Origin of the sequence: Arthrobacter sp. AFG7.2, from assembly GCF_002892835.1 — a bacterium.
Lineage (GTDB): Bacteria > Actinomycetota > Actinomycetes > Actinomycetales > Micrococcaceae > Arthrobacter.
The window spans coordinates 1-57,671 of record NZ_PJMB01000011.1 but is presented as its reverse complement, the minus strand read 5'-3'; the positions used below and the strand labels follow the sequence as shown (position 1 = coordinate 57,671).

Sequence of the window (57,671 nt, the reverse complement as noted above, 5' to 3'; positions counted from 1 at the left end):
GTAAGGAGATTCGGTGTCCAGCTCGTCCAGGGCTGCGCGCAGCTCCTCAAGGCTGTTCACCAACGCCATCCGGGTGCGGAGTTCGCCGCCCACCACGTAGCCCTTGAAGTACCAGGCGATGTGTTTACGGATTTCCCGCAGCGCCTTGCCTTCGTCGTCGAACGTTTCCACCATGAGTTCAGCGTGCCGGTAAACCCCCTGGGCCACCTGGCCGAGATTCGGCTTATGCCGGCGGTCGCTGCCTTCAAATGCCGCCTGCAGGTCCCCGAACAGCCAGGGCCGGCCCTGGCAGCCGCGGCCCACTACTACCCCGTCAACACCGGTTTCGCGGACCATCCGGACGGCGTCCTCCGCCGACCAGATATCGCCATTGCCCAGCACCGGGATGTCCGGCAGGGCCTCGCGGAGGCGGGCGATGGCGGACCAGTCAGCCTGCCCGGAGTAGAACTGCGCGGCAGTCCTGCCGTGGAGGGCGACGGCGGCGACGCCGGAATCGCGGGCAATGCGGCCGGCGTCGAGGTACGTGAGATGGTCGTCGTCGATGCCCTTGCGCATCTTGATGGTCAGCGGGACGTTGCCCTTTGACGCTTCCTTGACGGCGGTCTGCACGATCGAGGTGAAGAGGTCGATCTTCCAGGGCAGGGCGGAACCGCCGCCGCGCCGGGTGACCTTGGGCACGGGGCAGCCGAAGTTGAGGTCAATGTGGTCCGCGCGGTCCTCCTCCACCAGCATCCGCACGGCGCTGCCCACAGTTACGGGATCAACACCGTACAGCTGGACGGAGCGGACCTTTTCGTCCTCATCGTGGGAAATGATCCGCAGCGATTCGGGGGTACGCTCCACCAGCGCGCGGGAGGTGACCATCTCCGCAACGTACATCCCGCCGCCGTACTCACGGCACAAACGGCGGAAAGCGGAGTTGGTGATGCCGGCCATGGGTGCCAGGATCACGGGTGTGTCCACGGTGATGGGGCCCAGCTTCAGGGGCGGGAGTTCCAGCTTGGGGGCGGGAGGAGTTGCTGTAACAGTCACCTGTCCATTGTTGCAAAGCCGGGCAAATCGGCGTGCCCCCAGGTTGTCAGCGGCGGTCAGCCCTGCGCCCTCGCCTGGTGGGCGGTGCGTCGTCAGCTTCCCCGCCGGCAAGGCGTGCCCTCCGGGTGAGGGCGGCAGCAGCCAGCGAACCGGTATCCTCCACCCCTGGCTCCCCCGGGCTGGTGTCCTGTCCGCTGGTGCCCTGTGCGCTGGTGCCCTGTGCGGTGCTGCCCCCTGCTTGGGAGGCCCCGGGCGAAAGCCGCCGCCCGCCGTCGTCCGCGTCCGCCAACCGCCCGGAGGAACGCCGCCATGAACCCGTCCGGCCCTGGCTGCTTCCTTCTGCTTCGGCCGGCACCTGCGCGCCCGGGACACCTCCCGGAACACCCGTGGTGCCTGCCCGCAGGCCGGTGGCCTTGACCACCAGCACTGCGATCAGCGTGGTGACCGGAATTGCCAGAACCAGGCCAATGGAACCCACCAGGGTCCGGATAACTTCTTCGGACAGCTCCGCACTGGTGAGTGTGTCCGCGAGCGGCCGGTCGTACAGCATCACGATGATGAGGATGGGCAGGGCTGCACCCGCGTAGGCGAAGGCGATGGTGTAGACGGTGGAGGCGATGTGGTCGCGGCCAATGCGCATGGCTGAGGTGAACAGCTTCCGGGCGCTGCTGCCCGGCGCCAGCTCATACAGCTCCCACACGGCGGAGGACTGGGTGATGGTCACGTCGTTCAGGACGCCCAGTCCGGAGATGATGAGACCGCACAGGATGACGCCTGAAATGGAGATGTTTGCGGAAGTATTCACCAGGGTGGTTGCCTCGTGGTTTCCCACCCCGGCGAGATTCGCGGCGCCGGTTGCCCAGGCGGCCAGAAGCGCCGTAATCCCCAGCCCGAACATGGTGCCCAGGAGCGCGGTGGAGGTCCGCGCCGAGAAACCGTGGGCGAAGTACAGGACCCCGATCATGATCACCGTGGATCCCACCAGCGCCAGCAGGAGCGGCGGTTTGCCCTCCACCAGCCCGGGAAGCATGAAGCTGGCCAGCACGAAGTAGGCGCCCACCAGCCCGACCAGGGCGCGGAGGCCCCGCCAGCGGGCCACCGCGATCACCACCGCCGCGTACAGCAGTGCGAGCAGGACTATCGGCAGGGTCCGGACGAAGTCCACGAAGATGAAGGCGGGCGAACCCTGGGAAGCGGCTGCCCCTGGCGCGTTGGAGAGGTTCAGGTAACGGATCTGGTCTCCCGGCTTCACGCCGTGGGACTTTGCGACGTCCGGGTTGATGACAACCTTGACCGGGCTTCCGCCCTTGTCCGGTTCCGTGAAGGCAAAGCTGCAGTCGGACCCCTGCTGGCTTTGCTGGCCCTGGGCCTGGTCGCTTTGGCCTTCGCCGGCCTGGCCCTGCTGGTTCTGGCCCTGCTGGGCCACGCCCTGCATGCAGTTTTCCGTCACCACGCTTTGGATGGTGCCGGTGTCGAAAGTGACGCCGGGCGCGGCAGAGTAGGGGTTGGCCAGGGAGATGCCCTCCTTGCTGCCCGAGGGCCACAGCATTGCCATCCCCGCAAGGGTCAGCAGCGTCAATGGGATCAGCACCGCCGCGAGGATGCGGTTTGCTTTTCGCCGGGCTGCCATCGCTTGAGGCGTCGGCTCCGAATGACCTGTGGAAGCGTGGGAGTGACCGGACCCCATCAGCAGTAGAACCTCATGGATTGAACTCTACGTCCGGCACCTTAGGGTTGATAAATGGATCGTCGCGGGACGGGGAGGAACCAGGCATGGCCAACAGCAATAGTGGGGAAAACAGCGGATCGCGTCCATCGGAAGTGCCCGGCACTGGCGGAAAGGCGGTACTCAGCGTCCTTGATCCAGCGGTTCCCGCCCGGGGAGTTGCCCTGGTGCTGCACGGCGGCAAGTCGCAAAGCCGTGAACCGGTGGAGGCAAAGCACTTGAGCCCGGCACGGATGGTTCCGTTCGCCTGGCACCTGCACCGCGCCGGCCGGAAGCACGGGCTGGCTGTGTGGTCCCTGCGGAACAGTGTCAGGGGGTGGAACGGGGCGGACATGTCCCCTTTGCAGGACGCCCGCTGGGCCCTTGCCCAAATCCAGGAGAAGCACCCGGGAGTGCCGGTCTTCCTGGTGGGCCATTCCATGGGCGGGCTGACCGCCCTCTGCGCCGCGGACCACCCCGGCGTGGAGGCCGTCGTCGCCCTCGCTCCCTGGCTCAGCCCGGGAACTCCCGCCGCCGGCGTGGCCGGCCGCAAGGTGTTGATCGTCCACGGCACCACGGACAGGTGGACCAGCCCGTCTGCGTCGCTGCTGTTTGCGCACCGCGCTTCGGCAGACGCTGCCAGCATGCAGTACGTGGCGCTCAAAGGGGCAGGCCACTTTATGCTCCGCAAAATCAGGCTGTGGCAGACGCTCACGACAGGCTTCGTGATGAAGGCCTTCGCCGAGAGCAGCGGAACTGAGCTGCCGCTGCCCGCGGACTTCGCCCGGCTGCTCCCCGAATCAGCCGTCCAGGTGACGCTGTAGGAGCCTCGATGCCGTGGCGCCCCGCATCCAATGACTCTTTCTACCGGCTGTTGGTCCGCATTGGACTGTTACTCCGGTGGAGCTTCCGGATCCGGCTCATCACCAGCGGAGAGGAACACCTGCCGTCCGCGGTACAGCAGGAAAGCGCGTCCAGGGCTGCGGTTCCGGGCAGCGGGGCAGTTTTCGCCATCACGCACTTTGGCTACCTGGACTTTGCGGCTGCCGAACTCCTGCTGTGGAAGCATAGCCGCGCCCAGTTGAGGTTCCTGGTCCACCAGGGCGCAGCCGACCATTGGCTTGCGGGGCCGGCCATCAGTGCCACGGGGCAGGTGGTGGTGGGGTACACGGACCGCGGGCACGCGTACGATGCAGCGGTGGCAAAGCTGCGTGCCGGCGAGTACCTTGCGGTGTTCCCGGAAGCAGGAGTGAGCCGCAGTTTCACGGTCCGCGAATGCAAGACCGGGGCGGTCCGAATGGCGGCGGAAGCCGGGGTTCCGGTTATCCCTGTCTCTGTTTGGGGTGCCCACCGGATCCTGACCCGTGGCCACGGCTTCTCTCCTCGGAGGACCTGGCGGGCGCCCGTCCGGGTCCACATAGGTGAGCCGCTCACGTTCCCAACGGGCGTCAACGCCGGGAAGGCCACCGCTGAACTCCGCGCCCGGCTCCAGGACGGGGTGGAGCGGTGCATGTCCAGCCTCCCGCTGATTCCGGAACCGCGCGCCTGGTGGATGCCTGCAAAGGCGGGCGGCAACGCTCCGTCCGAACCTGAGCGGCAGGTACTCGACGCGCAGGACGCCGCCAGGGACCGCCGTCGCAATCCCCGCTGACACGAGGAAGCGCCAAATGCCGTTGTTCACTTCAACGGTCACCTGGCGCTAACCACGGGGGCGGGGCCGGATGCGGCGGACCGCGAGCCTAGTCCGAGACCACCAGGGTCTCCGCGCCCACCTGGCGTGCCTTGCCGCTTTCCAGCAGGGGCTCGACGGCGGCGCGCAGGGCTGTCATCGAATCGTCCAGTTCCAGCATCACGGGGTGCTGGTACGCGATCAGCGAGAGCATGTCGCGGACGGCTTCAGCGGCGTCATCCGCGGCGAGGCCGGGCTCGTGGCCGACGAACACGTCCGTGGGTGTTTCCGGCCCGGCATCGTCCTGGCCAGGTGCCGCATCCGGGTCCGCAGGCGCGGCATAGCTCACGGCGAAGGCCCGGATCCGGCCCTTCTTGCTGGGAGCAACGCCCGCCCCGAACGCCGACTCAGGCCGGGCGCGGAGGACGATGGCGCCGTGGGCGCCGGTCAGGTCGTCCAGGAACAGCTTCTGCACCTGGCCCACCGACAGCGCGCCCGGAGAGTCCCAGCCGTGGATGGCGGAGTAGTACCTGCCGACAACATCGGTCAGTTCCACGGAACCTGTTGCCAGGTCCATCACGACGTCGGAGCCAGCGTTTTCATCATTTGCCGGCCCACCGCCGTCGTCCGTGGTGGGAAAGACTGGAAGTTTCAGGGCACCGGGCTCAACGACCACCAGGCGGGAACGCTGGATGGGCTCCAGTTCGAAAGCCTCCGCAAAGGCGGCACCGGGGGTGCCCGGCTCCACCTTGGCGCGGAGCCTGGTGACGCCCGACGGCGAGTGTTCAGCTTCGCGGCGCAGCATGGCCAGGAGCGTGGCGCCGATACCGGAGCGCCGGTGGTCCCGCGCCACTTCGATGTACGCCCAGAGCCGCTCCGGATGCAGGGATGCCTCATAGACGACGCCGGCGGCGACGGGAATGCCGACGCCGTCGATGACGTCCTCCGCCACAATGCAGCGCCGCCACGGCGTGCCGTTGGTCCCGGCGGAAGACAACGTCAGGGCGCCGCGGAACTGCCGGGCCTGCTGCGTCTCGGGGCCGCCCCAGATTTCCAGCAGCGCCAGGTCGTCGCCCTCGCGCCACTCACGGTATTCGATGGCCATGGCTAGGCGCCGATCAGGCGGGCGGCCAGGTAGCCTTCCACCTTGTCCAGGGACACGCGTTCCTGGCTCATGGTGTCCCGCTCGCGGATGGTCACGGCCTGGTCCTCGAGGGTGTCGAAGTCCACGGTGATGCAGAAAGGTGTCCCGATTTCGTCCTGGCGGCGGTAGCGGCGGCCAATGGCGCCGGCGTCGTCAAAGTCGATGTTCCAGTTCCTGCGCAGCCGGGCGCCGAGGTCCTTGGCTTTCGGGGACAGGTCCTCGTTGCGGCTCAGCGGCAGCACTGCGGCCTTGACCGGGGCCAGGCGCGGATCCAGCTTCAGGACCGTGCGGACATCCACGCCGCCCTTGGCGTTGGGGGCCTCGTCCTCCGTGTAGGCGTCCACCAGGAACGCCATGAAGGAACGGGTCAGGCCTGCGGCGGGCTCGATCACGTACGGGGTGTAGCGCTCGTTGGTGGCCTGGTTGAAGTAGCTCAGGTCCGTGCCGGAGGCCTTGGCGTGCGTGGAGAGGTCAAAGTCGGTGCGGTTGGCGATGCCTTCCAGCTCGCCCCACTCGGAGCCCTGGAAACCGAAGCGGTACTCGATGTCCGTGGTGCCCTTGGAGTAGTGGCTGAGCTTTTCCTGCGGGTGCTCGAAGAAGCGCAGGTTCTCCTCGCGGATGCCCAGGCCGGTGTACCAGGCCATGCGTTCCTTCATCCAGTACTGGTGCCACTCTTCATCCGTGCCGGGCTCGACGAAGAATTCCATCTCCATCTGTTCGAACTCACGCGTGCGGAAGATGAAGTTGCCCGGCGTGATCTCGTTACGGAAGGACTTGCCGATCTGGCCGATGCCGAAGGGCGGCTTCTTCCGGGACGTGGTGAGGACGTTGCTGAAGTTCACGAAGATGCCCTGTGCCGTTTCCGGGCGGAGGTAGTGCAGGCCCTCTTCGCTGGCAACGGGGCCAAGGTAGGTCTTGAGCAGGCCGGAGAATTCCTGCGGCTCGGTCCACTGTCCGCGGGTGCCGCAGTTGGCGCAGGCAATATCCTTCAGCCCGTTCTCGGCGGGGCGGCCCTTCTTTTCCTCGTACTCTTCCTCAAGGTGGTCCGCGCGGTAGCGCTTATGGCAGGAGAGGCATTCCACCAGCGGGTCAGAGAAGACGTCGACGTGGCCGGAGGCTTCCCATACCTGGCGGGGCAGGATGACCGAGGAATCCAGGCCCACCACGTCCTCGCGGCCGCGGACCATGGACTGCCACCACTGGCGCTTGATGTTCTCCTTCAGTTCGGCACCAAGGGGCCCGTAGTCCCAGGCAGAGCGCGAACCTCCGTAGATCTCACCGGCCTGGAACACGAATCCCCTGCGCTTGGAGAGGGAGATGACCTGGTCGAGAACGGATTTTGCTGCCATGGGGGTAACTCCAATTTCTACAGGGCCGCTGGGTGCGGTCCGCGGTGTTCAGGCCCCGGGGCGCCGCAGGGGTAAGCCGTTGGCTGCCGGGAGGGGCGGATGAAGGTGGATGCAAAAAAGCTGCGTGTCCTAGCCTACCGGTGCCTGCCTGCCCGGAGTCATCTCCGGAGGGCGCCCCGCGGCCACGGCAGGGTGGCCAGGATGATGGCGGCGAGGGTCAGGACAGTGCCCAGGACCGTGGCCGGCGCCACGACGGTGCCCGGAGCCGGCAGGACAACGTCCAGGGCAAGCGACCCGAGCAGCTGTCCGGCAATCATGCCCAGGCCGGTGACCAGCACGCCCAGGCTGCGGACCAGCAGCGCGCCGAGACCGATGAACACGCATCCCATGGGGCCGCCGATGTAGTACCACCACTCTGCCGGCAGCGGGTTGCCTGGTCCGGCGACCGAGACCTTGACCGCGTAGGCACTCCACAGCACAACGGTTCCCGCGATGAAGTTCACCAGGGTGGCGGCGATCGGCGTGCCGTAGTGGACGGTGGCCGTTCCGTTCATGGCCTGCTGGAAGCTCATCAGGAAACCTGCCGCCACCGGCAGGAGGAGCGGAACCAGAAGGGCGGCCGGACCGCCGTCGGACTCTGCGCCTGATGTTCCCGTGAACCTGGGTGACACTGCCCAGGCGACGGCGGCGATGGTCAACACGCAGCCGATGACGCGAATGGCGGTGACGGGCTTGCGGCCGGCCGGCCCGATGCCCAGCCGGTCCACCAGCAGCCCACTGGCAGTCTGGCCGGTGACAGTCGCAACGGTGAAGAGTGCCACACCCAGGATGCCCACCGTGAAGGACTGGGCGAAGACAAAGAGCGCCCCAATGCCGCCGGCCAGGACATAGACGGGCGGGAACGCCCTGCTCCGGACTGCCGGCAGGATCCTTGCAAGTCCGGCCCGGCCCCGCGGCAGGACCAGTGAGATCAGGATCATCACGGCCAGGCCTGTGCTGAAGCTCACTACTGCAGCAGCGATGCCGTCATCGAGCCGGGTTCCGAGGGCCCCGTTGATACGGCCCTGGACGGGAATGGCAAGGCCCGCGCCCACCGCGAGTGGAAGGCCTGCTAACAGCGGCAGGCGGGGGCTGTGGGTCATTGAATCCACCTTACGTCAGGCATCATTGCTTCTATGAGCAATGTTGAAGAGATCACCATCCGCGACAGCATGATCCGCCTGGGCCAGCTCCTGAAGCTCGCCAACCTGGTGGAGGACGGGGTGGAGGCTGCGGAGCTCATCAAGAACGGGCTGGTCAAGGTCAACGGGGAGATCGACGACCGCCGCGGACGCCAGCTGCACAACGGGGACACCGTGACGGTCAACGGCCAGACCGTGAAGGTCGTCGCGCCCGCCGGCTGACGCGCCAGGAGGGACGGGTCGTCGTCGTCCGTCCTACTTCTTCAGCACTTCATGGGTGAGGAACTCGCCCACGTGCCCGATCTCCTGCTGGTTGATCCCGTGCCACATGCCGGTGTACAGCACTTTGGTGAGCTTGACGTGCTTGCGGAGCCAGGCCACGGTGAAGTCGATCTTGTCCGGAGTGATCACAGGGTCCTGCTGGTCCCGGCCCCAGAACATCGGCACCGTGCCATCCAGTTCGGAGTCCCTGAAACTGGGATCGTCACCGGCGTCCACCACAAAGCCTGAAAGTCCGACGACGGCGGCGAAGTCAGTGGGCCGCTGCCGCAGGAGCGTGGTGGCCATCGCCATCCCCATCGAGAAGCCCAGCAGGGACACCGACGGATGCCCCACCCTGATGGCATCGATCCACTCCAGCACGAAGGAGGACGCCGCTTTCACCCGCTCGAGCGAGTATTTAATGGACGCTGTGAGCGGGAACCAGGTGAAGCCGGGGCCCATGGCGATGGGTGCCCTGATGGACGCGACGGCGAAATCGCCCGGCAGCAGGTCTGCCAGGCTCAGCAGGTCCTGTTCGTTCGCGCCGTAGCCGTGCAGGAGCACCAGCAGCGGCTTGCCGTCGCGCTGGTCCTCCGGATGGGACCACAGGACTACAGGGGCAGGAAATACTTCGGCTTCAGTCATGGTTTCCATTCATATCAGTTACCCACAGGTAACAACCTACGTTGGCGTAGCCAGGGAAGCGAAAGGCAGGATAGGACCGTGAGTGACACAAGCGCCATCGAGACCCCGTCCATGACCGCCGGCTCCCACCCTTGGAGCCGGTATGTGGCCATGGGCGATTCCTTTACGGAGGGCATCGGTGACCCCGAGCCCTCAAGCCCGGGCGGATTCCGCGGCTGGGCAGACCGAGTGGCCGAGGAGCTGGGCCGGACCCAGCCCGACTTTGCCTACGCCAACCTCGCAGTCCGCGGGCGGCTGCTGCAGCAGATCGTGGACCAGCAGCTGGCGCCGTGCCTTGCGCTCAAGCCGGACCTTGTCACCCTCTCAGCCGGCGGCAATGACCTGCTGCGGCGGGGCGGCGATCCCGACGCCCTCGCCGAGAAGCTCGACTCGGTGGTCCAGATCCTCACCATGGGCGGCGCCACGGTGGTGCTTTTCAACGGCCCGGACACCGGGACGTCCGTGCTCGGCAGGATCCGCAGCAAGGTGGCCATCTACAACGAAAACCTGCGGACCGTCGCTGCCCGGCACGACGCCGTCATCGCGGATATGTGGTCCCTCCGCCAGCTCGGTGATCCGCAGATGTGGGACGAGGACCGGCTTCACTTCTCCCCCCTGGGCCACCACACGATCGCCGCCATGGTGCTGGATTCGCTGAATGTGGAACACACCCTGGAGCCCCTGCAGCCCAAGCCGTTTCCGGCCCGCAGCTGGCGGGAAGCGCGGTCGGGAGACCTGGTGTGGGCACGCCAGTACTTTGTGCCGTGGGTGCTGCGGCGGCTCCGCAACCAGTCATCCGGCGATGGCATTACAGCAAAACGTCCGACGCCGGGTCCTGTCTTTGGCCCCGGTGTCCCCTTGGGATCGGGCGAGGGTCCGGTGGGAACCCCCAGCGCTGCCCAGCGCTAGTTGATCCGCCGGGGTTAAGCTGGAAGGACACACACGAGAGGCGCAGCACCGTGAGCAATCTGTTTTTCTGGATCATCATCCTGTCATTCGTGATTCCGATGGCCATGCGGATGTACCGGAAGTCTGTGGCCCGCCGGAACCATGAGCAAAGCTTTTCGGGGCGGTATCCGGAACAGTTCCCCGGCGCCGGGCAGTTCCCTGGGTCGGCCAGCCCGCAGAACAAGCAGCCCCGCGACGGTTTCACGCAGCAGGACTACTTTGCCGGGGGCTTCCGCCAGATTGAGCAGCCGCAGCCCATCGACAACCCGCAGCCGCTGCCCTACCAGTACGGCCAGATGCCGCAGCCGCCAGTGCCCGGCCAGGATGACCGCGGCTTTCCGCAGTCCATGCCGTCCCAGCCTGCTCCGGAACAGCCTGCCGCCCCCGCCACTCCCCCGCCGCCGTCGGCCCCGCAGGGATTCCGTGCGCGCAAGCTCGCGGAACTGGACCAGCAGTACAGCAATGGCGAGCTGTCCGTCGAGGAGTACATGACCCGCCGCAGCGAGATCATGAACGGCTAAGCAGGCCGGCTGGAACAGAAAAGCGCTTCCGCTAAACCAGGAAGCCGGTCCGGAGCTGCCGGCCCAACTGTCCGATTTCGGTCAGGAACCCGTCGTGGCCGATCGGCGCTTCGATGACGTGGACGTCCACTTCTCCTGGAAGGGCCAGGGCGAGTTCGCGGGACTGCGAGGGGAAGTAGAGCCGGTCGGAGTCCACGGCCGCCACGAGGAACCGCGCGTTTGAACGGGCCAGCGTGTCCGGGAGGGTTCCCCGGCCCCGGCAGATGTCGTGGCTCATGAGGGCCTCGGTGATGGCGATGTAGCTGTTGGCATCAAACCTCTGGACCAGCTTGTTCCCCTGGTGGTCCAGGTAACTTTCCACCTGGTATCGCCCGCGGTTTCCAAGACTTTCGCCCTGCAGGGGTGACTCCGGAGCCTGGGGCGCGCGGCCGAACCGGCCTTCCAGTTCCGTTGCGGAGCGGTAGGTGATGTGGGCGATCCGCCGTGCCAGCGCCAGCCCGTCCTCGGGGAACGGGCCGCCGTAGTAGTCCCCACCCTTGAAATTCGGGTCCTGCCGGATCGCCAAGGTCTGCGCCTGGGCAAAGGCAATCTGCTCGGCGGTGCTGGCGGCGCCCACCGAGATGACAGCGCAGCGCTGCACCCTCTCCGGAAACGTAATGGCCCACTCCAGTGCCCGGGCTCCGCCCATGGAACCGCCCAGCACTGCAAACCAGCTGTCAATGCCCAGCTGGTCCGCCAGCCGGGCCTCCGCTACGGTGCTGTCCCGCAGCGTGACCAGGGGGAACCGGGAGCCCCAGGGGGCACCGTCCGGTGCCGGCGACGACGGTCCGGTGGAGCCGTAGCAGCCGCCCACGATATTGATGGACACCACAAAGAAGCGATCCGTGTCAACCGGCGCTCCCGGCCCTGCGAGCTGCTCCCACCAGCCCGGTTCGTCGGTGTCGCCCCGCGTCACGTGGGTGCTGCCGGTCAGGGCATGTTCGATCAGGATGGCGTTGCTGCCGTCCTGATTGAGGGTGCCCCAGGTTTCATAGGCCAGGGTGACGTCCGGCAGGTATCCGCCGGCTTCCAGCTGCAGCGCCCCAATGGAGGCATAGCGGACGATCCCGTGCTCGGGGACGGTGGTACGGGTGACGGTAACCGTCATGGCAAGACCTCTTCTACGCGCTTGCCCGCCGTCGTATGACCGGCAGGCCAGGTCTTCACCCGGGGCACCCCACCGCGGAAGGAGGGTTGCCGGCCAGCAAGCCGGGGCTGTCACTGGCACTCATGACCTTGTTCGAGTGTACGAAACAGGCCATGCCTGCCGCCAAGAGTGTGACTGGTTGTGACTTCCCCGGCTTGGTGCCGTGGCGCCTGCCCTAGGCTCCTGCGGCGTCCTTGGCGGCACGGAAGCCGGCCTCGAGGTCCGCCAGGATGTCGTCAATGTGTTCAATCCCCACGGACAGCCGGACCAGGCCGGGGGTCACACCGGCAACCAGCTGCTGCTCCGGGGAGAGCTGGCTGTGGGTTGTCGACGCCGGGTGGATGACGAGGGAACGCACGTCACCGATGTTGGCCACATGGGAGTGCAGCTCCAGCGCGTCCACGAAGCGCTTGCCCGCTTCCGCGCCCCCGGCGAGGTTGAACGACACGATGGCGCCGGTTCCTTTGGGGCCATACTTGCGGCCCCGCTCGAACCAGGGGCTGGAGGGCAGCCCCGCGTAGGCGACGGATTCGACGTCGTCACGCCCTTCCAGCCACTGCGCAACCTCCACGGCGTTGGCGACGTGCCGCTCCACGCGCAGGCTCAGCGTTTCGAGCCCCTGGGCGATCAGGAAGGCGTTGAACGGGGAAACGGCCGAGCCGAGGTCCCGGAGCAGCTGGACGCGTGCCTTCAAAATGTAGGAGAGGTTTGCGCCCAGGGCACCGTCGGCACCGAGATCCCGGGCGTACACCAACCCGTTGTAGGTAGGGTCCGGAGTATTGAAGCCCGGGAACTTCGCCGGGTCCTTGCCGAAGTCGAACTTGCCCGAGTCCACGATCACGCCGGCAATGGCGGAGCCATGGCCGCCCAGGTACTTGGTGGCCGAATGCAGGACGATGTCCGCTCCCCACTCCAGGGGCCGGATCAGGTAGGGGGTGGACAGCGTGTTATCCACGATCAGCGGCACACCGGCATCATGGGCCACCTGGGAAATGCCTTCAATGTCCAGGACGTCCTGGCGCGGGTTGGAGACCACTTCGCCGAAGAACAGCTTGGTGCTCGGCTGCACGGCTTCCCGCCACTGGTCCAGGTTGTCCGGGTCCGCCACGAAGGTTACGGAGATCCCGAACTTTTTCAGGGTGTGGGCGAAGAGGTTGTACGTACCGCCGTAAAGGCTGGGGCTTGCAACAATGTGGTCACCGGCCTCGGCGATGTTCAAGACGGCGAAGGTCTCGGCCGCCTGTCCTGAGCTCAGCAGCAGTGCTCCCAGGCCGCCTTCGAGGCTGGCGATCCGCTGTTCCACGGCTTCCTGGGTGGGGTTGCCGATGCGGGTATAAATAGGTGCCAGTTCAGCCAGGGCAAAACGGTTCGCAGCGCTCTCAGCGGTAGGGAAAACAAAGGACGTGGTCTGGTAGATAGGAAGTGCACGGGCGCCCGTGGCACTGTCCGGTTCCTGTCCTGCGTGGATCTGGCGGGTTTCGAAAGACCATCCGTTGGACAACTAAGGCTCCTTTGACATGGGCCCGGCATGCTGGAAGCACCGCGGGCCGCGCTTGCCGTCCGGCCGGTGCCGGACAACCAGGTCCTCACCCGGGGCACCCCACCGCGGATGGAGGGTTGCCGGCCAGCGAGCCGGGGCTTGGCGCTGGCGCTCATGACCTGAGCCCAGTGTAGGAACATCTGCAGGACAGCACAGGATTGTGACGAACATGTTCCCCTTAACTCCCCGGAGCGGAACCGTCGATTGATGCCGCGTCAGAACGGAATTCCCAGTAAGGCTACCCTTAGCTGAGAGCCCGATCACAAAGTGCCAAGATGTTGCCATGCGCATGGATCACGTCTCTTACGCCTGTGAACACGATGGCCTGGCTGCCACCACCGAACGTATTTCCTCTGCCCTCGGCGTTGAGGCAGTGAAGGGTGGAGTACACCCGCGGTTTGGAACCCGGAATATGATCATCCCGCTCGCGGGACATAAGTACCTGGAGGTCGTGGAGGTCCTGGACCACCCCGCTTCGGACAAGGCGCCCTTCGGCCAGGCAGTGCGTGCGCGTTCTGCCGCCGGCGGCGGATGGATGGGCTGGTGCGTCGAGGTGGACGACCTCGCCCCCTTCGAGGAGCGCCTTGGACGCTCAGCAGTCAACGGGAACCGCAAGTTCCCTGACGGCCGCGAGCTCGTCTGGAAGCAGATCGGAATCCTTGGTTTGATTGCAGACCCCCAGGTTCCCTACATGCTCAAGTGGGACGGCGATCCCTCCCTGCACCCGTCCAACGCCTACGAGAGCAACGTCAAGATGAGCTGCCTTACCATTGCCGGCTCGGCAGCCCGGGTCACCGAGTGGTTGGGTGAGCCGGTGGAGAAGCCCCTGGAAGACGTGGCTGTGGAGTGGGTGGCACCGCACGGAACCCCCGGAATCCTGTCAGTGACCTTCGAGACCGCCAACGGGGCTGTCACAATCTGACCCTCCTCTGTATGGCTTGGGGTCCCTCCCCAGGTACCGCCTTGGGCAGAAACTACAGACTGCCCGCATGAGCTTCGGCCGCCATCAGCAGGTGACAACGGCGTCACCCGCTGATGGCGGCCGAATTCGTCTCCGGCGGGTGCCAGTTTGCCGCTTATAGCGTGGCCCCCGCTTCCCGCGTCAATGTCAGACCCCCTTGCCATGATGAGGTTATGGGCAGCGAAGCGGTGGAGAAGGCGTTTGCGGACATCAGGGCCGCTCTTGCTGTGCTCAATGCTGAGGTGGACGGGTGTGGTGCGGAGCCGTTTTCCGCTGCCGATCCGTTGGCTGCACTGGCCGATGGGACCCTGGACATTCTCGCCGGAGCCACGGAGGCCGAAGCCGGGCTAGCAGGCCTAAAGGCCCGTGCTGCCGTGAAGTACGCGGACACAGCCCACGCCCTGGCGCCGGACATGCCGGTGCAGGCGCAGGAGATGGCCATCGCCGCCGAGGTCGGGTGTGTGCTGGCTATCGGGCCGCGGGCAGCAGGTTCATTCCTGGCCGCGTCGCAGGCCCTGGACAAGACCTTGCCGCTGACCCTCTCGGCCCTGCAGGCCGGAACAATCTCCTGGCAGCATGCCCTGGCCATGGCGGACGAGGCAGCCACCCTCGACCCGGCCGGAGCTGCGGCCCTGGAGGCCCACTTCCTGGACCCGGACACACCCAGACCGGCCACGGCGGCGACGATCGGGGAAATGCCCGCACACAGGTTCAAGCACAAAGCCCGCACCTGGCGCGAACGCCACCACGCCGAGTCCATTGAGAAACGCCACGCCAAGGGCGTAGCGGACCGGCGGGTCGAATGCAGGCCGGACCAGGACGGCATGGCCTGGCTCTCTGCTTACCTCCCCGCTGACCAGGCACTGGCGGGCTGGAACCGGCTCAACGCCCTCGCCCGGGCCGCACAAGGACCCGACGAGCCCCGCACCGTCACCCAGCTCCGGGCCGATGTATTCTCCTCAGCAATCCTCACCAGCGGCATCAGTCCAAGCTTCCATGCAGGCAGCACCAGTTCCAGCACCGGCGTCGACCACATCGCTGAGGCAGGAGCAACTGCAGGGCCCTCGTCGTCGATCCGGGCGCAAGTGCTCGTCACCGTGCCGGTCTTCTCGTTGATGGGCCTGACCGATGAGCCCGCCATGCTGGAAGGGTACGGCCCCATCCCGCCGTCCATGGCGAGGGACCTGGTCGCGAATGGTGCCGATTCGTTCCACCGTGTCCTGGTGGACCCGCGGGACGGGGCGCCACTGGAGATCGGCCGGACCAGTTACCGGGTCACCAAGGCCATGCGGAACTGGCTGCGTATGCGCGACGGTCAATGCCCCTTCCCCGGCTGCAGCAACCACTCCCTGGATAACGAAGCAGACCATCTCCTCGCCTGGCACAAAGGCGGGACCACCGGAATCAGCAACCTCGGGCAACCCTGCCCGAGACATCATCGGCTCCGGCATACCAGCGGCTGGACACCCACCCCGGCCACCAAAGACGAACCACCCGGCTGGACCTCACCCACCGGCCGCCACTACAAAAGCGAACACCAGGACTGGGAACCACCCCACTGGCCAGAGTGCACCCGCTCCTCGATGAATCCCAACGGCGCCTGGATGAATCTCGACTTGTCTGGCGACCCTGGCGAAACCAGTCGCGTTGGAAACGTACCATTTTCGGGACCGCCACCGGAGGAGCCCCTGAACGCCAACCTCCTGGAACCGGATGACATCCCGGTGGACGACTGCTTATGGGAGGACTTCTACGCTCTGCCCACCGGTGTTGCTCAAGACCTGGTGGAGCACTGGGATATGGCATGGACATAGCTTGCGGCTGTCTACTGGCTACTGCTTGCTGCCCGCCACTGTGTTCAGCGTGCGGGCGCCACTCCAAAGTATTGACCCTGTCAGCCCAGCCCCACGGCCTTTCCAAAGAGGCTAAATCCGACGAAGGCCACGATGTCGAGCAGGGCGTGGGCGATCACGAGGGGCATCACCCGCCGGGTCCTGGTGTACAGCCACGCGAAGACGATGCCCATCACCACGTTGCCTATGAAGGGGCCGAATCCTTGGTACAGGTGGTACGTTCCCCGGAGCAGCGAGCTCACCATGATGGACAACGGCACGCTCCAGCCGAATTTCCCGAAGCGGTCCAGCAGGTAACCCACCACGATGACTTCCTCCACCACGGCATGGCGCATCGCGGACAGGATCAACACGGGCACCGTCCACCAGTAGGCGTCCAGCGCACTCGGGATAATTGCGGTGGTGATTCCGAGGGCCCTGCCCGCTGCATAGAGGCCAAGGGACGGGATCCCGATCAGCGCTGCCAGCCCCAGTCCCTGGAGCAGGTCGGTGCCCGGCCTGGCGAAGTTGAACCCCAGTTTCCGGAAAGCTGAACCGGGGTTGCTGCCGTCGCCGGGGGCAGCCTGCCGCTGGTCCGTAAGGAAATAGATCACCAGCAGCACCGGCACCAGCGCGAAGATGATGTCCAGCAACTGGTACGTCAGGTCAAAGTATTCGCGGCTGCTTTGCGAGCGGTTGAGGGTGGACGTGCCTTCCGCCAGCGGCGCACGCGTCATCTTGTCCAGGAGCTGCACCACCGAGTACACGGCGGACTGGCCCAGGGACAGTCCCAGGACAATCCAGACTTCGAGCCTCAGTCGACGGCGGGAGGGAACCAGCATGCTCCCATCTTGCCTGCACTTTCTGGATCCGGCCTGATTGCCCCGCGGTGTCCCGTTGGCAGGGGGCAAGGGGCACCGGTCACCGGGCAAGGGGCCAGTCTGCAGGAAGCCAGCTGCGGGCTGAAGTGCCTCGATCGCGTGCAACAGCCAGCCCCGGGACCAGGAACAACTACGGTGCGGCGACTATGACTTCCGTACCGTTGGCCTCGAAAGCCGCTTTGTCCTGCGGCGATATTCCGGAATCCGTGATCAGCCGGGTGAAGTTGTACCCGTCCATTGTGGCGAAGGCGCGCACCCCGACCTTGGACGAATCCGCCAGAACGTAAGAGACGCGGGCCCTGCTGGCGAGCAGGGCGTTGACGGACGCTTCCCCCTCCCCCGTGTTGGTAGGCCCCACCTCGGGATCGATGCCGTTGACACCGATGAAGGCGATATCCAGCACCACCTTCTGCATGATGATGTCCGTATAGGGCCCCACCAGTTCATAGGACCGCGGGTTGAGGACGCCGCCGGTCACCATGACTTTGATGCTGGGCCGTACGGCCAACTGCCCGGCGATGTTGATGGCGTTGGTAACCACGGTGAGGGTGGGCTGGTTGGAAGGCGCGTTGAGATCCTCGCGGGTTGCCAGGATCTGCGCCAGCGCGGTGCTGGTGGTGCCGCCACAAAGCCCGATCACGGCCCCGGGGGCAATCAGCGCAGAGGCTGCCTGGGCGATCTGCTCCTTGGCCTCGGCGTGGTCATCGCGGTTGTACCGGCCCGGCAGGTCGTAGGCCAGGGCTCCGGTCGTGGCACCGCCACGGGTCCTCGTGAGCAGCCTGCGCTTGGCGAGGCTGTCCAGGTCCCGCCGGGCGGTGGCCGGGGAAACATTTAGGGTGCTGACAATCTCGTCGACCTCCACCTGCCCTGTCTTGGCCAGCAGGTCAAGGATTGCCGTCAGTCGGTCGGTGCGGGTCATGCTGGGCCTCCAAGTACTCCCGCCACAGCTTCGATGACGTTTTATGATCATAACAGAAGTCAAATGATCATAAAGCGTCATTTCCAGCCTGCGTTCAGCGGGCCCGCTTCCCTGCCCGCCATACAGCGTATGTCAGCGGCATCCCCGGGCGGTAAGCAAGGTGCGTCGCAGACGGTGCATTCAGCAGCTGAAGATCCGCCCGGTGCCCGACGGCGATAGAACCCACCGCGCGTTCGCCGTCGACGTCGCTTCCCTTGTCTTTGTGGAGTGCCAGGGCTCCGCCATACGTTGCCGCCCGGACAGCTTCATGGACACTCAGCCCCATCTGCAGGACGGCAGTGGTAACGCAGAATGCCATGGAGCTTGTGTAGGACGTGCCCGGGTTGCAGTTGGAGGCCAGCGCCACCTGCACGCCGGCATCAAGGAGTGCACGTGCGGGCGCGAGCGGCTGGCGGGTTGACAGGTCGCAGGCGGGCAGGCAGGTGGCGACGGTGCCCGGGCTGCCGGCTCCCGAAGCGGCATCCCAACCCGACCACGTTCCGGCCAGCGCGTTAACGTCCTTGTCCGCCAGGTAGTTGACGTGATCCACGCTCGCGGCCCCAAGTTCGACGGCGAGCTGCACACCCGGACCTTCGCCGAGCTGGTTGCCGTGGACACGCAGGCCCAGGCCTGCGTCGCGGCAGGCGAGCAGGACCCGCCGGGATTGCTCCGCGGTGAAGGTTCCTTCTTCACAAAAGACGTCGGCCCACTGCACGTAGGGCCGGACTGCGGCGAGCATCGGGCCGCACACGAGGTCGGTATACTCGTCCGCGTCCTGTCCGGCAGGAACCAGATGCGCCCCGAGGTACGTGACCTGGTCCGCGGCGGTGGAGGCGATGCGGGCGCTCCGCGTCTCATGTTCAACGTCCAGGCCGTAGCCGGTTTTCGTCTCGATGTAGGTGGTTCCCTGCGAGACGGCTTCGTCAACGCGGGACAGCGCCAGCCGGGTGAGGTCGAAATCGGACGTGGCACGGGTGGCGTTCATGGTGACGGCGATGCCTCCGGCCGCGTATGACTCCCCCGCCATCCGCGCCTCGAACTCCGCCGTCCGGTCGCCGGCGAAGACCAAGTGGGTATGGGAGTCCACCCAGCCGGGCAGCACAGCGCGGCCACCGGCGTCTACGGCGTCGTCAGCGGCCGGAGCATGGGAAGCGGCGCCGATCCACGAAATCCGCTCACCTTCGATCACCACAGCAGCGTCCTTGAGGACCCGGTGTTCCAGGTCCTGCGTCATCAGCTCGGAGATGTTGGTGATCAGGGTGCTCATACAGCCATTCTTCAGCGCCGCACAGACCATCGGGTGGCCGCCAATGCCTGAACTGTCCGGGATGCCGGAACATCGCCGGCCGCAGCACTGGAACCACTACTGCCTGCCAGGATCTGGGCAGCTGCGAGTTCTGCCATGGCTGAGGACGTCTGGAAGCCATAACCACCCTGGCCGGCGAGCCAGTAAAAGCCCGGGGCTTCGGCGTCGAAACCCGCCACCGGGACGCCGTCGGCCGCTTCGGTCCGCAACCCTGTCCAGGCGTTGCGCACTTCCCTGATCCCGAGCGTGGTCAGCTCGTTCAGCCTGCCCACCAGGCGCTCAATGTCGCCCGGCCGGGGACGGGCATCCTCCGGCCCGCTCGGCTCGGATTCGGACGGTGAGATCAGCACGTCGTCGTCGTCCCGCCGGAAATAAAACGTGTTGTCCGCTGCCGCCACCATGGGGCTTTGCGGCGGCAGGGGATGGTCGACGGCGGCAATCGCCGCAGTGCGCCGGTACGGCTGCAGCCCGAGCTTTTCCACCCCGCTGATCACCGCGAGTTCGTCCGCCCACGCTCCGGCAGCGTTGACCAGGACACCAGCCTGGAAGCCCTCTGTGCCGGCACCCACCTGCCAGCCGGAACCAAGGCGCTGGGCGGTGTGCACCTTGGCGCCGGTGATGATGTCCACACCGGCAGCCTCGGCGCGCTGCCGGTGGTCAGCCAGCAGCAGGGGCGCGTTGCAGCCGAAGGAACCTTCGTCCAGTCCCGCGGCCTGGAACGTGCCGGGGACCAGCGCCGGGCACAGCTCCAATGCCTCGGCAGGGGTAATGGAGCGCATGTGCCCGCTGGCTTCCGCTGCCACCGCCTCCTCGGAACCGATCAGCATGAAGCTGCGGGGCATGAGGATGGGTTCGGGCAGCCCGGCATCCCGGGCGGCGATCAGCTCAAGGGTCCGCACCGTTAGTTCCTGGACTACTGGCGGGCCGTAGCTGGGGATGAACTGGCGGGCCGAGCGGGATGACGTGTGGTACGCCAGCTCCTGCTCCGCTTCAACCAGCGCCACGCTGCACCTGCCCGCCAACTCGGACGCCAGGGACAGTCCGGCGATGCCGCCACCCACAATCAGGACATCGTACTGTGCTGCCATTTCTCCACCCTCGCAGACGTAGCTTCCAGTGTTACTTGTTCCTAGCCTGCCACCTCGGCACGGCTGGCGACGAACGCGCGTACACACGCTTCGACGTCGTCCGCTGAATGCGCAGCCGACAGCTGCACGCGGATCCGTGCGGCACCCCGTGGAACAACCGGGAAACTGAAGGCGGTGACGAAGACGCCGTGCTGCAACATCCGGTCCGCCACCTTGGCCGCGAGCACTGCGTCGCCGAACATCACCGGAACGATGGCATGCTCACCGGGCAGGAGGTCGAAGCCTTCCTCTGTCATCCTGCGCCGGAACAGGGCGGCGTTCTCGAAGAGCGCGCGCCGAAGCTCCGCGGAATTCTCTACCAGGTCCAGGGCTTTGATGGTGGCAGCGACGATGGCAGGCGCCACTGAGTTGGAGAAGAGGTATGGGCGGGCCCTTTGGCGGAGCATCGCCACCACCTCGCCGCGGCCGGACACATATCCCCCTGACGCTCCGCCCAGCGCTTTGCCAAACGTGCCGGTGTAGATGTCCACCCGGTCGGAAACGCCGGCGTGCTCAGGGGTCCCGGCTCCGGTGGCGCCCATGAAGCCGACAGCGTGGGAGTCGTCCACCATGACCAGGGCGTCGTGCTTTTCGGCGAGGTCGCAAATGGCCTCCAGCGGCGCCAGGTACCCGTCCATCGAGAACACGCCGTCCGTGACGATGATCTTGCGCCGGGCATCCTTCGCCTCGACAAGCTTCGCCTCAAGGTCCGCCATGTCCTGGTTGGCGTACCGGTACCGCTGCGCTTTGCACAACCGGATGCCGTCGATGATGGAGGCGTGGTTCAGCGCATCGGAGATGACGGCGTCCTCCGGCCCGAAGAGGGATTCAAAGACCCCGCCGTTGGCATCGAAGCAGCTGGAGAACAGGATGGTGTCCTCGGTGCCCAGGAACCGGGAAACGCGTGACTCAAGTTCCAGGTGCAGGTCCTGGGTGCCGCAGATGAACCGCACGCTGGCCATGCCGAAGCCGCGCTCGTCCATGGCCGACTTGGCCGCGTGGATGATCTCGGGGTGGTCCGCCAGGCCGAGGTAGTTGTTGGCGCAGAAGTTCAGAACGTCGGCGCCCTGCTGCCCGATCTGCCCGGCCTTGATGTGGCTGGACTGCGGGGAGCTGATGCTGCGTTCAGCTTTGAAAAGCCCCGCGCTCCGGATATCGTCCAGCTCGGTGCGCAACTGGTCCTTGATGGAGGTGTACATGGCGTTCCTTAGAGTTGGGTCCAGTCGAGGACAACTTTGCCACCTGTGCCGCTGCGGGCAAGGTCGAAGCCCTTTTCCCATTGGGCGGCAGGGAGCGTATCAGTGACTACGGCGGAAATCGCCGCGTGCAGCGCCGAGTTGGAGGACAGCATGGCGCTCATGGCGTACCAGGTTTCGTACATCTCGCGGCCGTAAATGCCCTTGAGCGTGAGCATGTGGGTGACCACCTTGCCCCAGTCGATGATGATGTCCTGGCTGGGCAGCCCCAGCATCGCGATCCGGCCGCCGTGGTTCATGTTGTCGATCATTTCCGGCAGCGCTCCGGGGTGCCCGGACATTTCCATTCCGATGTCGAAGCCCTCCCGCATGCCCAGGTCCCGCTGGGCATCCCGGACCCGGGTGGTGGACACATCGATGGCGAGGTCCGCACCCAGCTGCCGGGCAAGGTCCAGCCGCGGACGGGAGACGTCCGTGATGGCGATCTTGCGGGCGCCGGCGTGGCGGGCGACGGCGATGGCCATCAATCCGATAGGGCCGGCGCCAGTGATGAGCACGTCCTCCCCCACCAGCGGGAAGCTGAGGGCAGTGTGGACCGCATTGCCAAAGGGGTCGAAAATGGCTCCGAGTTCAGGAGTGACAGACGGATCGTGGTGGACCCAGACGTTCGTTTCCGGGATCACCACATACTCGGCGAACGCACCGTCACGCTGGACCCCCACACTGACGGTATGGATGCACATCTGCCGCCTGCCGGCCCGGCAGTTCCGGCAGATTCCGCAGACAACGTGGCCCTCGCCGGAAACCCGGTCGCCGACCTTGACGTCGCGGACGTCTTCTCCGGCCTCCACCACTTCGCCATAGAATTCGTGGCCAGGGATAAGGGGAGCTTCAATGATCCCCTGCGCCCAGGAATCCCAGGACTGGATGTGGAGGTCGGTGCCGCAGATGCCGGTGGTCAGGACCCGGATTTTCACGTCCGCGGGGCCGGCCACCGGCTCGGGGCGGTCCAGCAGCTCGAAGCCCGCCTGTTGGCCGGCCTTGTATAAAGCCTTCATCGGCTTCCTCACTCTTTGTGCGTCGTCGGCAGGTGCTGCCCTCCTCATTACAGCGAGGAAGAAGCTTTAGCACAACAGCTAAATTCTCAATCGACGATGTAGTTGATCCTAATGCGTAGACTGGCGGGATGGAGATCCACCAGCTAGAAATTCTTCGCGAACTCGGTGCGCTCGGAAGCGTCAAGGCGGTGGCCGATACCCTCATGGTCACCCCGTCCGCCGTCTCCCAGCAACTGGCCCTGCTGCAGCGGAAAGTGGAGGTGCCGCTCACCCGCAAGGAGGGCCGCAACCTGGTGCTCACCGAGGCCGGCCAGGTGCTGGCCGACGCGGGGGCCGCCGTCGTCAGCGCCATGGCGGATGCCAGGGATGCGATCGGGAACTACCACGGTTCTGCTGCCGGCAGCGTGAGCCTGTGCGGGTTCCACAGTGCCGGGCAGGCAGTGTTCGCTCCCCTCGCCCGGATCCTCGATGCGCCGGGTCAACCGCGGATCGGGCTCTCGGATGAGGACGTGGCCCAGCAGGACTTCCCCGCCCTGACTGCGCGCTACGACCTGGTCCTGGCACACCGGATGGACCACAGCCCGCGGTGGCCCGCGGAGCGGGTGACGGTGATTCCATTGGCCCACGAGCCGCTGGACGTGGCTTTGCCTGCGGGCCATCCCCTCGCCGGGAAAGCGGCCGTGACGGCGGACGACGTCGGCGGCGAGGCGTGGGTGACCAGCCACACCGGCTACTCCCCTTCGGATGTGCTGTCCGCCGTCGCAGCCGTCTCCAGCCGGGAGCCGAACATTGTGCACCGGATCAACGACTACTCCACGGTGGCGGCCCTGGTTGCCACGGGCGGCGTGGTTGGCCTGCTCCCGAGATACACCGCCGGGCCGGTGCTGAATCCCGGGATTGTGCTGCGGCCGCTCGAAGGAATCAACACCCGGCGCCGGATCGACCTGCTGGCCAGGCCTGAAAACCTGAAGCGCCGGTCGGTGACGGTCGTCGCCGAAGCGCTGCAGGGCATCATGGCAGGGCTCGTGGATCAGGGCTGAGCCGGCGCGGGCAACCGCTACTTGGAGTGTCCTTTTCCGAAGCCCTTGCCGTTGCCGCGGCCCAGCCCGAGCCCCGGACCGTCACCGGCGCCTTCGATAATCCGTTCCGCGGTCACGGTGTCCCCGTTCTTCACCCCGGCGATCCGGACGTTGTCGCCCACGGCGATGTCGCTGATGGTTCCGTCCGAGGGCTTAAGCCGTTTGCCGTCGTCGTCCTTGCGCTCTGATGTATCCGCTGACTGGGAAGGCGCCTGCGTTACCTTTGTTTCCGCATCGACGGTGTAGGCCTGCGAGTAGCCGTCCTCGCTCCTGACGGTGATGGCCTTGTCACTGACTGCCTCCACCGTGCCGCGCTGGTTCAGCTGGGTCTCGAAGGTGCCGTCAGCTTTTTTTGCCACGCTCTCGCTGTGCACCTGCTGCGCGCGCTGCGACTTGTCAGGCCTGGCGGGCTTCTCCTGCTTGTCCTGCCTGTTCTCCTGCGCCCTCTCGGACGGGAAGGGCGACGGCGGGTCATCCGCCGACAACGCGAACGCCGCCCCGGTTCCGGTTAAGGTGAGCGCCACCACCCCTGCGAGCAGGGCTTTGCGTATCCGTGGCTGGTCCTTCAATGGCATCGCGGCCCCCTCGCGTGGCTGGCCGGGACCGCACTGTGCCAGCGGGTCCCGTGCGCTCAAGTGTAGGGCCGCGGTACGCCGCTGAACATAAGTACTTTTCGGCGCCAAACACCTGAGTACATTACGCGGACCGGGCAGCAGCTGATGCCGGTATTAACGCGCACAACGGCATCAGCTGCTACCCGGCTGGAGGGGATATCTAGGCGGTGACGCCCAGCTTCTCCAGGATCAGTTCCTTGACGCGGCCGGCATCGGCCTGGCCGCGGGTGGCCTTCATGACTCCGCCCACGATGGCGCCGACAGCCTGGACCTTGCCGCCGCGGATCTTGTCCGCCACGCCGGGCTGCGCGGCCAGCGCGGCATCAATGGCCTCGAGCAGCGGCCCGTCGTCGGAGACCACGGCCAGGCCGCGCTTCTCCACGATGTCCGCGGGCGTGCCTTCGCCGGCCAGGACGCCGTCCAGTACCTCGGTGGCCATCTTGTTGTTGATCCTGCCCTCTTCCACCATGCGCGCAAGCTCCACGATGGTGGCAGGCTGGACGCCCAGCTGGCCGGGGTCGACGTCGGCGTTCTTGGCACGGCCCACGATCTCGCCCATCCACCACTTGCGGGCCACGGAAGCTGAGGCACCGGCGGCGATGGTCTCCTCGATTTCGTCCATGACGCCGGCGTTGACCACGTCGCGGAATTCGAGGTCCGAGTAGCCCCAGTCGGCCTGCAGGCGCTTGCGGCGGGCGGCCGGCGGCTCGGGCAGGGTGGCGCGCAGTTCCTCGACCCATTCACGCGAGGCGACCACGGGAACCAGGTCCGGTTCCGGGAAGTAGCGGTAGTCGTCGGCGTCGGACTTGGGCCGGCCCGAGGTGGTGGTGCGGGTGTCCTCGTGCCAGTGGCGGGTTTCCTGGACCACCGGGTTGCCCGCGTCCAGGACGGCGGCATGGCGCTGGATCTCGTAACGGACGGCGTGTTCGACGGCGCGCAGCGAGTTCACGTTCTTGGTTTCGGACCGGATGCCGAACCGTTCACGGCCGTGCGGACGGAGCGACACGTTCGCGTCGCAGCGCACGTTTCCGCGTTCCATCCGGGCATCGGAGACGCCGAGGTTCTTGACGATCTCCCGGACCGCCGCAACGTAGGCCTTGGCCAGTTCGGGCGCCCGGGAGCCTGCTCCCTCAATGGGCTTGGTGACAATTTCCACGAGCGGGACGCCAGCGCGGTTGTAGTCCACCAGGGAGAAGTCGGCGCCGTGGATGCGGCCGGTGGCGCCACCCATGTGGGTCAGCTTTCCGGCGTCCTCCTCCATGTGGGCGCGCTCGATCTCCACCCGGAACACGGTGCCGTCGGACAGTTCGACATCCAGGTAGCCGTCGTACGCGATGGGTTCGTCGTACTGGGAGGTCTGGAAGTTCTTGGGCGTGTCCGGGTAGAAGTAGTTCTTCCGGGCGAAGCGGCAGCTCTCGGCGATCTTGCAGTTGAGGGCCAGGCCGATTTTGATGGAGGACTCCACCGCAGTCTTGTTCACCACGGGCAGGACGCCGGGCATGCCGAGGTCCACCTCGTTGACGTTGGTGTTGGGCTCGTCGCCGAAGACGTTGGGGGCGGAGGAGAACATCTTGGTCTTGGTGTTGAGCTCCACGTGGACCTCGAACCCCAGGACGGGGTCGTACTTCTCCATGGCTTCTTCGAAGCTCAGGATTGCCTCGGTGTTCATTAGTTTGCCTCCTGGGTTTCGAGGGCCGGCGAGCCCGCAAGTTCGGGTGCCTGTGCCAGCAGCGGGCCGCCCCACTTGGCCTCAAGCAGCGACTCCAGCACGGCGCCCACGCGGTACAGGCGGGCGTCCTCGCGGGCCGGGGCCAGCAGCTGGATGCCCACGGGGAGTCCGTCCTCGTCCGCCAGGCCGCCGGGCAGGGACAGCCCGGGAACCCCGGCCAGGTTGGCCGGGATGGTGGCGACATCGTTGAGGTACATGGCCAGCGGATCGTCCAGTTTCTCGCCGAGCTTGAAGGCCGTGGTGGGGGCCGTGGGCGAGATCAGGACATCGGCTACGGTGAAGGCTGCGTCGAAGTCGCGCTGCACCAGTGTGCGGACCTTCTGGGCCGAGCCGTAGTAGGCGTCGTAGTAGCCGGCGGACAGAGCGTAGGTGCCCAGGATGATGCGGCGCTTGACCTCATCACCAAAGCCGGCGGCGCGGGTGGCACCCATGACGCGTTCAATGGTCATGGGTCCGTCCTCGGGGAGGACGCGCAGGCCGTACCGGACGCCGTCGAACTTTGCGAGGTTGGAGGACGCCTCGGAGGGCATGATCAGGTAGTAGGCGCCCAGGGCGTACTGGAAGTTGGGGCAGGAGACCTCAACGATTTCCGCGCCCGCCTCCTTGAGCAACTCCAGGGAGTCGTGGAAGCGGTTCTCGACGCCGGCCTGGTAGCCCTCGCCGTGCAGCTCCTTGATGATGCCGATCCGCATGCCTTCGACGTTGCCCGTTTTGGCGGCGGCGACGAGGTCGGCCAGCAGGTCCGGCAGCGAGGTGGAGTCACGGGGATCGTGCCCGCCGATGACCTGGTGCAGCAGTGCGGAGTCCAGCACGGTCCGCGTTACCGGCCCGATCTGGTCCAGCGAGGAGGCCATGGCGATGGCGCCATAGCGGGACACACTTCCGTAGGTGGGCTTCACGCCAACGGTTCCTGTGACGGCGCCGGGCTGGCGGATGGATCCACCAGTGTCCGTACCCAGGGCCAGGGGTGCTTCGAAAGCGGCGACGGCGGCAGCGGACCCGCCGCCGGAACCGCCGGGGATCCGGTCCAGGTCCCAGGGGTTGCGGGTGGGGCCGTACGCCGAGTGCTCGGTGGAGGAGCCCATGGCGAATTCGTCCAGGTTGGTCTTGCCGAGGATGGGCATTTTCGCGGCGCGCAGGCGCTCCACGACGGTGGCGTCGTACGGGCTGTGCCAGCCTTCGAGGATTTTCGAGCCTGCCGTGGTGGGCTGGCCGACGGTGACAATGAGGTCCTTGACGGCGATGGGCACGCCGGCCAGGACATGCAGGGATTCAGCCTCGGAACCGCCGGCGGCACGGATGGCATCCACCTCGGCGGCGACAGCGAGCGCTTCCTCGGCGTTGACGTGCAGGAACGCGTTGACGCCGCGTTCACCGCCGTCCACCTCGGCGATCCGGTCCAGGTACGCCTGGGTGGCCTCGACGGAAGTGACCTCGCCGGCGGCCAGCTTTTCGGCCAGCTGCGCGGCGGAGAGGCGGATCAGTTCGTGTGAGTCAGTCATGTTCTATGCCTCATCCAGGATTGCCGGGACCTTGAAACGGTTCTCATCGGAATCCGGCGCACCGGACAGCGCCTGGTCCGCAGTAAATGTGTGGCCCACTACGTCCTCGCGGAACACGTTGGTCAGCGGGATGGGGTGTGAGGTGGCCGGGACGTCGTCACCGGCGGCCTGACTGACGGATTTGACTGAGTCAACAATGACCGCGAGTTCTCCGGCCATCCTGTCCAGCTCTTGGTCACTCATCTCAATGTGAGCGAGCCGCGCGAGATGCGCAACGTCGTCACGGTTGATCGCAGCCATGGATCTCCCCTGCAAAGTTCGAATTGATTTCCGATCCATTCTAGTGGGGAAACAATGATGCCCGTCTGACATCCCCCAGCGGGCGTCAGACGGGCACCTTGATACCGGGTCCCGCCAACGCGTGGCAGGAGACCGGCAGCAACAGACTAGCCGATTCCGATGGCTCCGGACAGCATGCCGATTCCCAGCATGACCAGCGATACTACGGCGCTGCGCCACAGGACTTTCTTGTGGTGGTCCCCGAGGTCCACCTTGGCCAGCGATACCAGGAGCAGGATGGCCGGAACAAGGGGGCTCTGCATGTGGAAGGGCTGGCCGGTGATGGAGGCGCGGGCCATCTCTGCTGCGCTGATCCCGTAGTGGCCGGCCGTCTCGCTGAGGACCGGGAGCACGCCGAAGTAGAAGGCGTCATTGCTCATGAAGAACGTCATGGGGATGCTCAGCACGCCGGTGATGACGGCCATGAACGGGCCCATGGAGGTGGGGATGATCTGTACCAGCCAGGCGGACATTGCTTCCACCATGCCGGTGCCGGTGAGGACGCCCGTCAGGACTGCGGCGGCCATGACCATGCTGACGACGGCGACGACGGAGGGGGCGTGGGCCACAATCTGCGCGGCCTGGTCCTTGACGTTGGGGAAGTTCACCAGCAGGGCAATGGCGGAACCCACCATGAAAACGTACGGCAGGGGCACCAGGTCGGCGATCAGCATGCCCATGACGGCCACGGTGAGGCCCAGGTTGAACCACTGCAGCTTGGGACGCAGCGTCTTGCGGTTGGGGTCCAGGGCGGTGTCAGCCATGGCAGTGTCGTGCTCGTCCACCAGGTCCTCGGTCCGTTCCAGGACAGCAACGGACGAGCCTCCGGCGGCGGGGCCTCCGGCGCCGGGGGTGCGTGTTCCCTTGCGTCCACCGCGGGTGCCTGCACCGCCGGCGGGAGCGCCGCCGTCGAACGCCTCAGCGGTGTCCGGTACTCCCCAGATTTCCGGCTGGGTGGCGCGGAGGCGGTTGCGTTCCTGCAGGCCGAGCAGCCAGGCGAAGACGAAGACGACGGCGATGCCCGCCAGGAGTGAGGGAAGCATCGGGACAAAGACGTCGTTGACGTCGATGTTCAGCGCGGTGGCTGCGCGTGCGGTGGGGCCGCCCCACGGCACGATGTTCATGGTGCCGTTGGCCAGGCCGGCCACGCAGGTGAGGACCACGGGGCTCATCTTCAGGCGGAGGTAGATGGGCAGCATGGCAGCGGTGGTCAGGATGAAGGTGGTGGAGCCGTCACCGTCCAGGGAAACGGCGGCCGCGAGGATGGCGGTACCCAGCACTACCTTGGCGGGGTCGTTGCCCAGCTTGCGGAGGATGAACCGGACCAGCGGGTCAAAGAGCCCCACGTCGATCATCAGGCCGAAGTAGATGATGGCGAACATCAGCAGGGCTGCTGTTGAGGTCATGGCCTTCATGGACTCCATGACCATGTCGCCGATGCCAAGGCCGGCACCGGCAAAGAGTCCAAAGACTGTTGGGACGATGATCAGCGCCAGCACTGGCGTCAACTTCTTCGTCATGATCAGCACCATGAATACCGCGATCATTGCGAATCCAAGTAATACCAGCACGGCCGGCTCCTTCTTTGTGAACAGCGGCACAGCGGTGTGACGCGTGCTACAGACTGTAGGGTGGCGGCCGTCACGGCCGTGCCTTTGGCTCAATTGATTGGCATACTGCTTATTGGGAGCATTTTGCTCATTGTGCTCACAGGGCTCAATGGTCTTGGGGGCAGCGGTGCAATCCCGGTACCGCATCCGAACACCCGCCGTGCGCCGTCGAGCCATTCCGTCGTCGAACAGCCCGTCGATTTCCCCATCGAGGAGGATCATGCAGCAGTCCGCGCGCCGCCGGCCGTTGCCGTTCTCCACCCAGACCCTCCTCCTCCAGTTGTCCGTGGTGCTGCTCGTGGTCCTCTTCAGTACGGCGGTCCACGCCTGGCTGACGTACGACAGGGTGGGCAGCGAGGCAGAGAACCAGGCGCTGACCCTGGCCCGGACGGTGGCTTCGGACGCCTCGGTGCGGGCCGATGTGCTGGCCATCAGCCGGCAGCCGGGCACTCCCCCGCCATCGCAGCTCGCCGCCGGCCCGCTGATGGAAGCCGCGGAAGCGGCCCGTACCCGAACCGGGGCGCTGTTTGTGGTGATCACGGACGAGACGGGCCTCCGGCTGGCGCATCCGGACCCGGAGCGGCTGGGCGAAAAGGTCAGCACTGATCCGTCGGAAGCCCTGGCCGGCCGGGAAGTCACCACCCGGAACACCGGAACGCTGGGACCTTCCGCCGGGGCCAAGGTTCCCGTGTACGCGCCGGACAGCAGCGCTGTGGTGGGCGAGGTGAGCGTCGGCTATTCGATGGAAACGGTGGGACAGAGCCTCGCCCGCGACATCGGACCGGTGGCGGTGACGGCGGCCGGCGCCCTGCTGGCCGGAGTGCTGGGATCGTTCCTGTTGCGCCGACGGCTGCAGCGGCTGACCCTTGGTTTGGAACCGGAGGAGATCAGCACGCTGGTCCACGACCAGGTGGCCGTGCTCCAGGGCGTGGACGACGGCGTTATCGGCGTTTCGGCCGACGGCCGGATCAGTGTGTTCAACTCCGCAGCGCAACGGCTGCTGGGGTTGCCGGACCTGGCCGGCAGCCGCTGGGAGGATGCGCCGGTGCCGGAGCAGCTGAAGGCCCTGACCCGGCCGGGAGCGCCCGGGGCCAGCCATGACGGCCCGGAGGCAGTGGAGCTGGTGGCCGGCGGGCGGGTCCTGGTGGTGAACGCACGCAAGGCCCTGCACCGGCGGGAGGACCTGGGCTGGGTGGTGATGCTGCGGGACCGGACAGAACTGCAGCAGCTCACCCGGCAGCTGGACGCGGTGGGAACCATGTCCACCGCGCTGCGCGCCCAGCGCCACGAATTCGCCAACCAGCTGCACACCATCGCAGGATTCATGAGTATTGGGCAGCACCAGCAGGCCCGGGAGTACCTTGCCAGGCTGGCGGCTACCGGGCCGCTGAAATTCCCGGTGGACCAGGCCGAGCTGCTGCAGGACCCGTATCTGCAGGCCTTCGTGGGCGCGAAGGGGGTGGAGGCGGACGAGCGGGGCGTGGCGCTGCGCATTGGTCCGGAAACCCTGGTCCGCGGGCAGGTGGCGGAAACCCAGGACGTCACCACCGTGCTGGGAAACCTGATCGACAATGCGGTCAACGCCGCGGTGTCCGGATCCTCCACGGACCGCTGGGTGGAGCTGGAGGTGCTGGACGAACCGCACGACGACGGCGGCACGCTGCACATCGTCGTCGCCGACTCCGGTGACGGGCTGGCAGAAGGGACAGACCCGGAGGCCATCTTCGCAGAAGGTTTCAGCACCGCGTCCGGCCCGCGGTCAAGGAACGGCAGCGGCGGCCAGGGGTTTGGCCTGGCCCTGGCCCGCCAGCTGGCACGGCGGCGCGGCGGGGACGTCAAACTGCTGGATGCGGGGACCCCGGGTGGACCCGGCGCTGTCTTCATGGCCACCCTGCCGCGGACCACGGCGGGAACAGCCGGCAGGAACGTTACGGGGACAACCGGAAAGGACACCCATGCCTGAAGATTTTCGGGTGCTGATCGTAGATGACGACTTCCATGTGGCCAAGCTGCACGCAGCCTACGTGGATTCGGTGGCAGGGTTCCTGGCACTGGCGCCGGTGGGCACCGCATCACTGGCGCTGCAGTCCATCCACAGCCTGCGCCCTGACCTGGTGCTGCTGGATGTCTACCTGCCGGACGCCTCCGGCCTGGACCTGCTCCAGCAGCTGGATGTGGACACCGTTATGCTCACAGCCGCGTCGGACGCCGCGTCCGTCCGGGCAGCTTTCCGACGCGGTGCGCTCGGCTACCTGCTGAAGCCGTTTTCGTCAGAGGCCCTGTCGCAGCAACTGCGTTCGTACGCCCGGTACCGGCGCCTGCTGGCGCAGCCCGGGGCGCTGGACCAGGACGCGGTGGAGCGTGCCAAGCGGACCCTGATCCCGGGCGATGTGGCGCCATCGTCCAAACCGCGGTCGGCCACCGAAGCTGCGGTGCTGGAATCGCTGGTTCCCGGTGAGCAGTACTCCGCAGCGGAGGTGGCGGCCCGGGTGGGGGTTTCCCGCGCGACAGCGCAGCGGTACCTGTCCTCCCTGGCGGACGACGGTGCGGTGGACATCCAGTTGCGGTACGGCTCGACGGGCAGGCCCGAGCACCGCTACGGCCTGCCCGCCACGCCCTAAAGCTGCGGAGCCTGGCTGTTGCCCTTCTGCGCCACGAGCTCGATTTCCACGAGCATCTTTGGGTCCAGGAACGGCAGCACATGCACCAGGGACAGCGTGGGGCGGATGTCACCGAAGACTTCGCCGTGGGCACGGCCGGCCTCTTCCCACTGGCTGATGTCCGTCAGGTACAGCTTGGACTGGACGACGTCCTCGAAGCCGAAGCCGGCTTCGGCGAGGACTTTGCCGAGTTTCTGCAGGATGTACTGCGTCTGGCTGTAGAAGTCTTCGCCCACAATTCCGTCGTCGCCACTGGCTGCGGTAGCCGAGATGTACAGCGTATTGTCCACCTGGACGGCGCGGGAGTAGCCGAGGGTCTGTTCCCAGACGGAGCCGGTGCCGAAGGTTTTGCGCATGGTGGGCCTTTCACTGCTGAATGGGGTCGGCACCACTGTAGGGCTGCTACACGTCGAGCCGGTAAACCAGCAGCTTTATGTCAGTTCCGGGGACCAGCCAGTCGCGCTCCGGGACCCGGCTGAAGCCGGTTTTGTCATAGAGGCCGCGGGCACTTTCCCAGGTGCTCCCGGTAGTCAGCGACACGGCACTGACCCCTTCCAGCGCCCTGGCATGTTCAAGGATGGCTGCCATCATGGCCTTGCCTGCACCGCTGCGCTGCACGGCCGGATCCACCACCAGCATGCGGAACTCCAGCTCATCAGCAAGGGCGATGTCCGCGTACGGCTCCCCTGCGCGGGCCAGCGTGACCGAGCCGACCACTTCACCGTCCCGCTCGGCTACCCAGATGGTCGCATGCCCTGCCCGCAGGGCAACGTCCTGGACCTTGCGCATGTAGGGGTGGTCGGCGTCGTCGAAGTAGCCCGCCGCGAGGTACGAATCACGCGTGATGCGGGCGACGGCGTCGTAGTCACTTTCGACGGCGGCACGAACGGTTATCTGGGGTTGCACGCATCAATGGTAGTGGTACTGCCCGGTAACATGCGGCGAAAGGGCAGGTTCCGTGATCGAACTATCAGTCTGGAGCCAAGTCAGAGCGGGAATTTGCCCGAAAGCTCCAGTCCGCCGGCGCACGTCCAGGCGTTTAGGCGTTCCTCGTCGGTTGGGCCGCCGTCCAGCGGACTGGCCAGGCGGGGCCGCCGGACCCAGCAGCCGGTTTCTTCAGCGATGAGGGCACCCGCAGAGAAGTCGTGCTCGTTCAGACCGCGTTCCCCGTACGCGTCATGCGTGCCGTCAGCTACCAGGCACAGGTCCAGGGCAGCGGATCCCAGGCGCCGGACGTCGGCGAAGCCGTCCAGCAGTTCGGCCAGGAAGGCGGCCTGTTCGGCACGGACTGCTGGATCGTAGTTGAACCCCGTGGCCAGGATCTGCCCCTTCCGGCCCGGAACGGGACCCTCCAGCCGGATTGTCCTGCCGCCTTCCTCCAGCCATGCGCCCTGGCCGCGGGCGGCGTAGTAGACGCGGCCCAGTGCAGGGGCGTTGACGACGCCGGCCAGCCAGACGCCGTCGGCATCCGCCACTGCCACCGAGGTGGCGTAGTAGACGATGTTCCTGATGAAGTTGGTGGTGCCATCCAGCGGATCGATGGACCAGCGGTACCCGGTGGGTTGCTCCGGCGTGGTGGTTCCGTGCTCCTCACCGGTGATGGCGTCCCCCGGCCGGGCCGCTGCGATGACATCGCGGACAGCATGCTCGGCCGCGACGTCGAAGGCTGTGACCCAGTCACCGGCGTCACCTTTGTTGCTTGCCTGGAGCGCCTCGGCGTTCCGCCCGGCCAGCACCCCGGCACCTGCCGCCGCTGCGGCCTTGGCCACCTCCAGGAGTCCGGTCGGGCTGGTCATGAGGTTGCCTCCGCATCAACAGGTTCTTCATCGGCTGCTCCTGCCGCCGCGTCCGCACCACCCGCACTGCCCGCGCCGCCCTCCAGTGCTGCCGGTCCGCCGTCGAGCAGCATGCGGAAACCGTCCTCGTCCAGCACGGGGACGCCCAGTTGCTCGGCCTTGTCCAGTTTGGTGCCGGCGCTTTCGCCGGCCACCAGGTAGCTGGTGTTTTTGGAGACGGAACCGGCTGCTTTCCCGCCCCGGATGAGGATGGCCTCCTTCGCCTCGTCCCGGCTGAAGTTCGGCAGGGAGCCCGTGACCACGATGGTGAGTCCCTCGAGCGTGCGCGGCGTGGACTCGTCGCGCTCGTCCGCCATCCGGACTCCGGCCGCTGCCCAGCGGTCCACGATCTCCCGGTGCCAGTCCTCCGTGAACCATTCCTTCAGTGCCGCGGCGATAGTGGGGCCCACGCCATCCACGTGTGCCAGGTCTTCCTCTGAAGCCTGGCGGATGCCGTCCATGGTGCCGAAAGCCGTAGCGAGTGCCCGGGACGCGCGCGGTCCGACGTGCCGGATGGACAGGGCCACCAGTACCCGCCACAGCGGCTGGGCCTTGGCCTTCTCCAGCTCCTTGAAGAGCTTTTCAGTTGTGGCCGTGGGCTTTGACGGGGACTTCGCCGTCCCCTTGCTGTAGAAGTAGGGCACCAGTTCGTACTCACCGGTGGGGACTCCCTTGGTCCGCTTTTCCCGCCGGATGCGGACGCCGGCCAGGTCCTCCGGGGTGAGGTCGAAAAGCGCAGCCTCCGAGGTCAGCGGCGGAACTTCCGGTTCTGCCGGCTGGGTCAGGGCAATGGCAGCTTCCCAGCCGAGCGCTTCTATATCGAAGGCACCCCGGCCGGCAAGGTGGAACACGCGCTCACGCAGTTGGGACGGGCAGGACTTCGCATTGGGGCAGCGGATGTCCACGTCGCCCTCCTTGGCCGGAGCGAGCGGCGTGCCGCAGGAGGGGCATTCGGTGGGCATTACGAAGTCCCGGACCGGAGGATCCTGCTGGTCGCGGAGGGCAAGGACCGGCCCCACGATCTCGGGAATGACGTCCCCGGCCTTGCGCAGGATGACGATGTCGCCAATCTTCACGCCCTTGGCCTTGACCACGTCCTGGTTATGCAGGGTGGCCATTTCCACTGTTGAGCCGGCTACCTTGACCGGTTCCATCATCCCGTAGGGCGTGACGCGGCCTGTGCGGCCCACGTTGACCTGGATGTCCAGCAGTTTGGTGTGGACTTCCTGCGGCGGATATTTGTAGGCGACAGCCCACCGCGGCACCCTGGTGGTGTAGCCCAGTGCCCGCTGGGTGGCGAAGTCGTCCACCTTGATGACGATGCCGTCGATCTCGTGCAGCAGCTTGTGGCGTTTGTCCCCGTACCGCTTGATGAAGTCCAGGACTTCCTCGAGACTTCCCAGCACCTCGGAATAGGGGCTGACGGGCAGGCCCCATTCCTTCAGCAGATCATACGTTTCGGACTGGCTGCGCGCCTGGAGCCCTTCGCGGGCGCCGATACCGTGGACGAACATTTTGAGCGGGCGCTTGGCTGTTTCGGCAGGGTCCTTCTGCCGGAGCGAACCCGCTGCCGCGTTGCGGGGGTTTGCCAGGGGTGCCTTGCCGGCTTCGATCAGGGCTTCGTTGAACTCGGCGAAGGCCTCTGACGGGATGAACACCTCACCGCGGATTTCCATTTCGGCCGGAAACCCCTCGCCGTGGAGCTGCTGCGGGATCTCCTTGATGGTCAACACGTTATGGGTGATGTCTTCACCGGTGGTGCCATCGCCGCGGGTGGCCGCACGCACCAGCTTCCCGTCGCGGTACAGCAGGTTCACGGCCAGGCCGTCGATCTTGAGCTCGGTCAGCCAGGCAGCGGCGGGCGCGCCGTCCCCCAGCTTGCCGATGCCGGCTTCGGCCTTCCTGAGCCAGGCTTCCAGTTCCTCCAGGGAGAAGACGTCCTCGAGGCTGTACATCCGCTGGAGGTGTTCCACAGCGGCGAACGCCGCGGAAACTTCCCCGCCCACCTCCTGGGTGGGCGAGTCATTCGAGACGAGTTCGGGGTGCAACGCCTCGATCTCCTCCAGGCGGCGGAAGAGTTCATCGAACTCAGCGTCGGGGACCAGCGGGGCGTCTTCCTGGTAATACGCGAACCGGTACTTCCTGACGAGGTCCACCAGGTTCTCGTATTCCTCGCGGACAGCTTCAGCGGGAACCACTTCAGGCCTTTTCTGCGTCCCATTGCCGGACTGTTCCGCGTCATCGTGTGTCCGGGTCGGTGACATCGAGGCGGTCTTTTCTGCGGGGCCTGGTCCTTTACTCACAGACCTATCTTGCCTCACGGCCCGGCAGTGTGCCCGGAGGCGGCCCTTGCCCCACCAGCAAGGCAGATGCCCGCCCGGCGCGGTGCCGGGCGGGCAGGCGCGTCAGTCCCTGTTTTCGGGAGGCAGCGCCACTTGGATCTTCCGCGCTTTACCGCGTCCCACCACATAACCGCGGCCCGGGATGAAGTCCGGGCTGACGCGGCCCAGGGAGGTGTTGAGCAGGCTGTCCCCTTCGATGTCGCCCGGATTGAGCAGCAGTCCGCGGCGGCCGGATTTGAACGGTTGCGCAAGGGACCATGCAGAGGACCAGGTGGACGTTTCGGACTCCCCCACCACCCATTGGTCGGCCTTGATGGATGCGGTCACCAGCTGCGCAACGCCCGATTCCGCCAAGGTGTCGGTGAACTCGGTGAGGCCTTCGATGAAGATGGCCAACGCCCCCGGATTTCCGGATGAGTGTTCAACCAGGTCCTCAACAACCTCGGCAAGATCGTCTGCGCCCACCACTGAGCGGTTCCAGAGCGGGAGGGAGGCGACGGCGGAGCGGCGGGCCCCGATGTAGATTAGCTCGGTGTCGGGATTGGACCGCCGCAATGCATAGGCGAGCGTCACCAGGGCCACGGTGCGGCCTGCGCCCGGTGGGCCTGCCAGGAGCAGGGGGCCCCTGGCCAGGATCTCGGCGGGCAGCAGCGTTTCGTCGTCCACGCCGATCACCGGAAGTCCTTGGCCGCCTGCAGGCAGGACATCGAGGTCCACCTGCTCCGGGAGCCTTTCGACTCCCGGGGCGGCGTCCAGCCCCTGGCGCAGCATGGCTTCGCTGAGCTTGTGCACCTCGCGGGCCTGCAGCGCCAGGTTGGAGTTCCCGCCGAGGACCGCCAGTTGGACTTCGAGCCCGTCCAGCAGGCCGCGTCCGGGAGGCGAGGCAGAGGTAAGGACGTCCCGCGGCACGTCCATGGAAATGTAATCGTCCTCGGACGAGAGCCGCAGGACCAGGCGGCGCTGGATGGAAGCCAGCAGTGATGCCGGCACCGCATTGGGCCTGTCCCCGGTGACCACCAGGTGAATGCCAAGGGTGCGGCCGTCTGTGGCCAGCTGGAGGAAGATGTCCCACAGGGCTGACAGTTTGCTGTGTTCGTATGCCTCCCGGAACGCGGACATGCCGTCCACCAGCACAAAGATGCGTTTTTCATCAGGCCTGTTGGCCAGCTTGCGGTACTCGACGATGGTGGCGGCGCGGACCTCGGCGAACTTGGCCGAGCGCTGCTCAGCGATGTCCCTCAGCAGGCGCAGGAGCCGCCCCACGCGTTCAACGTCGTCGCCATTGATGATTTCCCCGACGTGCGGAAGCTCTTCCAGCATGCTCAGCCCGGCCGAGCCGCAGTCGATCCCGTAGACGTGGACCGGCCCGCCTCTCGGGGTGATGGCTGCCGCAATGGCGATGCCGCGCAGTGCCGCTGACTTTCCGGAGCCGCCGGTGCCGTAGATGGCCATGTTGCCGTCCTGGTCCGGTTCGTAGAACACGGTTGGCTGCGCCTGCCGCGCGGGGTCGTCGGCAACGCCCAGGAGGAGCTGTTCGTCCGTGCGCGGGTTGGGCAGCCTCGAAAAGTCGTAGGTCTTGGCCAGTTCGTCCAGCCAGGGTTTGCGCGGGGCGCTGATGGACAGGGACTCCGCGGCCCGGACGATCGTGGCTGTCATCCGGGCAATGTCGTTGGGACCTGCAGGCTCTGCCGCTTCGGGTTTTTCCGGCGCCGGTGCTTCCCAGCTGGGCCCGGAGCCGAAGGCCATTTCCACGACGTCGATCTGCGGCCGCTGCGGTTTCTCCGTGGTCCAGCCGCCTGCGTAGCCGGTCTGGAAGCCCTGGATGCGGCCGGGCCCGGTCTTCGCGGCGCCGCGGCCGGGGATGGCCGGGTCGAAGTAGGCCGCGTCGGGCACCCCCAGGATGTCAGTGGCGTCGTCCTCATCAGCCATCCGCAGTGCCACCCGGAGGTTGGTGTTGGCCCGCAGGCTGTCCTTGATGACGCCTGCCGGACGCTGGGTGGCCAGGATGAGGTGCAGGCCCAGCGACCGGCCGCGCGCTGCCACGTCCACCACGCCGTCCACGAACTCGGGCACCTCGTTGGCCAGCGCAGCAAACTCGTCCACGACGATCACCAGGTACGGCGGTGCGTCCGGGTCGGCTTCGCGCTGGAGGGCCAGCAGGTCCTTGGCCTTCTTCCTGTTGAGCAGGTGTTCGCGGTAGTGGAGTTCAGCGCGCAGCGAGGTGAGGGCACGCCGGACTAGGTGTGGCGAAAGGTCGGTCACCAGGCCCACGGTGTGGGGAAGGTTGATGCAGTCGGCGAAGGCCGCGCCGCCTTTGTAGTCCACGAACAGGAAGCTGACGCGGTCAGGACTGTAGGCGGCGGCCATTCCCATCACCCAGGACTGCAGGAATTCGGATTTGCCGGCACCGGTGGTGCCGCCCACCAGGGCGTGCGGGCCCTCATTTTTCAGGTCGAGGTACAGCGGCTCGATGCCTTTGGAACCCACCAGGGCGCGGAGGGTTCCGTTGTCCTTGCGGTTGGCAACGGCGCCGGCGTGCACGGAGTTGTTTTCCGTCCAGCGTTCAGCCACGGACTGGGGATTGTCCAGGAAGTCCTTGCCGATCAGTGTGGCGTAGGAGACGGCCCGCGGAAGGTCGGAATCGTCGTTGACGGGCTTGCCCACATCCATGACCGGCGCCAGCATCCGCGCCAGCTGGGCGGCCAGCTCCGCATCAACGCTTTCGCAGCTGACCGGGTAGGTGTGCCTGCCCAGCCGGACCTGGCCGGTCGTGGTGCCATGGTCCCCGTCCACCACCATGAAGTCCCGGCAGGCTGCGGGAAGCGACTGGATGTCGGTGGCAACCCAGATGACGTGGACGCCGGAGTCGGGCCCGCGCTCCGCAAGCCTCGTGAGCCGCCCGCGGTCCACCGGCGCATCGTCCTCAACGATCACCAGCACAGCCGGCAGCACTGGCGCCTCCACCTGATGCTTGGCAGGGTCCACCTCCGGCCGCAGGTCCGGGCCGGACCGTTTGGCTACGGCCTCCCGGGCGTCGAGCAGGTCTTCAAGCCGGGCCAGCAGGGAGGAGCCGCCGGCCGAACCGGCCGCCAAATGGTCACCGGCGAGAGGGCTGTGCCCCGAACCGACGTGCGGAAGCCACTGCAGCCAGTTCCACCGTTCCCGGGACTGGGCTGAGGTGATGGCTGCGAGGACCACCTCCGCGGGTGAGTGCAGCCCCACCAGCTGCAGGACCATGCCGCGGGCGACATCGTCCACCAGGCCACGGGCACCGGCGACGCCGAGGGAACCGGAGGACCGCAGTTGCGAGACCACGGGAACGCCCTCGATGTCGCTGAACTGCTTCAGGCAGTCCTGGATTTCCCGGGCGTACTGCACCTCGGTGTCATTGTTTTGCGGTTCCTCCAGCCGGACCCTTGAGGGTGAGGTCCCCAGGCCGAACCTGAGTCCCAGGAACCCCTGGTGCTCAGGACGGTGTGTCCACAGCAGCGGGCCGAGTTTGTAGATGGCATCAACAGTGTCGCTGACCGATGGTGCTTCCTGCAGCCGGACGGCCCGTTCCACCTGCTGGAGTTCGGTGAGGTCCTGGCGGAAGGCGGCCATGGAGGCGCGGAAGTGCTTGAGCTGTTCCTTCTGCTGGCGCCGGCTGCGCATCTTCTGGTCCACGTAGTGGCCCAGGATGAAAAGCGGCATCATCAGCATGAACAGCACCGAGAGCGGGTTGCTGGTCACCGCGAAGATCACTGCACCCATCAGGAGCGGGGCGATCATCATGATGAACGGGAACGGATTGTCCTCTGGCCGCTTTGGCCCGGCCGGTACTACGCGCTTGGGTTCCTCGAAGCGGGGAACCACGCGCGGTGACCGGTTGAAGTTCACCAGGGGCGACGTCGGTGCTGCCGCGTGGTTGTGCCCCAGCGGCACCACCGTCACGGTGGTGTCGCCCAGGGTCACCGTGTCCGAGGAATTAAGTGTCGCCCGGGTGACGGGGAGCCCGTCCATCAACAGTCCGTTGGCGGAGTTGGTGTCCACGATTTCGACGCCGTCACCCACGGTGATGCGGGCATGCCGTTTGGAGGTCAGGGGGTCCGAGAGGCGGATGTCCACGTCCCGGTCCCGGCCGATGTAGCTGGTGCCGGTAGGCAGGGAAAACTCGCGGCCGGCGTCGGGTCCTGACAGGACGCGGAGGGTGGCGGCTGCCGGACCGCGGGCGGCACCGGGCACGTCGAACTGGGTGCTCACCTGCGCCAGGGACACCACCGACCCAGGCCGGAGGCCGGACTCAAGGAGGTTGTCTGTCCGGGTGAGCAAGTTTCCGCTCAGGCCGGCACCCACGAACGCCTCCTCGATCCGCAGCGAGAGGTTCTCCGGCGCGGGCGTGCCTTTGCGGGCGGGGTCTGCGGTCCACAGCACGGCGGCGGTATCGGCCACCGTGGCCAGGCCGTCCACCGTAACGGCCAGGTCCTTGGACTCTGCAGGGTCCCGGCGGAGCGTTAGCCGGATCCTCATCCTTCGTCCACGCCCCTCATCTTTTCCAGCAGGTACAGGTCATCCGGCGTCACCAGGTGCGAGGTGACAGCGTGCTCCACAAGCCGGGCGCGGCGGTTCGTGGCGAGTTTGCCGCCGCCCCCACGCAGCCCCACCACACCCACACGGTCGAGCTTGTCGCACACATTGTCCAGCTTCCGGTTGAATCGGGTCAGGGCCCATCCCAGGGTTTTGGCCGCCGCGGCTGAGGACGGGATGGCACTGAAGCCCGTCCCCTCCCGCCGGAGCATGGGCTCGGCGAGCGCCACGATGAGTGCCTTCTGGGAGTCGGTGAAGACGACAGGGCCGATGGTGGTGTCCCCGTTGCTGTCCCCCTCGCGCGCCTCCTGCCGGAACGACGGGGTCTTCAGGTGCACGGCAAACTCATAGGTGGTAGGCCCCGCGGTGAAGATGATGTTGGTGTGGCTGAAGACCAGTGGAATCCGGGCGCCGGGCGAGAGCCAGGCCTGCATCCCGCCGGAAGCGTCGGCCACCGTGGCCGAGAGCATACTGCCCACGTTGCTGAGCCACCAGATCCCGTCGTAGCGGGCCACCTGCAGGAACTGCCGGTGCAGGTAGGGGTTGTCATCAACTTCAAGGTCGCCTTCGCGGCCGATGTTGAAGACGTCCTCGTCCGATGGCTCGTACCATTCACCACAGAAATCTATTGCTAGATCCCCCATTTTCCGTGCCTCCTCGTGGGCAGAACTGTACGTACCGTCATCGTGCTGTTGCTTGTTGTGCTCTTGCTGAAGAAATTCCGCGGCTCAGGGGCCGGTGCAGGCGATGGAGCTTTCCTCCATGGGGGAAAACGCACCGTCGGAGCGGACAATCATCACCTGGATGCAGGTCTCTCCCGACGGATTGGCCGTCACCCTGACCGGCGGCTGGTCGACGGACTGGTACTCCCCGCCACCCCCGATGGTATACACCCGCCACTTGTAGGTGTCCCCCGCTTTGGGCTGCGGGTTCACCCAGGTGAAGGACGCATTGCCGTCCCCGGCTGCGGTTCCGGTGAGCCCTTCCACGTCCGGCACCGTGCCGTTGTCCAGGGCATCGGCCGGCGGCTTGCTGGCCTGCTGCGTTTCCACGGCCTTGGGTGTGTCCGGCGACGCGTTCGCCACCACCAGGCCCACCACCGCGGTCAGGGCCAGCAGGGTGCCGCCCGAGAGCGCGAGCCAAAGATTGCGTTTACCGTGGTCAGCGGCCGGACCTGGTGCCGCCGGCTCTTCCACCCGTGCCGGCCTGTGAACGGTAGTATCCGCCGTGTCAGCGCCCCCGCGATGGGAGCTCCCGGCCAGTGTGGCGTCGTCGCGGCCTGCCGGAGCGCCTGTGGCTGAACCGCGCAGGACGGTGGCGTGCGCCCACTCCTGCGGCTGTGGCTGTGGCTGCGCCGGCGGGACAGGTGCCGGCATCGGCAGGGAGGGCGCGGCTGCTGCCGTCGGGGTAAGCCGTGACGGCGGACCACCCTTTGCCGGGCCCTTCCCGCCGGTGTCCTGCGGCCGGGTGCGCGCCGGAAAAGTGGGCGCGCTTCCCGTCCGTTCCGGATCGATTGCTGCGATGCTCCGGACCCTGGTCTCCTCGAAGCCGTCGTCCGGCCGGTTGTCCTCCTGGTGCGGTTCTTCCAGCACTTCGAAGGGCGTCACGGACAGATTGAGCTCGGCCTGGATGCGCTGCAGGGCCAGGGCAAAGGCGTGCGCGGAGGAGTAGCGGGCCCGCGGCGACTTCGCCATCGCCGTGGAGAGGGCCAGTTCCAGCGACTCGGGTACGTCCGCACGGCCAAGGCGCGGCAGCGGACTGTTGCTGATCCGGTTAATCAGCTCACGCGGGGAGTTGTCCGCACCCGGCATGACAAAGGGCGACCGTCCGGCCAGGAGGGTGTACAGCGTGGCACCGAGTGCCCACACGTCCACCAGGACCCCGTCGACGGCTCCGTCAGTGAATTGTTCCGGCGGGGACCAGGGAATGGACATGCCCGAATCGTCATCCGGATCCCCGGCCAGGGTGCCGGAGATACCGAAGTCGGTGAGGGCCGGGCGGTTATAGTCCGTGACCAGGATGTTGGCAGGTTTGATGTCCCGGTGGGCGATGCCGGCACGGTGGGCGGTTTCGACGGCGGAGGCCACCTGGATGCCGACGGCCAGGACTTCATCCACGCTGAAGCGCTGCCGGCGGTACCGGACATCGAGGCTGGGCCTGGAGCAGTACTCCATGGCCAGGTAGGAGTGCCCGTCATCGGTTACTTCGGCTTCGAAGATGGTGACGATGTACGGGTGCGAGGACAGCTGCGCCATCAGGTTGGCCTCGGACTCGAAGCGCCGCCGGGCACCCTCTGTCTTCAGGTCTGACAGCAGCACCTTGACCGCGACTTTCCGGCGCGGCCTGTCCTGTTCGTAAAGGTAGACGTCGGAGAAACCGCCGGAGCCAAGCAGGCTGATATAGGTGAACCCCTGGATGCGGGGCGGCGGCGCCACAGGCCGTTTGGAACTCAAGGAATCTCCTCAAAACGCAACGAGATGTTGTCGCCCAGTTCGGCGATGTCCCCATCCAGCAGGATGGCCATCTCGTTCTGCGCCAGGCGGCGGGGCTGCTGGCCTTCGCGCACCAGGACAGTGCCGTTGGTGGCCTTGAGGTCACACAGCATCACGTGCCAGCCCTCCAGCCTGACCTCCACATGGGACCGCGAGATGTCCCCTTCGGGGCTCGGCACCTGGACCAGCCGGGGCATGACGCCGCCCTGGACCCGGGACACGGACGGCTGCCGTCCGATGATCAGGGACTGGTCAAGGTCCAGCAGCTCTCCGGTGGACAGGCGCGCCCGTCCCAATCTGGGCCGGCTCACCTGGACGGCATCCGGGAGCAGTGCGGCGCCACAGGCGGAGCACTGCGAGCGGGTGGGAGGGTTCGGATGGCCCTGGCTGCAGACGCGGGCAAGGACTGTCGGGCCTGCGGACGCGTCTTCTGCGACCGTCGGCAGGGGCCGTCCGGCCGAAGCGGCGAGGCTGCTCTTCATGACCGTCTGGCCGTCATGGTCGTCGTCGAAAGCGGCTCGCTCAACAGGAGGCGCGGGGACAGCGGCCGGCACCGGCGCCAGCGGAGGGGCCAATGGAGGCGCGGCCAGTGGAGGGACCGATGGAGCCTCCACTGGTGCCGTGGCCTGTGCGGGTGCGGTGGCCTGTCCGGGTGCCGCGCCTGCCGCCTTCTTCCACGGAACGGAATCAATGAGCCCCCCGGCAGGGGCAGCGTGGATGGGAGCCGGTGTGGACAGCGCGGGCACGGACGGCGCGGGCGCGGACGGAGTGTAATCCTGCGCGCCCGTCGGCCCGTGCGGTGTTTCCGGGTCGCCCTGGTCCGGGGCTGGTACAGCAGGCGGTGCTGCCACCTCCGGCGCTACCAGGGCAGCCCCGGTGTTGCGCCCGTCCCCGGAGTCGTCCCGGGAGCTGTCCTCGCCGTCGTCACGCACAGCTGCGTCCTCGATGCTCCGCATGACCGTGCGCTCCCACAGGTGGTCATAGGAGCTGGTCTGGTCGCTGTCGGCCGTCATCGTTTCGGGCTGAACGGGATCGGCCGGCTGTGCTGCCGGCGCCAGGGAATCTCCCGGCACCGGATCGGGCGCAGTGTTTTCGCCCACGGGCCCGGGCCCCACCCCGGGAGCAGGCTCTTCCACCTGCTCGACGTCGTCCTCAGCCGGCGCGTCGCCCTCAGGCACGCCTTCACTCTCGGGAACGCCGTCATCCTGGAGGTCGTCGTCGAGCACCCCAAGAACCGTCTCCACCGAGGCTTCGTCCTCCGGGGCCATGGTCAGTCCCACAGCATCGTCGGCAGCAGGCGGGGCGTCCCGGACGTCGGCGATTCCTGCCGGGTCCACCACCACAGCGGCCTGCGGGACCGGGGCAGGTGCCAGCTCCGGCTGGCCGGGTCCCAGCGCGAGCGCCAGGGACTGCAGCAGGACGACCCCTTCGCCCAAAGGAAGTTCCGGCTGGCCTGCGGAACCGGCGCGCGGGATGCTGAGCCTGCACCCGCCCGGCAGGGCAAACCGGCGCTCATTCCACGTGGTCACGTCCCGCCCGTCAAGTTCCACCCGGCCGTCCGGCAGGTCCACCGCAAGGTCGAGGTCACCGCGCAGGAAGACCCGCAAGGGCCCGGCGAAATCGAGGATGCCGAATGAGGGGATCCGGGTGAGTGAGCCTCCCGAGCTGGAGGTGACGGCGTGGAGGATCTCGTGGACTTCGGGGCTGCTTCCCAGCAGGTCCCACAGCGCACCCGCCGTGCCTGGCGGGGTGTCCGGGCCAAGGAGGACGGCTGTGCGCCCGCGGAGGATGCCCAGCCAGGTTCCCGGAACATACCTAGTGCCGGTCATGGTGGGGTTCCCCGCTCTCGTGCTCCGCAGCCTCGCCACTTTGCCCCGGCAAGGGCTGCGTTGCGGACTGTGCCGCCTGGGACCTGGGCAGCGTGTCTTCGTGTCCCGCGTCCGGGTCGTGTCGCGGCGCAGTGGTGGCAGCACCGGCGTCGTTCAGGACGTTCCTGGCATCCACCACGATCACTGTGATGTTGTCGCTTCCCCCGCTTCGCAGCGCGGCCTGGATCAGGGCGTCGGCCGCATCCTGGGGGTGTCCCACCGTGCTGAGGACGCGGAGGATGTGCTCGTCCGTCAGTTCGCCGGTGAGGCCGTCCGAACAAACCAGGACACGGTCTCCTTCCTCCACGGGCAGCAACCAGTAGTCGGCCTCGGTCTCATCCCCTGTGCCCAGCGCCCGCGTGACGACGTGCCGGCGGGGATGGACGGTGGCCTCTTGTGCGGTAATCTCCCCCGCGTCCACGAGTTCCTGCACCTCGGAGTGGTCCACGCTGATCTGCTCAAACCGCCCCTGGCTGAGGCGGTAGGTGCGGGAATCACCGATGTTCATGACAAGCCAGTACGGCATGCCCATCTGCTCCACCACCACGGCCCCGGTCAGGGTGGTCCCGGCGCGCGCGCCCGTGGCCTCGCGGATGGAGTTGTCGGCCTGCAGCAGGTACTGCTGCAGGACGGCGGCCGTCACGCTCCGTTCGCCCGTGGCGAGCTGTGGGATGGCAGCCAGGGCACGGACGCACATTCCGCTGGCCACTTCACCTGCTTCATGGCCGCCCATCCCGTCCGCCACGGCGAACACGGGGTCGGAAGCGATGTAGGAATCCTCATTCAACTCCCTGCGGAGTCCCCGGTCTGTCCCGTAGCCGCAGCTCAGGCTGAGGCCCGGCTGCACGGTGGAGGGAACGCTGGCGGGCTCTTGGTTCATGCCTGTCCTAGGTAAAAGGTCCGGTCTCCGAAGTGGACACTCGATCCCGGGGTAACAAAAGTGGGGACGCCTGGTGCAAGGGGTGTCCTGGCACCGTTGGGGGTGGTGACGGCGCTGCCGTTGGTGGAGTTCCGGTCGGTCACCCAGATGCCGGGGCCGTCGGTGAGCAGGTGGAGGTGGGTTTTGGAGATGGAGCGGCCTGGATCGTCGACGGCGAGCAGCTGCGCATGCTGTTCGCCGGCCTGCCCCACCGGGTTGCGGCCCACCAGGACGCTGCGGTCCAGCTGGAAGTCGCGGCCGTCGTCAAGCCGGATGCGGAGGACAGCGACAGGCGCCGGCCCGCCTGCCCCCGGGCGCACCTGGGTGCGTTCGACGTCGTCGTCCACATGGTGCCGGGGGCCCTGCCCGCCGTGGACCGGCAGGGAGGGAACAGCGGGAGCAGAAGCTGCCGGCGGCGCGAAGGAGGCCGGCGCGGCGTGGGGCATTGCCTGCAAAGGCGACGGCTGCACGGGAGCGGGCCTGCCGGCGGCCGCCGCTGTGCCCGGGACCGGGGACAGCACCTGCTGCACCGGCGGAAGATCCAGCGGCGCGAAGCTGTACGGCCCCTGGATGCCGCCGGTGCTGATGGGATCCCGTCCCGTCTTCACGTCGAAGACGAGGACCTTCGCAGCCTTGTCGTGCCAGCCCCGCAGGCCGCCGTTCTTGTCCCAGCTGTTGGACACGACCACCAGTACTGCCCAGGTGGCGCCGGCCAGCACCAGGGGCCCGAGGATGAAGAGGGCTGGCTGGAACCATTTGAAGACCACCACGAGGATGGCAGCCAGGAGCGCCAGGATAATGCCGGCGCCGGTGATCAGTCCGCGGAGGAACACAGCACCGGCACCAGGAGCATAACCGTCGTTGTCCGCGCTGCGGATGCCCATCAGCAGGTTTCCCGGGGTCTTCCCCGTCCTGGCTTCGATCCCCATGACAACGAACAGGTACACCGCCGTCAGGGCCAAACCGGCGCCGCCGAACAGCACCACCGACGCCGTGTCATAGGTGATGAACTGGCCGCTCCGGGTGCGCGTGATCCCGGCAAAACCTATGGTGAACGCCACCACCAGCACTGCCAGTGGCGGCAGCCAGTCAATGACGGCAGCGCCAAGCCGCTTGCCGGCCGTGGCCGGAACAAGCTCAAGGTTCGTTGCCATTCCCGTTCCTCCCCCTGGGACGGCCCCCGACTGCGCGGTGAAACCGCCGGCGCTCCCCCGCCCGGTGCCTGCGTTTGCTGACCCCGCGGCAGAAGGTGCCGGGGATCTTTGTACTACCGGGATAGTACCGGGAATCCCCGTTCCGTGGGCAGCCGGAGCTTCCGCCTGCAGTTCGCAGCCTGCAGCCCCGCCGGGGTAAAGGTTCCGGCGGCTGCGGGCAGCCCGGTTGGCCAGTGGCGCTCCGCACGAGGTGCAGAAGGCTGCCCCGGCCCGGATGTTCTGCCGGCAGCGGGGGCAGGTCTGAAGGTCCGCCGTCACGGCGCTTCAGGTCCGCGCTTGGGCGTTTCCGGCGTTGGAGCCGCCTGGGAGCTGGTTCCGTCGGACCCGTTTCCGGCGGTTCCCGGACGACGGCGGGCGGCAAAGTTTGGTGCCTTAAGGGCCGGAAGTGCCAGGGGGCCGCGCGCTGCGAGGGTTTTGCGCGCGTCGGCCAGCAGCGACCTGGGCGAGAATTTCGCTTGCTGCCGCCGCCAGAAACCGGCCGTCGAGGTCATCTCCTTAAGGGAGCTGTCCACGATTGTCCAGTACTCACGGACCTCGTCCTCGCTGGGCTGGCCTGCACCGAAGATGGAGGCATCAGCGCGCCGGGCCAGCAGTGTGGTGGTGCTGCCCGCGGCCGGGAACGCATCGGCCAGGACTGCGGCACTCTCGCGGCGGGTGGCCCGGGTGTCCACGGCGGCTCCCATATCCGTGGCAAGGCTGACCACTTCGCTCCAGCCGCCGCCCACGCGCTGCGCCGGATGGCCCTGGCTGAACCGGGACTTCCGCCGTCGTGATTTAAGCAGGGCAATCAGCAGAAGCGGCAGCACAAGGATGCCCAGCGGGATCAGCGCCATGCCCAGGGCGCCCAGCAGCGCACCCCAGAAGAGCCAGGGGTTGTTCTTCTTCTGGTCCGCGTCCAGCGCATCCGGTGACGAGTCCGGGGGAAGGTCCGCCGGTTCCTGCGGCGGGGGCGGCGGCTGCAGGACCTGCGGCTTGGGTTTCGACTTGTTCTCCGGGTCCGGCGGGATGGGAATGTTGTCCTTGGGCGGTGTCGGGTCGAAGCTCACCCAGCCCACCCGTTCAAAAGCCACTTCCACCCAGGCGTGGACGTCCTTGCCGGTAATCCTCACCTCGCCTGCGCCGTTTTCCGGGCTGGTGGGCTCAGGGTAAAAACCCATCACCACACGGGACGGGATACCCAGGTGGCGGAGCATCAGGGACATGGCCACGGCATACTGCTCATCGTCGCCGAGCATCTGCTTGGCCGTCAGGAGGTTCCTGATGCGGGCGGAACCGTGGCCGGAGACGCTGGGCAGCTGGCCCTCGCTGACCAGCCCGTTGCTGAACGCGCCGGTTTTCTGGAAATGGGCTTCGATCTGCCGGACCCGGTCGATCGCCGTCGGCGCATCTGCGGAAAGGTCATTGGCCTGCGACCCCACCACCGGGGGCACTTCCACGGCGTCCGGAAGCGAGAGCTTCGCGAAGTCGTACTGCGTCAGCTGCCCGTGTTCCAGCTTCACGGGATCCGAAACCTGGACCCTGTAGGAATCGCCGCGGGACAGGCCGCTGGTGGTGACTGCGGTGTCGGTGCCGGAATTGAAGTACAAGCCCGATGCCGCGGCTGATGCGGTGTCGTCGAAGCTCAACCCCGTGGTCTTGCGGCCCCCGGGAACGAAGAAACCCTGGTAGTCCTCGATGGTGATATTAACCGCGTAGTCATTGGTCGGAACAACCCCGGAGGTGTCAGCCAGGGTGTTGATCGACTCAGTGTCCCCCACTTTGCTGAAGTTGCCGGAGCCGTTGGGGTCCATGGTGTAGTTGGTTCCGTTGAAGGCATCCAGTGCCCCCAGCCGTACCCGCCCATCGCGGGGCAGGCCCTTGACCACGAACAGCGTGTCGTCCTTCTTGTCCTTGACCAGGGTCCGGAAACTGGCCAGCGGAGTGATGTAGTCCTTCGGGTCGAACGGCGGGACCACGACGTTCCGGAGGACCTTCCGCTCATTGCCCGCGGTGACCAGCGGGGCGGAAAGCGCGGTAACCGCCACGCTGGCGGCAATGACGCCGGCGGCCAGACCCAGCCGGCGGAGCCTCGCCCGCTGTGCAGTGGCGGAATCCGTCTGCGGGTTGTTGACCGAGACCATGCGCGTGGAATTTTTCCGGAGGGCATCGCGGCGGAAGGTGGCCCAGGCGATGCCCAAAACGGTGAGGCCGATGCCGCGTTCCAAGGTGAGGAAGGCGGCATTGGTGCTGAACGCGATGCCCGTAACGAACAGGACCAGCACCGGCAACAGCGGGAAGTAGGGGCTCCTCAGGCGCCAGGTCAGGATGGCGGCCACGAGCGCCGTGATCATGGAGCTCAGGAAGGGCACGATCAGCACGCCGCCGGCTGTGCCGACGGGAACGCCAACCGTCAGCATGTCCTTCCACGCGAAGACAATGCCCAGCAGGAGGGTGCGGAGCGAGTCCAGGGTGGGGACGAAGCCGGCGATGGCGGCGTCAGGCACCGCCAGCAGCGTGCCGAAGACCAGGTAGGCGCCCAGGGCAAGGGCGGTGGTGATGAGCAGCCCCAGCCGCAGGTGGGCGTTCACGGCACCGAGGGCCAGGCCCAGGATGATCCCGCCGAAGCCGGACAGCAGGTAGTAGGGGTCGCCGCCGAAGCTGAGGCCAAACCCCAGCAGGCCCAGCCCCAGCAATACCGTCAGGGCACCGGCGTCGAGGATGAAATGCCAGAGCGGCTGGCCGTCGGCAAAGGCTGAATCGGGCTGGTGCCGCGAAGCGCTCCGGGTGGTGCGCGGCGCTGTGGTTCGCTGCCGTGCTGAGCGGGGGCGAAGGCCGTCGGTGGAGGTCATGCTGCGGCCTTTCTCAGGACGATGGCCAGGTCATTCAGGTCACCGAGCGTCAGGACCGTGAGGTCTCCGATGTTCGCCCGGGTGGGCGGGGCACCGGCGTCGACGCGGACGGCGAGGCTGCGGACTCCCGGCGGGACGGAAGCGGAGGCGGAGCGCAGCTGCGTGGCGGTCACGTTGCTGCCCACCACGAAAAAGACTACGGAGGCGTTGGGGACGGTGTCGGCAAGGGTCCGGGCGAGGTCGACGGCGGTCCGGCGCATCGGGGCTCCGATGATGCGCGTCATGTCGTCGAGCATGTTCCGGCCGGTTTCGCAGCGGAGCGGGCCTTTTTGGGTGAGGACGTCCAGCTCGCGCTGCTCCCGGATGGCCTGCCGGCCGATGGACGCGGCTGCGGAGATGGCCATTTCGAACTCGGCTTCGGAGGCGTATTCATCAGTGTTGATGGACAGCGAGATGGCCAGGTGGGCGCGGCGGGTTTCCTCGAACTGGCGCACCATAAGCTTGTTGGTCCGCGCCGTGGTTTTCCAGTGGATGTGCCGCCGGTCATCCCCCGGGACGTAGTCCCGCAGTGCGTGAAAGGAGACGTCGGCACTGGAAAGGTCTGTGGTGGGCATGCCTTCCAGGTCCCGGATGAAGCCTGCCGCCGAACCCGCCAGGGCCACTGTGCGGGGATGGACGAACAAGTCTTCCGGTTCCGTCCACAGGACCTGCCGGCGCAAGAGGTGCAGCGGGTCTGCCCGGACTGACCTGACGGGCCCGACGACGATCACGGCCCGGCGCGCCGTGGGAATGGTGAAGAGATCCTCGTGGACCTGTTGCGGCTTCATGCGCGGCAGGTGGAACACCGCGGTGACGTTGCCCACCGGAAGCTCGAGGGCTGCCGGCAACAGCGGCCTGGCTGAGGTGTTGGATACGGCGATGCTGCCAACAGCGCTGTCCCCCACTGCCACCCGCGTCCGGGCAAGATCGAGGACCACGCCGTAGGATGAACGGCCCAGGACGAAGGCGACCGCAATCGCGAACATGACGAACGCCGCAATGGCTGCGGCCTTAGCCTCCTGCCAGCCAAACGCCTGCCCCGTTGTCCAGAGCAGGATAGAGGCTGCGAGCACGGACCACCCCAGGACGCTGACCACGGACAGCACGGGCCAGGCGTGCTTCATCCAGGCCTCACGGATGGTTCGCCAGGCGGGCGCAGACACCATGGCTGCGGTGTTCCTTGCCTCCGCCCACACTGCTGAGGGGTGCAGGGCGCCTTGACTGCCGTTCCTGGGGAAAGGTTGCTTCAGACGCTCCGTGAGCCGGGTCAACGGGGTGCCGCTGGACATATGTGTGCCTTCGTTGGTGCTTGGGAAGTGGTGGGTTTGGCCGGGGCCGTCAGGCGTTGGTGCGCTGCTGCGGGGCGGCGACGTCCGCCAGGATCCGTGTCAGCACCGCTTCGGGCGTGGCTCCGGAGAACTCCGCTTCGGGATCCATCACAAAGCGGTGGGTCCATACGACGGAGGCCAGTTCCTTGATGTCGTCCGGGAGGACGAAGTTTCGCCCCTGCCCGGCCGCCCAGACCTTTGCTGCCCGGACCATGGCCAACGCACCACGCACCGACACGCCAAGGCGGGTTTCAGGGGCACTGCGGGTCTCTTCACACAGCCTGGAGATGTATTCCAGCACGGCGGTGTCCACGTGCACGGTGGCCGCGAGGTCCGCCATGTCCGCCACCGCCTGGGTGGTGATGACGGCCGAGAGTTCCTGGGACCGGTCCTTCAGGTTGGAGCCGCCCAGCAGCCGGACGGTGGAGGCGTGGTCCGGGTAGCCGATGGAAGTCTTGATCAGGAAGCGGTCCAACTGCGCCTCGGGCAGGCGGTAGGTCCCGGCCTGTTCGATGGGGTTCTGCGTGGCCATGACCATGAACGGCCGCCCTGCCTCATAGGTGACGCCGTCCACTGTGACTCTGGACTCCTCCATGACTTCCAGCAGGGCAGACTGAGTCTTCGGCGAGGCACGGTTGATTTCGTCGGCAAGGACGATGTTGTTGAAGATCGGGCCCTTGTGGAACTCGAACTTCTGCGTCTTCTGGTCATAGATGGTCACACCGGTGACGTCCGAGGGCAGCAGGTCAGGGGTGAACTGGATGCGGTTGTTCGAGCCCTGCACGGTGGCCGCAAGCGCCCGGGCCAGGGAGGTCTTGCCGGTGCCGGGGGCGTCCTCGAACAGCACGTGGCCCTCGGCCAGCATCGCGGTGAAGGTGAGCCGGATGACGTGCTCCTTGCCCAGCACCGCCTGCCCCACGTTGGCAACGAGCTTCTCAAAGGTGTCGGCAAACCAGGCGGCCTGCTCGGTGGTCATGGTCATAGGGTGCTCTTTCTCTTGGTGCGTAAGTGTGCTGGTGCTGCAGCTGATGAAGGGTTATCGCCGGGGCATGCCGTTGGGCGGGTTGCAGCCCAGTGAGACGGTGTCGCACCTGGCGTAGTTGCCAGCCGCTTCCCCGGTGGAGAGGCGGTACCAGATTCCACTGGGATTGTTCGAGGTCTTGTACCAGACCACGTAGGAATCTGCCTCGGCAACCCGTCCCGCGTTGAACCAGATGCCGGGACTGACGCACTGGTCCGGGTTGGTGTTCCGGTAGCTGTCAGTTCCATACCGCGGCTCGGTGCAGGTTCGCACCGGGGCAGTGACCTTCCACGAGTCCGGGACCGGGGGCGGCGGTTCCGCCCCGCTGCGGGACGTATCACTGCCAATTCGCCCTTTCTGGCCACCGCTGATGGCACGGACCTCTAGTTTGTGGGTCTCGCTGAACCCAACACTCTTGGAGAAGGACCGTTGCTGGGTGTCCTGCCACGGTCCGTTGTCCAGGCTGTACTGGTAGCCCGTCACCGCCCGGCCGTTGCCGTTCGGCTCGTTCCACGTCCACGACACTGTCTCGTCCCCCACGCCGCTGCTCTTGCTGCCGTTGACGTCCGGCGCAAAGGCCAGGCCGTAAGGATTGACGGAGTTCGACGCCGGGCTGGCATCGCCGGCAGTTGCGCTGCGGGTCGATACGGCCCAGACCACAACGGCGGTCGGGGTGCCGTTGGCCGCCGGAACAGGTCCGCCGCCTGCCGGAATCGTGCCGCTGCCGCCGCCCGAGGTGAGGCTGTATCTGTAGGTGATTTCGGTGGCTGCCGACCCGTTACGCTGGGCATCGTTCAGCGGAGTGAACCTGACGTCGATCCTTCCACCATCGCCGCCGGTGTCCATCAGGGTTGCTGTCGGTTGGCTCACCATGCCGGGCTTACCCACGGCACGGACAGCAGCGGACTGCGCGCTGGTGCCGGAAGTGCCCGCCTTGTTGGTGGCCGACACAGTGAACGTATAGCCCGCTTCGGAGTTGTCCACGGTGACGTTCTGCGACGTGCCGGCCACCTGCTGGCTGGACACCACAGCGCCGCCCCGGAGGGTGGTCAGCGTGTAGGCCGAGACGGCGTCGCCGTTGTTGTTGGGCGCGGCCCATGTGACTTTCAGCTGGCTTTGGGAACCAACCGACCCTCCATCTGCGGCCGTGGGGGCCGTAGGAGTCGCCGGCACGCCGGCGGGCACCTCAGCTGCTGAGTAAGGGCTCCATTCGGACGGTTCCTTGGCGTCGTTGCGGGCCAGGACCCGGACTTTGTAGGAGACGCCGTTCTGCAGTCCCTTCCAGACATAGCTGACAGCGGTCAGGTTCTGGATTTGGGCGTTTTGTCCCGCCGGAGGGGGTGAAATCTCCAGGTCGTAGGACTTCACTGGCGAGCCTTTGCTTGCAGGTGCGGACCAGTTGATGGACAGCTCCTTGTCGCCGAACTTCATCGACGGCGCCAGCGGAGTATCGGGTTTCACGTCGGGACGTACCTCGGCAGAGGCCGGTGACCGGTCGGACTCGCCAAACTCGTTGGTGGCCGTGACCTGGAAGTAGTACTTGGTGTTGTTGACCAGGCCGTTGAGTGTACAGGTGTTGGCCGGGCAGTCCTGCTGGAACCCGCCGTCGCCGTACACGGTGTACTTGGTGATGGCCGAGCCGCGGTCAGCGGGTGCCGACCAGTTCAGGAGCGCCGTCTGGTCCCCCACGCTCTGTGCCTGCGGGGTGGTGGGAGCCTGTGGCTTGTCCTTGACGGTAAGGCGGACCCGGGCAGTTGCCTGGCGTGAGGGCTCCTCCGTCTTGTCCGCCACGGTGTAGGACACAACCATGGTCCCGGTGAACCCCGGCGCGGGCGTCACGGTGATGGAGTCGCCGTTCACGTCCACGTTGCCGCTGCCCGTTTCGGTTGCGGCAGCAGTGATCTTCAGCGCCGTCTCCGGGAAGGGGTTGGCATCGTTGGCCAGCACATTGACTGTCACGGGTTTGCCGGCGGCAACGTTGTCCTGCACGTCATCATTAGCCACTGGCTTGGGACGGTTCGAGGCCGTGACCTTCAGCTGGTAGGTGGCAGTGGCTTCGAGCCCGCGGGGGTCCTTTGCCTTGACCTGCACGGCGGCGGTGGTCCCTGAGCCGCTTGAGTCGGCGGCGGAGACCCTCAGGGTGTTGCCGTCCAGGCTGGTGTTGAAGCCGGCAGGCGATCCGCCCACCAGTTCGTACTTCATCTTCCCGACGTCGTCCCCGTCCGGGTCCGAGATCAGCTTGCCCAGGTCAATAGCGGCGGAGTCACCCTTGGGCACCTCCACGGTGGCGCCGAGCAGCTCCGGTGGGTTGTTCCTGTCGGGGTTCGGCAGGACCTTTGTCCGGATGCTCAGGGTGGACTTGAGGCCTTCCGGATCGTCCGGGCCGCTGCCGTCCGTGACCTCGAAGGTGAGCGAGCCGGGACCCACGTAATCCGTGCCTGCCGTGTACTTCAGGCCTGTGCCGTCACCGATGACGGGATCACCGCCGTCGGCGCCAATGAGCTTGATGCGGTCGTTCTGGGTGAGCCGGGGTGAGCGGCCCTCACGGACCTTGATCCACTCGTTCAGATCAACGTCCACGGACTGCCCGGCGACGACCTCGAGGACTTCGTCCTTGGCCAGGGTGGGCATCTGCTGGCCGAGGCCCGGTACCCAGATCACCGCCGTCGACTGCTGGCCGTCAACATCCTCGACGGTGTAGGGGATGAGCTGGGGTTGCTCTGCCAGATCCACGATCATCGTTCCGTCAGCGCCCGGGCGGGCGGTGGTGGCCTCGGTGCTGATTTTGAGGTTTTCCCCTACGCCGTCAGGGTCCTCATCGTTCTTCAGGACGGGGACGTCAACGGCGGTCTTCCCCATGGTCTGGGCGGACGTCACCCTGTCGTCACGGGCGATGGGCGCCCTGAGGGGCACCTCGTCGTCCACCATCACCCGGATGGTGGCCTGGGCGGAGGCGTCACGGTCGTCCGCGATGGTGTAGCGGACGTTGACGGTTCCGGCTTCTGCCGGTGCCTGCAGGATAATCCGGCCGCTGGTTTTGCTCACGGTAGCCTGCAGCGCGGGGTCGGCTTCGATGCCGTCGCTGAGGATGCGGATGAGGTCGCCGTCGGGGTCCGTGTCATTTCCGGTTGCGTCGACGGCGATCTGCCGGCCCGGCCGGACCCTTACTTCGTCATCCACGGGCGTGGGCTTCTGGTTGATTTCACCGCGCGGTGCGATGCCCACGGTGACTGTGCCGGTGTTGACGGCGCCCTGCCGGTCCACCACTTTGTAGCGGAAAGTGTCAGTTCCGGCGCCGTCGCCGGCGGCGGTGAAATCGATGAAGTTGCTGCCGACGGTGGCCGTTCCCATTGCAGGCGTACTGTCGATCCCGGTCAGCTGCACCGAGTCGCCGTCGGGGTCGGTGCCGTCCAGCGGGACGGGAATCCGGACCGTGCCGGCGGCCACCACGCGGGCCGTGAGGTTGCGCGGTTGCGGGCGAGAGTTCTCGGCCCCTTCGAGCGGCAGGATGTGGATGGTCACTGCGGCGGCGCTCTTCTGACCCTGCGGGTCCACGGCGTTGTAAATGGCCCGGACTGTCTTGGGCTGGCTGCCGGCGATAAAGCGGAGGGTGTTCTCGGAGACGAAGCTCTTCCCGTCCAGGGGATCCACGCCTTGAGGCAGGACCGGATCCACTGCGAGCTCCTGGCCCTGCGGGTGCGTGTCGTTTTCCAGCACCGGGATGGTGACGACGTCGTTGACGCGGACGTTGACCTCGTCCGGTTTGGGCTGGGGTGCTTCCACGACGGCAGGGGCGGGGACGGGGACCACGGAGACGCTGCCCGTGGCCGACTTCTTCCCGTTGGACATGGTGTATTCGAAGAGGATCGGGTCCTTGGTGCCCAGGATGTCGGTGATGCGCAGGACGCTGTGGTTGATCACGCTGACGGACGCCGTCGCGTTCTCCGGCAGCTTCACGGACTGCAGGACCAGGACGCCGCCGGAGGGGTCGGAGTCGTTGGCCAGCGGGTCCAGCAGCACGCTTCCACCGGTGGGCATGAGTGCCACGTCATGAACGGCGACCGGGTCGCCGGCCTCATCTCCGGATTCCACGTCAACGCGGATCAGCCCCTGGCTGCTTTGCGGGCCGTTGCTGGCGATGTAGGTCAAGTAGACCGGGCCGGGGGTGGTGCTTCGGAAAGTGAACGTTCCGCCGTCGGTCACGGGACCGAGTTCAGCGGGACCGTTGGCTTCCACCTGGGCCAGGCGGAGGGCGCCACCGTTGGGATCGACGTCGTTCTTCAGCGGCGAGATGACAAGGTCCTGGCCCACTACGGCGGTGACATGGTCAGCATTGATCACCGGTGCAAGGGCTCCCGGCGGCTGGACGTTGACCAAGACTCTTCCGGTGACAGTGTCCCTGCCGTCCCAGATGGTGACGTCCACGTTCTTCTTGCCCGCGGTCGCGCCGGAGTCCTGGAAGGTGAGGAGCCCATCGCGCCGGACCTTCACCTGGTCCTGCTCGTTGTCCGCCTTCGCGTCGAGGAGGACCAGGTCGTCGCCGTCCGGATCGATCCAGTCCGTGAGGATATTCTGGCTGACCGTCTTGCCCTGTTCCACGAGCATGGTGGTGTTGTCGCCGCGCTTGAACTGGGGCGGCTTGTTATCATCGGGCGCAACGACGCTCAGGGTGACCTGCCCGCTTGCGGAGAGGCCGCGGCCGTCCGACGCGCTGTAGCTGAACGTTTCGGTCCCGGGTTTCGCGTCTGCCGGTACGGAGACCTGGAAGGCGGTGCCGCCGTAGATCTTTTCCAGGCTGCCGGACCGGGGTCCGGAATCTCCGACTGCGGCGGTGAGCACGTCGCCGTCAGGGTCCGAATCGTTGTCCAGTACGCTGAGGATGGTGGTGCGTCCGGGACGTACGCCGACGGCGTCGGGCTTGGTTTCCGGCTGCCGGTTGGGTTTGGTGCGGTCCGGCAGGACGTTGATGGTGTTGTTGTCCGCGGATTCCTGGTCCTGCTCGTCGGACTCGTTCTTGGGCGGCACAACGTCGTCCCAGTTGTTGACCAGCTGCATGTTCTGGTTCACCAGCCACACGTTGCCGGAATTCACATCATTGAGGACCACCAGGTCCCGGTTCACCCGGAAAACATAGTCACTCCCCGATC

43 protein-coding genes, 1 pseudogene and 2 riboswitches (1 of these 46 running past the window's edge) are annotated in these 57,671 nt (G+C 66.7%); of the genes and pseudogenes, 10 read left to right on the top strand and 34 right to left on the bottom strand.

Annotation, left to right across the window (positions count from 1 at the left end):
• On the bottom strand, positions 1-1,032 hold the 5' portion of the coding sequence (gene dusB / locus CXX84_RS16385) for a tRNA dihydrouridine synthase DusB (RefSeq protein ID WP_102977791.1). Its footprint begins 147 nt before the window's first position; only the first 1,032 of its 1,179 coding nucleotides appear in the window; it begins with the start codon at positions 1,030-1,032; its stop codon lies off the left edge, out of view.
• 46 nt (positions 1,033-1,078) lie between these two features.
• Positions 1,079-2,662 (bottom strand): YibE/F family protein, encoded by a 1,584-nt coding sequence (locus CXX84_RS16380; RefSeq protein ID WP_102977790.1) that lies wholly within the window; start codon positions 2,660-2,662, stop codon positions 1,079-1,081.
• Positions 2,663-2,805: 143 nt separating this feature from the next.
• On the opposite strand from CXX84_RS16380, the gene CXX84_RS16375 reads away from it, so the two are divergent.
• Together CXX84_RS16375 and CXX84_RS16370 are read left to right on the top strand one after the other, a co-directional pair.
• Positions 2,806-3,561: an alpha/beta hydrolase gene (locus CXX84_RS16375; protein ID WP_102977789.1), complete on the top strand. Its 756-nt coding sequence runs from the start codon at positions 2,806-2,808 to the stop codon at positions 3,559-3,561.
• 8 nt (positions 3,562-3,569) lie between these two features.
• Complete coding sequence (locus tag CXX84_RS16370) at positions 3,570-4,388, top strand: lysophospholipid acyltransferase family protein (protein ID WP_102977788.1); 819 nt, start codon at positions 3,570-3,572, stop codon at positions 4,386-4,388.
• Between the two features lie 88 nt (positions 4,389-4,476).
• Here CXX84_RS16370 and CXX84_RS16365 read toward each other — a convergent pair whose 3' ends face one another.
• The 3 genes from CXX84_RS16365 to CXX84_RS16355 all read right to left on the bottom strand — a co-directional run bounded on the left by CXX84_RS16365 (position 4,477) and on the right by CXX84_RS16355 (position 8,041).
• Positions 4,477-5,511 carry a GNAT family N-acetyltransferase gene (locus tag CXX84_RS16365; RefSeq protein ID WP_102977787.1) on the bottom strand — a complete coding sequence of 345 codons (1,035 nt, stop codon included), beginning with the start codon at positions 5,509-5,511 and terminating at the stop codon, positions 4,477-4,479.
• A 2-nt stretch (positions 5,512-5,513) separates the two neighbouring features.
• Positions 5,514-6,899 (bottom strand): glycine--tRNA ligase, encoded by a 1,386-nt coding sequence (locus CXX84_RS16360; protein WP_102977786.1) that lies wholly within the window; start codon positions 6,897-6,899, stop codon positions 5,514-5,516.
• A gap of 158 nt (positions 6,900-7,057) precedes the next feature.
• Positions 7,058-8,041 (bottom strand): DMT family transporter, encoded by a 984-nt coding sequence (locus CXX84_RS16355; RefSeq protein ID WP_102977785.1) that lies wholly within the window; start codon positions 8,039-8,041, stop codon positions 7,058-7,060.
• A 33-nt stretch (positions 8,042-8,074) separates the two neighbouring features.
• Between CXX84_RS16355 and CXX84_RS16350 the strand changes: the two genes are divergently transcribed.
• Positions 8,075-8,302: an RNA-binding S4 domain-containing protein gene (locus CXX84_RS16350; protein ID WP_102977784.1), complete on the top strand. Its 228-nt coding sequence runs from the start codon at positions 8,075-8,077 to the stop codon at positions 8,300-8,302.
• A 33-nt stretch (positions 8,303-8,335) separates the two neighbouring features.
• Here CXX84_RS16350 and CXX84_RS16345 read toward each other — a convergent pair whose 3' ends face one another.
• Positions 8,336-8,986, bottom strand: a complete 651-nt coding sequence (locus CXX84_RS16345; protein WP_102977858.1) for an alpha/beta hydrolase — start codon at positions 8,984-8,986, stop codon at positions 8,336-8,338.
• Positions 8,987-9,064: 78 nt separating this feature from the next.
• On the opposite strand from CXX84_RS16345, the gene CXX84_RS16340 reads away from it, so the two are divergent.
• Both CXX84_RS16340 and CXX84_RS16335 read left to right on the top strand, forming a co-directional pair.
• The gene (locus tag CXX84_RS16340; protein ID WP_411266223.1) at positions 9,065-9,934 is read left to right on the top strand and encodes an SGNH/GDSL hydrolase family protein; all 870 of its coding nucleotides are present in this window, start codon (positions 9,065-9,067) and stop codon (positions 9,932-9,934) included.
• A gap of 50 nt (positions 9,935-9,984) precedes the next feature.
• Positions 9,985-10,494 (top strand): SHOCT domain-containing protein, encoded by a 510-nt coding sequence (locus CXX84_RS16335; protein WP_102977783.1) that lies wholly within the window; start codon positions 9,985-9,987, stop codon positions 10,492-10,494.
• Between the two features lie 31 nt (positions 10,495-10,525).
• Here CXX84_RS16335 and CXX84_RS16330 read toward each other — a convergent pair whose 3' ends face one another.
• Both CXX84_RS16330 and CXX84_RS16325 read right to left on the bottom strand, forming a co-directional pair.
• Positions 10,526-11,641: a homoserine O-acetyltransferase MetX gene (locus tag CXX84_RS16330; RefSeq protein WP_102977782.1), complete on the bottom strand. Its 1,116-nt coding sequence runs from the start codon at positions 11,639-11,641 to the stop codon at positions 10,526-10,528.
• Positions 11,642-11,653: 12 nt separating this feature from the next.
• Positions 11,654-11,769: riboswitch (SAM riboswitch) on the bottom strand.
• An 86-nt stretch (positions 11,770-11,855) separates the two neighbouring features.
• On the bottom strand, positions 11,856-13,181 hold the full coding sequence (locus CXX84_RS16325) for a bifunctional o-acetylhomoserine/o-acetylserine sulfhydrylase (protein ID WP_102977781.1): 1,326 nt from the start codon (positions 13,179-13,181) through the stop codon (positions 11,856-11,858).
• A gap of 43 nt (positions 13,182-13,224) precedes the next feature.
• Positions 13,225-13,340: riboswitch (SAM riboswitch) on the bottom strand.
• A gap of 163 nt (positions 13,341-13,503) precedes the next feature.
• Between CXX84_RS16325 and CXX84_RS16320 the strand changes: the two genes are divergently transcribed.
• Both CXX84_RS16320 and CXX84_RS16315 read left to right on the top strand, forming a co-directional pair.
• Positions 13,504-14,142, top strand: coding sequence for a VOC family protein (locus CXX84_RS16320; RefSeq protein WP_102977780.1), 639 nt, complete (start codon positions 13,504-13,506; stop codon positions 14,140-14,142).
• A 212-nt stretch (positions 14,143-14,354) separates the two neighbouring features.
• Positions 14,355-15,995 (top strand): HNH endonuclease signature motif containing protein, encoded by a 1,641-nt coding sequence (locus CXX84_RS16315; protein WP_102977779.1) that lies wholly within the window; start codon positions 14,355-14,357, stop codon positions 15,993-15,995.
• A gap of 80 nt (positions 15,996-16,075) precedes the next feature.
• Here CXX84_RS16315 and CXX84_RS16310 read toward each other — a convergent pair whose 3' ends face one another.
• From CXX84_RS16310 to tdh, 6 genes are all read right to left on the bottom strand, one after another.
• Positions 16,076-16,855 (bottom strand): CPBP family intramembrane glutamic endopeptidase, encoded by a 780-nt coding sequence (locus tag CXX84_RS16310; RefSeq protein WP_102977778.1) that lies wholly within the window; start codon positions 16,853-16,855, stop codon positions 16,076-16,078.
• A 169-nt stretch (positions 16,856-17,024) separates the two neighbouring features.
• Positions 17,025-17,813, bottom strand: coding sequence for a DeoR/GlpR family DNA-binding transcription regulator (locus CXX84_RS16305; protein ID WP_102977777.1), 789 nt, complete (start codon positions 17,811-17,813; stop codon positions 17,025-17,027).
• A gap of 94 nt (positions 17,814-17,907) precedes the next feature.
• On the bottom strand, positions 17,908-19,119 hold the full coding sequence (gene hutI, locus CXX84_RS16300; protein ID WP_102977776.1) for an imidazolonepropionase: 1,212 nt from the start codon (positions 19,117-19,119) through the stop codon (positions 17,908-17,910).
• An 11-nt stretch (positions 19,120-19,130) separates the two neighbouring features.
• Positions 19,131-20,246 carry an NAD(P)/FAD-dependent oxidoreductase gene (locus tag CXX84_RS16295; protein ID WP_102977775.1) on the bottom strand — a complete coding sequence of 372 codons (1,116 nt, stop codon included), beginning with the start codon at positions 20,244-20,246 and terminating at the stop codon, positions 19,131-19,133.
• A 41-nt stretch (positions 20,247-20,287) separates the two neighbouring features.
• Positions 20,288-21,484 carry a glycine C-acetyltransferase gene (locus CXX84_RS16290; RefSeq protein WP_102977774.1) on the bottom strand — a complete coding sequence of 399 codons (1,197 nt, stop codon included), beginning with the start codon at positions 21,482-21,484 and terminating at the stop codon, positions 20,288-20,290.
• Positions 21,485-21,492: 8 nt separating this feature from the next.
• Positions 21,493-22,539 carry an L-threonine 3-dehydrogenase gene (gene tdh, locus CXX84_RS16285; RefSeq protein WP_102977773.1) on the bottom strand — a complete coding sequence of 349 codons (1,047 nt, stop codon included), beginning with the start codon at positions 22,537-22,539 and terminating at the stop codon, positions 21,493-21,495.
• A 128-nt stretch (positions 22,540-22,667) separates the two neighbouring features.
• Here tdh and CXX84_RS16280 point away from each other — a divergent pair, with 128 nt between their 5' ends.
• Positions 22,668-23,579, top strand: coding sequence for a LysR family transcriptional regulator (locus CXX84_RS16280; protein ID WP_102977772.1), 912 nt, complete (start codon positions 22,668-22,670; stop codon positions 23,577-23,579).
• A gap of 17 nt (positions 23,580-23,596) precedes the next feature.
• On the opposite strand, the gene CXX84_RS16275 is transcribed toward CXX84_RS16280, so the two are convergent.
• The 5 genes from CXX84_RS16275 to CXX84_RS16255 all read right to left on the bottom strand — a co-directional run bounded on the left by CXX84_RS16275 (position 23,597) and on the right by CXX84_RS16255 (position 29,373).
• Positions 23,597-24,193, bottom strand: a complete 597-nt coding sequence (locus CXX84_RS16275) for a DUF5666 domain-containing protein (RefSeq protein ID WP_102977771.1) — start codon at positions 24,191-24,193, stop codon at positions 23,597-23,599.
• 199 nt (positions 24,194-24,392) lie between these two features.
• A complete protein-coding gene (gene gatB, locus CXX84_RS16270; protein WP_102977770.1) occupies positions 24,393-25,901 on the bottom strand; it encodes an Asp-tRNA(Asn)/Glu-tRNA(Gln) amidotransferase subunit GatB in 1,509 nt (502 codons plus the stop codon).
• Entirely contained in the window at positions 25,901-27,463 is a 1,563-nt protein-coding gene (gatA, locus tag CXX84_RS16265) for an Asp-tRNA(Asn)/Glu-tRNA(Gln) amidotransferase subunit GatA (RefSeq protein ID WP_102977769.1), read from the bottom strand. The genes gatB and gatA overlap by 1 nt, the downstream gene beginning before the upstream one ends.
• A 3-nt stretch (positions 27,464-27,466) precedes the next feature.
• Positions 27,467-27,763 carry an Asp-tRNA(Asn)/Glu-tRNA(Gln) amidotransferase subunit GatC gene (gene gatC / locus CXX84_RS16260; protein ID WP_102977768.1) on the bottom strand — a complete coding sequence of 99 codons (297 nt, stop codon included), beginning with the start codon at positions 27,761-27,763 and terminating at the stop codon, positions 27,467-27,469.
• A gap of 146 nt (positions 27,764-27,909) precedes the next feature.
• The gene (locus tag CXX84_RS16255; protein ID WP_102977767.1) at positions 27,910-29,373 is read right to left on the bottom strand and encodes a CitMHS family transporter; all 1,464 of its coding nucleotides are present in this window, start codon (positions 29,371-29,373) and stop codon (positions 27,910-27,912) included.
• A 259-nt stretch (positions 29,374-29,632) separates the two neighbouring features.
• Here CXX84_RS16255 and CXX84_RS16250 point away from each other — a divergent pair, with 259 nt between their 5' ends.
• Positions 29,633-31,375: a sensor histidine kinase gene (locus CXX84_RS16250; protein ID WP_102977766.1), complete on the top strand. Its 1,743-nt coding sequence runs from the start codon at positions 29,633-29,635 to the stop codon at positions 31,373-31,375.
• Entirely contained in the window at positions 31,368-32,033 is a 666-nt protein-coding gene (locus CXX84_RS16245) for a response regulator (protein ID WP_102977765.1), read from the top strand. The genes CXX84_RS16250 and CXX84_RS16245 overlap by 8 nt, the downstream gene beginning before the upstream one ends.
• Here the strand turns inward: CXX84_RS16245 and CXX84_RS16240 are convergent.
• From CXX84_RS16240 to CXX84_RS16175, 15 genes and pseudogenes are all read right to left on the bottom strand, one after another.
• Positions 32,030-32,428 (bottom strand): RidA family protein, encoded by a 399-nt coding sequence (locus tag CXX84_RS16240; RefSeq protein WP_102977764.1) that lies wholly within the window; start codon positions 32,426-32,428, stop codon positions 32,030-32,032. The genes CXX84_RS16245 and CXX84_RS16240 overlap by 4 nt on opposite strands.
• A gap of 46 nt (positions 32,429-32,474) precedes the next feature.
• The gene (locus tag CXX84_RS16235; RefSeq protein ID WP_102977763.1) at positions 32,475-32,978 is read right to left on the bottom strand and encodes a GNAT family N-acetyltransferase; all 504 of its coding nucleotides are present in this window, start codon (positions 32,976-32,978) and stop codon (positions 32,475-32,477) included.
• Positions 32,979-33,058: 80 nt separating this feature from the next.
• The gene (locus tag CXX84_RS16230; RefSeq protein WP_102977762.1) at positions 33,059-33,868 is read right to left on the bottom strand and encodes an inositol monophosphatase family protein; all 810 of its coding nucleotides are present in this window, start codon (positions 33,866-33,868) and stop codon (positions 33,059-33,061) included.
• Positions 33,865-36,210 (bottom strand): NAD-dependent DNA ligase LigA, encoded by a 2,346-nt coding sequence (ligA, locus tag CXX84_RS16225; RefSeq protein WP_411266222.1) that lies wholly within the window; start codon positions 36,208-36,210, stop codon positions 33,865-33,867. The genes CXX84_RS16230 and ligA overlap by 4 nt, the downstream gene beginning before the upstream one ends.
• A 102-nt stretch (positions 36,211-36,312) precedes the next feature.
• The gene (locus tag CXX84_RS16220; protein ID WP_102977760.1) at positions 36,313-40,758 is read right to left on the bottom strand and encodes an FtsK/SpoIIIE domain-containing protein; all 4,446 of its coding nucleotides are present in this window, start codon (positions 40,756-40,758) and stop codon (positions 36,313-36,315) included.
• On the bottom strand, positions 40,755-41,459 hold the full coding sequence (locus tag CXX84_RS16215) for a hypothetical protein (RefSeq protein ID WP_102977759.1): 705 nt from the start codon (positions 41,457-41,459) through the stop codon (positions 40,755-40,757). Before CXX84_RS16215 ends, CXX84_RS16220 begins: the two co-directional genes overlap by 4 nt.
• A gap of 84 nt (positions 41,460-41,543) precedes the next feature.
• Positions 41,544-43,268, bottom strand: a complete 1,725-nt coding sequence (locus tag CXX84_RS16210; RefSeq protein ID WP_102977758.1) for a serine/threonine-protein kinase — start codon at positions 43,266-43,268, stop codon at positions 41,544-41,546.
• The gene (locus CXX84_RS16205; protein ID WP_102977757.1) at positions 43,265-45,136 is read right to left on the bottom strand and encodes an FHA domain-containing protein; all 1,872 of its coding nucleotides are present in this window, start codon (positions 45,134-45,136) and stop codon (positions 43,265-43,267) included. Before CXX84_RS16205 ends, CXX84_RS16210 begins: the two co-directional genes overlap by 4 nt.
• Positions 45,123-46,055, bottom strand: coding sequence for a PP2C family protein-serine/threonine phosphatase (locus CXX84_RS16200; RefSeq protein WP_102977756.1), 933 nt, complete (start codon positions 46,053-46,055; stop codon positions 45,123-45,125). The genes CXX84_RS16205 and CXX84_RS16200 overlap by 14 nt, the downstream gene beginning before the upstream one ends.
• Positions 46,052-47,248: an RDD family protein gene (locus tag CXX84_RS16195; protein WP_102977755.1), complete on the bottom strand. Its 1,197-nt coding sequence runs from the start codon at positions 47,246-47,248 to the stop codon at positions 46,052-46,054. The genes CXX84_RS16200 and CXX84_RS16195 overlap by 4 nt, the downstream gene beginning before the upstream one ends.
• 237 nt (positions 47,249-47,485) lie before the next feature.
• Positions 47,486-47,566 (bottom strand): annotated as a pseudogene (locus CXX84_RS19560) (zinc-ribbon domain-containing protein); the annotation flags it as partial.
• Positions 47,563-50,136, bottom strand: coding sequence for a transglutaminase domain-containing protein (locus tag CXX84_RS16190; RefSeq protein WP_223253128.1), 2,574 nt, complete (start codon positions 50,134-50,136; stop codon positions 47,563-47,565). The gene CXX84_RS16190 and the pseudogene CXX84_RS19560, both read right to left, overlap by 4 nt.
• A complete protein-coding gene (locus CXX84_RS16185; protein WP_102977754.1) occupies positions 50,133-51,464 on the bottom strand; it encodes a DUF58 domain-containing protein in 1,332 nt (443 codons plus the stop codon). Before CXX84_RS16185 ends, CXX84_RS16190 begins: the two co-directional genes overlap by 4 nt.
• 49 nt (positions 51,465-51,513) lie before the next feature.
• Positions 51,514-52,485 carry an AAA family ATPase gene (locus tag CXX84_RS16180; RefSeq protein WP_102977753.1) on the bottom strand — a complete coding sequence of 324 codons (972 nt, stop codon included), beginning with the start codon at positions 52,483-52,485 and terminating at the stop codon, positions 51,514-51,516.
• A 54-nt stretch (positions 52,486-52,539) separates the two neighbouring features.
• The coding region (locus CXX84_RS16175; RefSeq protein WP_102977752.1) for an Ig-like domain-containing protein at positions 52,540-57,671 on the bottom strand (5,132 nt) is incomplete at its 5' end.

Coding starts and splice junctions, on each gene's coding strand:
- CXX84_RS16185 (WP_102977754.1), bottom strand. CDS start 51,464: ATGTCCAGCGGCACCCCGTTGACCCGGCTCACGGAGCGTCTGAAGCAA.
- CXX84_RS16350 (WP_102977784.1), top strand. CDS start 8,075: ATGAGCAATGTTGAAGAGATCACCATCCGCGACAGCATGATCCGCCTG.
- CXX84_RS16295 (WP_102977775.1), bottom strand. CDS start 20,246: ATGGCAGCACAGTACGATGTCCTGATTGTGGGTGGCGGCATCGCCGGA.
- CXX84_RS16365 (WP_102977787.1), bottom strand. CDS start 5,511: ATGGCCATCGAATACCGTGAGTGGCGCGAGGGCGACGACCTGGCGCTG.
- CXX84_RS16355 (WP_102977785.1), bottom strand. CDS start 8,041: ATGACCCACAGCCCCCGCCTGCCGCTGTTAGCAGGCCTTCCACTCGCG.
- CXX84_RS16360 (WP_102977786.1), bottom strand. CDS start 6,899: ATGGCAGCAAAATCCGTTCTCGACCAGGTCATCTCCCTCTCCAAGCGC.
- CXX84_RS16240 (WP_102977764.1), bottom strand. CDS start 32,428: ATGCGCAAAACCTTCGGCACCGGCTCCGTCTGGGAACAGACCCTCGGC.
- CXX84_RS16380 (WP_102977790.1), bottom strand. CDS start 2,662: ATGGCAGCCCGGCGAAAAGCAAACCGCATCCTCGCGGCGGTGCTGATC.
- CXX84_RS16290 (WP_102977774.1), bottom strand. CDS start 21,484: ATGTACACCTCCATCAAGGACCAGTTGCGCACCGAGCTGGACGATATC.
- CXX84_RS16205 (WP_102977757.1), bottom strand. CDS start 45,136: ATGACCGGCACTAGGTATGTTCCGGGAACCTGGCTGGGCATCCTCCGC.
- CXX84_RS16315 (WP_102977779.1), top strand. CDS start 14,355: ATGGGCAGCGAAGCGGTGGAGAAGGCGTTTGCGGACATCAGGGCCGCT.
- CXX84_RS16220 (WP_102977760.1), bottom strand. CDS start 40,758: ATGAGGATCCGGCTAACGCTCCGCCGGGACCCTGCAGAGTCCAAGGAC.
- gatA (WP_102977769.1), bottom strand. CDS start 27,463: ATGACTGACTCACACGAACTGATCCGCCTCTCCGCCGCGCAGCTGGCC.
- CXX84_RS16230 (WP_102977762.1), bottom strand. CDS start 33,868: ATGACCAGCCCGACCGGACTCCTGGAGGTGGCCAAGGCCGCAGCGGCG.
- CXX84_RS16320 (WP_102977780.1), top strand. CDS start 13,504: ATGCGCATGGATCACGTCTCTTACGCCTGTGAACACGATGGCCTGGCT.
- hutI (WP_102977776.1), bottom strand. CDS start 19,119: ATGAGCACCCTGATCACCAACATCTCCGAGCTGATGACGCAGGACCTG.
- CXX84_RS16245 (WP_102977765.1), top strand. CDS start 31,368: ATGCCTGAAGATTTTCGGGTGCTGATCGTAGATGACGACTTCCATGTG.
- CXX84_RS16200 (WP_102977756.1), bottom strand. CDS start 46,055: ATGAACCAAGAGCCCGCCAGCGTTCCCTCCACCGTGCAGCCGGGCCTC.
- CXX84_RS16280 (WP_102977772.1), top strand. CDS start 22,668: ATGGAGATCCACCAGCTAGAAATTCTTCGCGAACTCGGTGCGCTCGGA.
- CXX84_RS16310 (WP_102977778.1), bottom strand. CDS start 16,855: ATGCTGGTTCCCTCCCGCCGTCGACTGAGGCTCGAAGTCTGGATTGTC.
- CXX84_RS16375 (WP_102977789.1), top strand. CDS start 2,806: ATGGCCAACAGCAATAGTGGGGAAAACAGCGGATCGCGTCCATCGGAA.
- CXX84_RS16180 (WP_102977753.1), bottom strand. CDS start 52,485: ATGACCATGACCACCGAGCAGGCCGCCTGGTTTGCCGACACCTTTGAG.
- CXX84_RS16250 (WP_102977766.1), top strand. CDS start 29,633: ATGCAGCAGTCCGCGCGCCGCCGGCCGTTGCCGTTCTCCACCCAGACC.
- CXX84_RS16275 (WP_102977771.1), bottom strand. CDS start 24,193: ATGCCATTGAAGGACCAGCCACGGATACGCAAAGCCCTGCTCGCAGGG.
- gatB (WP_102977770.1), bottom strand. CDS start 25,901: ATGAACACCGAGGCAATCCTGAGCTTCGAAGAAGCCATGGAGAAGTAC.
- CXX84_RS16190 (WP_223253128.1), bottom strand. CDS start 50,136: ATGACCTCCACCGACGGCCTTCGCCCCCGCTCAGCACGGCAGCGAACC.
- CXX84_RS16330 (WP_102977782.1), bottom strand. CDS start 11,641: ATGACGGTTACCGTCACCCGTACCACCGTCCCCGAGCACGGGATCGTC.
- CXX84_RS16305 (WP_102977777.1), bottom strand. CDS start 17,813: ATGACCCGCACCGACCGACTGACGGCAATCCTTGACCTGCTGGCCAAG.
- CXX84_RS16370 (WP_102977788.1), top strand. CDS start 3,570: ATGCCGTGGCGCCCCGCATCCAATGACTCTTTCTACCGGCTGTTGGTC.
- gatC (WP_102977768.1), bottom strand. CDS start 27,763: ATGGCTGCGATCAACCGTGACGACGTTGCGCATCTCGCGCGGCTCGCT.
- CXX84_RS16195 (WP_102977755.1), bottom strand. CDS start 47,248: ATGGCAACGAACCTTGAGCTTGTTCCGGCCACGGCCGGCAAGCGGCTT.
- CXX84_RS16345 (WP_102977858.1), bottom strand. CDS start 8,986: ATGACTGAAGCCGAAGTATTTCCTGCCCCTGTAGTCCTGTGGTCCCAT.
- CXX84_RS16215 (WP_102977759.1), bottom strand. CDS start 41,459: ATGGGGGATCTAGCAATAGATTTCTGTGGTGAATGGTACGAGCCATCG.
- tdh (WP_102977773.1), bottom strand. CDS start 22,539: ATGAAGGCTTTATACAAGGCCGGCCAACAGGCGGGCTTCGAGCTGCTG.